Source organism: Halobacillus litoralis (assembly GCF_020524025.1).
GTDB classification, from domain to species: Bacteria; Bacillota; Bacilli; order Bacillales; family Halobacillaceae; genus Halobacillus; species Halobacillus litoralis_D.
The window spans coordinates 1-57,337 of sequence record NZ_JAIVKN010000005.1; the positions used below are offsets into that span (position 1 = coordinate 1).

The following is a 57,337-nucleotide window of genomic DNA, read 5'->3' on the forward strand; positions in this document are numbered from 1 at the left end:
TCAGAGACGATGAGGTTGATAGGTCTGAGGTGGAAGCGTGGTGACACGTGGAGCTGACAGATACTAATGGATCGATGACTTATCTATCTGATATATCATCAGTCGTGAAATGATTTTCTTTTTCTTATAAGATGTTTCCTTATCCAGTTTTGAGGGTTCACCTCAAACTTTATATTGATGTGGTGGTGAAGGCGAAGAGGTCACACCTGTTCCCATGCCGAACACAGCAGTTAAGCTCTTCAGCGCCGATGGTAGTCGGGTTTACCCCCGTGAGAGTAGGACGCCGCCACGTCAACAGCAGCCCCTTCAGGATTTTCATCCTGAAGGGGTTTTTGTTTATCTGTTTTTTTCTTTTTTTGAATTCCGAAATGATTGAAGATAGGTGAGCCTTTTGATAAGGTGAACAAGCGCTGTTTATTTATTCCAGTTTTTATTGAAGGGGTTAGAATAGATGAAGTTATATGGTGCTCTTATTACATTAAGTCTAATATGGGGACTGTCTTTTGTTTTTATTGAAACGTTGATTGGCCCTGCCGGTGTATGGGGAACCGTTTTTCTACGGTGTTCAGCTGGAGCTGCTATCCTCATTCCATTACTGATTTGGAAGTGGCAAAAAGGAAACAGGCCCGCAGTAATCCCTTGGAAATCCCTATTTATCGTTGGCTTGTTTAATGCTGGTCTTCCCTGGGGGCTGATCGCTTTAAGCCAAACGGTGTTAACGAGCAACACTACTGCTGTCCTAAATGCTTTAACTCCTATTATGACGGGACTGATCGGATCAATTGCTTTTTCTATTCTGCTAAATAAAAGGCAGTGGGGCGGGATCGTGCTTGGTTTTATCGGGATCATAGTCATCACAGGATTTAATATGCAGGAAATTTTATCAGAAAACTTTATAGGAATTGGTACGATGCTGCTTGCTACTTCCTGTTACGGTTTTGTTTCTCATTATACAAAGAAGCATCTGCAGGGGTTTAATGTTCTTTTATTAACGACAGCAGGTTTATTGGTGGGTGCTGCGGTGGGAGGCCTGGGAATGGTCGTTACAGATCCATTCGCTTTTGAAAGAATGATGGATGCTGACGATATACAGATGTTTCTTTCAGTTATTGGGTTAGGGTGTATAGGTTCTGGCATGGCTCACCTCCTCTATTATTATCTAATTGAAAATGGAGGGCCTGAATTTGCAAGTATGGTCACGTATCTGGTTCCCGTGACAGCGCTGTTCTGGGGGCATGTTCTTCTTGGTGAGCCAGTGACTACTAATTTGATATTTGGACTGATGGTCATATTTGCAGGAGTCTTTTTATCGACAAGGAGAAAGAAAACCAAGGTTAATCCAGTAGGAGAACAAGTCTATCGCGTTTAATTTCCTATGAGTGTGATAGAATATAGACTAATAATGTTGTGTTGAGGGGACATGCAAATGAACCGTTGGGATTCTACGCCGGTGATACGTTTCTTCGGAGGCAGGAAGCTGTTATACCTGTTAGGAATATTACTATTGATCGGTTTAAATTTCTTTGTCTTTACTAGTGTAGGGTTTATCTTCAATCCTTTTCTGATTATTATAGAAACAATCGCACTGCCTTTAATCTTATCTGTTGTCGTATATTATTTACTGAGGCCAGTCATTAACATGCTTGAATCGTGGAAGATTAAGAGAATTTGGGGAATACTGATTACCCTGCTGGCTCTTGTAGGAATTATCACACTGCTTGTTGTGCTTATTATTCCTTTCTTAGAAAAACAGCTCATCAGCTTATCGGAGGAACTCCCCCGCTATTTAGGGGATGTCATTCGATCTGCAGATGATTGGCTGAGAAATTCTATTTTCTCTGTTTATTACACAAATATGTTCCAGGATATTGACGGTATATTAGATCAAATCCCTGATTATATATCTTCCTATGCATCTCAGACTGTTGAGGGAATTACCAGTATTATATCGACGTTAACGAATGTCGTAGTGGCCCTGGTCACGCTTCCGTTCATTCTTTTCTATCTATTAAAGGACGGGCACCGGCTGCCAGCATCGATTATCCGGATCTTTCCTCCGAAAATCCGGCCGGAAGTAGCTAGTGTCTTTAAAGGGATTGACCATCAATTAAGCGCGTATATTCAAGGGCAGATTATCGTCAGCCTTTGTATTGGTGTGATGATGTATATTGGCTTTTTAATCATTGGGTTGGATTATGCCCTGCTTCTTGCTGCAATTGCAAGCGTAACGAGCGTTGTTCCTTACCTGGGACCCGTCATTGCTATCACACCAGCGTTAATTATCTCTATTGTTACATCTCCATTTATGGTGTTGAAACTTTTATTTGTATGGACGGTTGTTCAGCTGTTGGAAGGGAAATTTATCTCGCCTCAAATTATGGGGAAAAGCCTGCATATTCATCCTGTAACGATTATTTTCGTTTTATTAACTGCGGGACACTTGTTTGGCGTGGTAGGAATTATTTTAGGAATTCCAGGGTATGCGATTCTTAAAGTTATCGTTTCCCATATGTTTCGCTGGTTTCAGATTAGATATAATCGTTTTGTTGAAGAAGAAGACCAATATCGAATGAATGAAGAATAAAGAGGAAGCGTGCCTACGCTTCCTCTTTATTCATTTCCTTTTTTAATTTTATTTCCTGGACGAGCTGCCGTTGTTCTTCCGGCCACCATGCACCGCAGTCGCTGGAGACTACGCAGGCTGCACAGGTTTCAAGGTCATATACACGCATCCCGCGAATAGGTGGAGAATATAGGTGCAGAGTAACGAGATCATGTTCTCCCTTTCTCCCCATTTTATGAATGCCTCCTTCAGGTGCGAAGAAGAGACTCCCTTTTTCTTTGAATTCTGTGTAAAGGGGGAGAGGGAGTGTCTCTCCCTCTGCTTGATAAATTGTCTGTTTTGTCTCTCCGTTCATGACCTGAATCCATCCGGTCGAATGACCGTGATCGTGTGGAGCACAATCGATATCCGCCCAATTCATAACAATCATCTCAACCTCATCATCTTCATAGATCATCTGTCGATAGTAGGGTTTGTCGTCAGGATCTTTTAAGTAAGGCTGCAGTTCTTCTAAAGTGATATTCAATTTTATGAACGTATCTTTAAGTGATTGGGGTGTGTACGTATCCAGTGCTTGAAAAGCTTCTTTTACCCTGTTCTTCATAGACATGGGTAGACTCCTCTCTTATCTATGGGTTTTGTTTAACGATATTCTTTCCTGAACAAGCATGACACCAAGAATAATGAAAGAACCCCCAACAAGTGAAGTGGCAATAAATTTTTCGTGTAAAAGGATTATTGCGGCGATAAGAGTGGCTAGAGGCTCTAAATAAAGAAAGACAGACACTTGTGAGGCCTGCATAACTTCAAGGGCTTTAGCCCAGTACCAATAAGCTATCGCCGATACAAAGATACCTAGAAAAAGCAAATGGGCCCAATGGTTTGCTTCCAATGTGATGAGCTGGTCAAATCCACGATTTCTTATGAAAAAGGGAAAGGTAAGGGTTAACCCGGTGACGCTCATGTAAAAGGTGAGCACTACGGACGGTATAGGAATAGCGAGCTTCTTCAAAAGGACAGAATAGACCGCCCAGTTTAATGTACTTAAAATCATAAGGAAATATCCGATCCCCCATGTGAAATTAAGAGGCTGCCCGCTTCCGATGGTTGTGATAATAAATACACCTCCAACGGCAGCTGTCATCCCCATTCCTTTACTGAAACTCATTTTTTCCTGTAGGAAGAGAAGCGATAAAATCACTGTAAAGATTGGTGAAAAAGCAATAAGCCATCCAGCATCAGAAGCATAAATCGTAAGCAAAGCTGTTGCTTGAATAACCTGATGAATAAACACTCCCAATATGCCGAGAATTAATAAGTGCGGGAGATACTTTATATTTATTTTTAAAGGGTATTTAAATAGAAGGGCCAGGATTAATAAAAATAACGAACCAATTCCGAAACGTAGAACTAAAAGAGAGAAAGGGTCCATTTTTTCCAGGACGGCTTTCGTAGAAACAAAGGAAACACCCCAGAAAGTAATGGATGCAAGGGCATACAAGGAGGCGCGAAATCTTAGAGGAGAGTTCATTGATCAAGTCCTTCCCGGCATAAAGTCTTCTTAAAACTATATGCAGCAAAAGGACAAGCATATGTCAGTCTTACTATTATCTATGGTAACAAAAGGGAGGGATAAGGATTTGCCCTTCGACAGAAGTTCTTAATTCCAGACAAAAACTCCCCACAAGTGTGAGGAGTTAGACAATAACATATGTGAAAAAAGATAAGAGTACCGACGTCAAAATTAACAATATCATTGGTTTTAATGCACGTTGTTTTACATCTTTCAGGCTGACACTTAAACCAAGACCGACCATCGCCATGGTAAGAATGAATGATGTTAATAGTGATATCCTACTCATGATGATTTCAGGAATGGTAAATAAAGTTCCATCCACGTAGCTTCCAAACAGGCTCATCAATACAAACCCAACGAGGAACCATGGGAAGGTAATGGAGGAATGAGAATCCTGATTCTTCCTTTTCATAACCCATAAAAGCAGAAGGCTGACAGGAACGAGAAGAAAGACGCGGCCAAGTTTAGCGAGTATGGCCATAGCAAGGCCGTCGTCACCAGCGGGCTGTCCGGCGAGTGCTACATTAGCAACTTCGTGGAGGCTCAGTCCTGCCCATATGCCATAGGTTTCTGCATCGACAGGTAGAAATGGGCGGATAATGGTATAAGCAATAGCAAACAATGTACCCACAATAGAAATAACCCCGGCGCTGATCGCTGTGTCTTCTTCTTTGGCATTCAGAATCGGCGAGACAGCAGCAATGGCTGAAGCTCCACAAATCCCTGTTCCTATGCCAAGTAAGGTCATCATGGAAAGATCCGCTTTGAATACTTTTGCAAATAAGTACATAAGGCCGATGGAAAAAATGATAAGGAGAACACCTCGGAACAAAAGGGGGAGTCCTTCATTTAAAATGACATTAATATTTAACTTTAAACCGAACAGGATAATTGCAAGTCGTAATAATTTCTTTGCTGAAAATCGAATCCCTGCTTCAATGCCTTCAGGATAACCGAAAAAGTGACGGTACAATACAGCAAGTAGAATAGCCGCTGCAAGTGGTCCCACTTGATTAATGATGGGAAGCATAGCTAATAAAAAACCGATGGCTGCAAACAGGGCAGTGAACCCGATTCCGGCGAATAAAGCTCGTGAAGGTGTCTGGTTGAATATAAGCTTCATAGTTGTAACCTCCTTTAATCACCTTTTTAATCTTACTCTTCGACTATCCATTAGTAAAATGAAACATTATAATGATAAAAATAGGATTTTTAAATGATTGGATGGATCATATGGACTTAGAAGCTATGAAAACCTATATTACTGCTGTAGATGAGAAGAGTTTCACACGCGCCTCAGAAATCTTGAATCTTTCCCAGCCTACGGTCAGTGCCCATATCCGTAATTTAGAAAAAGTGTTTCAAACGACTTTAATTGACCGTTCCCCGAAACGTTTCATTTTGACGCAGACAGGAGAACTTGTCTATAAACGATCAAGACAGGTTCTTGGAGTTATAGAAAAAGCAAAAAATGAGGTACTTGAATATCATGGGAAGCTGCGAGGAAGTATTCATATTGGAGCCAGTTACACTGTTGGTGAATATATTCTTCCGTCCATACTGAAGTCTTTTGATGAAGAATACCCTAATATTGAGTTGAATGTTGAAATTGCAAACTCAGAAAAAATCAACAGAGAGGTACAGCTTCATCAATTGGATGTAGGTCTTGTCGAGGGAAGGGTGGCTGATCAAGGTTTATCCTCATTTCCATTTATGAAAGATGAAATGGTTGTGATTGTCCCTTCTGATCACGCATTGAGGAGATGTACAACCGTATCATTTGAAGATCTCCAGGATCACACATGGATTACAAGGGAAGACGGATCAGGTACCCGTGCAATGATGGACTCTATGTTGGAATCATTTAATATACGTCCAAAGAAGACGATTACCATTGGGAGCAATCATGGGGTGGTCCAGGGAGTGAAAGAAGGTCTCGGCCTTTCCTTCATCTCAAAAACGGTTGTGGAGCACACAGGGGCTGACGCGTTGATTATGGAACTCCCCTACATTCAGTCGGCAACCCGTTATTTCTCACTGGTCACTCCAATCAACGAAGAAGAAATTACGGAGCATGTTAATGTTTTTATTAAGCAGATGGACCGCCTTTTTAAATTGTCGAAAAATTTATAAGTGTATCCTCTCTAAACTTTGTTAAGATGGAAAGGAGAGATTTCAACTGGACATTTTACCATTACAAAAGGAAGAGATCAGTGACGCAGTCGGTATGTCCCTACAGACAATCAGGGCAGTTGAACCGGGTTTATACAACTCTGTTCAATTAAATGCCTGGTTTTCTTCATTAAAAGAAAACCCATCTGTATATCAACGTTTAAAGAATGCTTATTCTCTGGCAGCAAAAGAGGATGGTCATATCATAGGAATGGCAAGTCTGTTGGACGGAGACCTTATTGATTTTCTTTATATCCATAAAGACTACCAACGTCATGGGATTGCAACAGAGTTATTAAATCGTCTGGAAAAGAAGGCTTTGGAAAAAGGAAATATTGAGGTTTATACAGAAGCCAGTTTAATAGCAGTCCCCTTTTTTAAGAAGAGAGGATACCATGAAAAGCTTGTACAAACAAAGTACATCAAAGGAATATCCATAAAAAATGTCCAAATGTGTAGAAAAGTGAATAATTAGTCGTTGTAAGGGGTATGGTGCATTATAAGTCAAATGAAACGCTTTGAGGACTGAATCGTACGTATAGTAGGTGGAGTATGAAGTGCTGTTTCTATGCTAAATCTTATTTCAAATACTGAGGTGAAAACATGCAGAGACTAGACCAGATTGTCGACTATTTTAAGACGCTGGGAGTAGAGGTGGAAAAGGTGTATCGTACGCCTAAGGAAGAGACGAGATAAGCAGAGACGAAAACATACATGACACAAGGCAGACTTCATGAGGGAAGCCTGCCTTTTTCCTTGCAATCTTTTATGCGGTGCTGCGTTTTGTTATGGCAGCAAAAGACGGATTTTTCGACTGAAAGACGGCCCGGATAACCCCTATACATACCGGTACTGTTAATAATAGGAATACGTTGGCGGGCCCCCCGGAGGCAGCAATAAATCCGAAAAAGGGACCGGTGAGGACAATAGATGTTTGGTTGCACAGCATACGGAAACTCGACATCCTTCCGTGGAAATGAGGATCTGTCCCCATTTGTTGAATAGACTGTAATAAGGCACGCACAAATGATGTACCTATACCAATGAATAAAAAACCAAGGAGAGAACTCCATAAATTCTGTGACAACCCGACAGTAATCAACCCACCTCCAGTCAGTGAAAGTGACCAGACTGCCACATAATTTCTGCACTTTGCCCACCACCATGTGCCAAGTAAACCGGCAAGCACTCCGCCTATTGAAAATGTACTATCAAGTAAACCATACACTACCGAATTCTGTTGAAGGTGGGCACTTGTATAAACACTTAGAAAGCCCAGGGTAGTGTGGAAAGTCAGTTGTCCAAGCATTAACATTAGAAACAATCCATAAAGCATCTGATGATGATGAAGATATATAAATCCTTCTTTCATCTCTTTGAAAAAAGAGGTTGATGGTTGATGGGGGTGGTGAAGTATAGACTTGTATGACAGTGGCATAACCGTTAGTGAAGCTAGAGCATAGATAAGAATGACTATCCCGATGGACGCAGCTGCAGGAAGGAACCCCGCCAGTACACCTCCTGCAGCTGCCCCGCACAAACTTCCGGTAATGGTTGCGGAACCGGACCAGGAGAAAATGCGTGGGAGGTCTTCGCTTTCAAATACTTCTGCTACCAGCGCCTGCAGGGAAGGACGAAACAAAGAACCTGCCGTCTGCAGCAGCATATGGCTGCCAATTATAATCCACGCCTGTATCCAATCTCCAAGAAAAAAACAAAGCAGTAGGATGAGGGTAATCGTACTGGAAAAACCCGCGATAAGAGCAAGACGTTTGCGGTTTGTACGATCGACAAGCACACCAAATACAAGATTGGTAAAGAGACCGGGAAGAAATCCAAAACTAACTAAAAACCCGGTATAGATAGCGTCCTGTGTCCACTGATATAAGAACCACGAAATGAAAACAAAGTACATCGCACGTCCACATTCATAAAGAAAATAGCTGCTAAGAAACCAACGGATATTTGCACGTTTCATATGTCCTGATCTCCTTTCCTCTCTATAAATGCTATGCCATTTATAGAGATTTGTATAATATTGCATTATAATAAAAAGTGATAATAATTGGTTATAGGGGGTTGGAGGATGAGAATTGAAGACTATCAGCTGCTTCTTGATCTAAATGATTGCAAAACGATTCGGTCCACAGCCAAGAAGATTCTCATTTCGCAGCCTGCGTTAACCCAGCGTTTGAAATACATAGAAGATTATTTGGAAGGAATTATTTTTTTGCGGACTCCGAAGAAGTTGGTGCTGACGCCTTTTGGAGAACTTGTTGTAAGTCATGCCAAACAAGTCGTAGAAAAGGAGGCAGAGCTGCGCAACCGTCTGTCTACAGCTAAAGGAAAAGTAGCAGGGACGCTTTTCATTGGTGCTTCTTCTTTATACAGTCAACATTTTCTTCCACAAATCCTTCAATCATTTACAAAAAAGTATCCAGAAGTCACGATTGATCTTGTAACAGGTGTTAGTGAAGAGATACGTCAGTCAGCTTCTTCGTTTCATGTATGTATCGTAAGGGGAGATCCGCTGAAGGACTATTCATCGATTCATCTTCTGGATGATCCTCTTTATTTGTTTGATTACACTTCACTAACATTTCCGTCAGATCGCCCTTTTATAGAATTTAAGAGTGACCCGGATTTTCAAAGGTTGATAGAGTCATGGGTGAGCGTTCATAAGGCCATTCCTTTTAAACGTTCTATCAGGGTAGACCATTTTGAAACGGCTAAACAGATGATGAAACATGGGCTGGGGATGACCGTTCTGCCTGCGAGCATTAGTGAAGAAGAAAGGGATCTGTATCCAAATGTTCCTTTAACGTTACATGGGGAGCCTGTAGTTCGAGAGGCCTGGGCGTGTATGAAGAGGGAAGTTGCAGAACTTCCTCAAGTGGCAGCTTTTGTTTCACACCTGAAAGAGATCAAAGGGAAGTTATGAAGACAGGCTCATAGAATCCCTAAGGAAGAATTGCTGATCATTGAAACATGAAATTCTCAGAGATTATTACATAATCGGGAGTGATTCTATCAATGTTATGGAATCATTGTTATTAGAGATACCAAAAAAAATAAAAAACACAGAGCAAAACTCCATGTTCTTACATGAAATTCAGGTACGGGTATATAGGTGTTCACTTGCGCAATGAACGCTATTCATTTTATTATAAAAGTATTCATTCCAATTCAAAAGGGGATTGATAACCTTGAATGAACTGTCATTTGCGAGATTAGAAGAAATCCAGCAAAATGAATTTATTAAAGCGGCGATTGATCGAGTTGGTGCGGGGGTCGTCATAACAGATCCAGAACAAGAAGATAATCCTATGATATACTGCAATAAAGGTTTTCAGGATATGACCGGCTACTCCCCTGAAGAAATTCTCGGAAGGAACTGCCGTTTTTTACAAGGGGAAGATACAAGTCCTAAACAAGTAGAGCGGATCAGAAAGGGTCTGGAACAACAGGAGCCGACGCAGGTAGAAATTAAAAACTACCGTAAAGATGGTTCAATGTTCTGGAATGAACTGCAAATATTCCCTGTCTATATCTCCCACATGGACCAAACCTATTTTGTAGGGGTTCAAAAGGATGTCACTTATCGACGTGAACAGGAAGAGTTGATCGGTCATTATTTGTCAGAAGTGAAGCGTCTCTCTACACCAATTGTCCCGGTAGGAGATAACATTTCTGTCCTTCCTCTTGTAGGAACAATTGATGATGAACGCCTTCAGCAGATGCTTGAAGCGGTCAGCCATCATGTGAAAGAAACAAAAGAGGACTACCTGATTATGGATATGTCAGCTGTCCACTCTTATAATGAGGCCGTACATATGGGGATTTATCAAATGAATCAGCTGCTGAACCTGATGGGAACGACGCTCGTAATTACCGGAATCAAGCCGACGTTTGCTATTCAAAGTGCTCCCTATGCGGATTTTAGTGAACTTTCATTGCAAACCTACGCTTCTGTCAAACAAGCACTCCAAACGCTTCAAAGAAAATAAGTATCAATAAATCCGGCCTGGTAAAAAATTAGCTTTTGCTTTAAATCGTTCTACACCGTCTCTCTTTAATCAACACCTTATACGTCTGAGGACACATGGAAGGGAGTGAGGAGGCTCGACACATCGCTCGTGGAAAGCGGGTCTTTCCCGAGGCACTCCCTCATTTCAACAAACGTAACGTCCCATCCAAATGAATATGTCTCAGCTTCTAGTCTTCCATAAAAGGGGACTTATAACGGAACAATTAAAAAATCAACATCAGACTTTACCAGAGCCAAAATAATAGAAAGAACCCCTTATCATAAATAAGGGGTTCTTTCTATTTGAGAAATACTCTGATTACTTAAGAGTCACTGTTTCTGCTTCGATCTGCATAAGGGTAAATTGGCCTTCTAAGGTTAAATTCATAGGATTGACCGTCTACAATTCCGACGACTTGATCACTATCGTAAAGGTCCATCATAAAATCAGCCATTTCTTTAGCTGTATGATATTGCGGGACTGATTCATTATAACTAAAACTTTCTACATCCAATGATCGTTCCGCAAATTCTGTTTCTGTAGCGGCTGGTGCCAGGACTTTAGCTTTCAATTGAGCTCCTTTTGATTGAAGCTCCTGAGCGAGCCCCTCAGTAAAGGCACTGACGAAGAATTTTGTTGCACAATAAGTGACAGCATCTGCAACGACCGTGTAACCTCCTCCAGAGGAAACATTTATCAGTTGAGCTCCCTCGACATCCGAATAATCACGTACGTAAAGCGTAGAAAGAATAGTAAGCGCTTCGTTGTTTAAACGCAGCATGCTCTCAATTTTTTTCAGATTTTGATCTCCAACAGAGTCAAAGTTTCCGAAACCTGCGTTGTTAATCCATGTTTCAATAGAGTATTCCTTCAAACTTTCGTATAGATCGTAAACTTCATGGTTAATAGATAAGTCTGCCAGGTGAATCTCTACATTCACCTCGTCATTGATTTTGTGGATCTCTTCTTTCAGCTTCTTCAGTTTCTCTTCTCTTCGAGCGGTAAGAATTAAATTTTTCCCTTTCGATGCAAAAGCCAGTGCTGTTTCATAACCAATGCCTGAGCTTGCTCCTGTAATAACTGTATACTTCATGTTTCTCCTCCTTGAATAAAGATAGTTGTATCTTACCCTCTATAGGTTTCTTTCACGCAGATGGATTGGTGGTTGAGGAAATCATTCGTATAAATATAGTCCTGCAGCTGCCATATTAAGTAGTAGTGCTTGAAGGAGTAAGCGAAGATAGACCTTAAGCATAAACTGGTCATAAGAGAAAGGAAGCATACATAGGAGTTATGTTTAGCGTATTGAAAATGCAAGGCATTGGCTTCATCCCGACTAGTCAGGTATGATTTATATATAAATTGGAAGCAGGAGTGGTTCAGATGACAGGTATGATTGAAAACTGGATCAAAAATGATCGACAAAAAAAGATGTTTGACAAGGCAGAGAGAATTTCAAATGAAGCACGGAAGCATGTGCAAGAAACAGACCGTCAGGCCGCTTTCTCACATGAAACGTTGAAAGTCATCAAAGAGGAAGGGTACCCGTCTCTTGCTCTTCCTGTGGATGAAGGTGGAGCTGGTCTTTCTTTATATGAATTACTGCTTCTACAGGAGAAAGTTGCTGAAGGAGACGGTTCTACAGCTTTATCCATCGGCTGGCATATGGGGGTCATGATGGAGCTTTCTCAGGAACAGCTTTGGGAAGAGGCGGCATATAACAGGATTGTCAAAGAAGTGACCGGCCGACAAAAGGTGGTTAACCGGGCAGCTACAGAACCTGCGACAGGAAGTCCGACAAGAGGAGGCGTCCCGGAAACAACAGCAGTGAAACGTGAGAATCGCTATATTATCAATGGAAGAAAGTCATTCACTTCAATGGCAGAGCACCTGGATTATTACATCGTGTCTGCGTATATCGAGGATAAGGATACAGTCGGATGGTTCTTGATCGATCGTCATCATCCGGGTCTTTCTGTTGAAAAGACATGGGACACTCTTGGCATGCGGGGAACAGGTAGTGACGATCTTGTTATGAAAGATGTAGAGCTTAATGAAGAGGACTTAGTGGAGCTAAAGGGAGAAGGGAAATCCCCTGCGAAGGGGTGGCTTCTTCATATCCCTGCTTGTTACTTGGGGATTGCTGTTGCAGCACGTAATGATGCTATTGCCTTTGCGAAGGAATTTCAGCCTAACAGCCTTGATACACCCATTTCAGAAGTTCATCACATACAAGATAAGATTGGTGAGATGGAATGGAAGCTGATGCAGGCACATGAATTCCTTTACTCTGTTGCAAGAAGATGGGATGAGGAACCTGAAAATAGAGGGAAAATAGGGGCAGATCTTGGAGCTGTAAAGCTTGCTGTTACAAATACTGCCAACGAAGTGGTGGATCTTGCCATGCGCATTGCCGGAGGCCGCGGGTTATCTAAAAAATTTCCATTTGAAAAATATTACCGTGATGTACGTGCCGGTCTTCACAATCCACCAATGGATGATGCTGTAGTAAGCATGCTTGCGAAGAAAGCCTTGGAAGAGTAGAAATAGCAAAAGCGCTCAGGGGCGGGTCACTTAATGACCGCCCCTGAGCGCTTTTGGTTTACTGGTCTGCCAGTAAGTCTGTAAATGCTTTCGCATAAGGAGGAAGATCTGGTGGACGGCGGGCAGAAACAAGGTGTTCATCCTGAACAACTGCTTCGTCATACCATGTTGCACCTGCGTTGGTCATATCATCTTTAATACCTGGAGTACTTGTAACTTTTCTTCCTTTTAATATATCGGCGGAAATAAGTACCCAGCCTGCATGACAAATTTGTCCAATTGGCTTGCGATGTTCATCCATATGGCGAACCATATTCAAAACTTTATCGTAACGGCGGAGCTTGTCTGGAGACCAACCTCCCGGAACAAGAATTCCATCGTAATCAGCAGGGTCAATGTCTTCAAAGGCATAGTCGGACTTAGCTGGAACGCCATATTTGCCTGGATATTCAACACCTGCTTCTTCACCCACAAGGTGAACAGTGGCTCCTTCTTCCTGTAGTCGCAGGAGCGGGTACCATAATTCAAGATCTTCGAAATCTTTGCTTACAAGCGCAATAATTTTTTTCTCACTTAAACGCATAAACTACCTCCTTTTCCTTGTACTATGTTCATTCTATCAAACGATTATGTTGGTTTCGAATCTTTGGATACCACCAGTACCCACCAGATGAGCAAAGGCTGAAAAAGCGGGCGGATCCAAAGGGCTGTCTGGCTGGCTTCTTCACTCCAGGGAGCTGGGACCCCATTTATAGCTGCATAAATGTTCGCTGGCAGAACAATGACTAAAAAGGCAGCGGTCGCTATTCCAGCGGCTCTTCGTGTTTGAGGGAACAAAAGGAGTAAAGAAAGCAGCCATTCAGTAATCCCTGTGATATATACGATTTCCAACTTAAGCGGTACCCAGGCAGGAAGCATACGTGCGAACCCATGATCATACAGGAAATGAGTGATTCCTGCGTAGAAGAAAGCGGCGGCAAAAAGAAAAAGACCTATTTTTCTAAGTATCTTCAAAAGATCCCATCCCTTCAATATGTAATAAGGAAAATGAAACTTTTCCTTTAACTCGTACGTCTAATTAATCAACCCTGCCTATAGGAGATAATGGAGCAGGCAGGTATAATGAATGAGAGGTTCCGATCATCTGATGACCCAGGAACCAACCATGTTCATAAGGGGTGCGAGATTATGAAAAAACGTTTCGGTTTATGGCTGATGACTGCTGTCCTGATTATGGCGGCCTTCTTTCCGTCAAGCATTTTTGCTTCTACGGGTGATCAAGGCATTAATGAAAAACTAGGTGTTCCCATTGTTGTTTATGGAGCGGCTCTATCTGAATCTCAAAGGTCTAAGGTGACAGAGCTTCTAGAAGTTGATCAGCATGCTGAGGTAGATGAATTCTCCGTGAATGGTCAGGATCTTGCCAATTATATCGGGGGCAACCCGAATTCGAATATGTACTCATCTGTAAAAATTGTTCATAAGGACAATGGATCCGGGTTGAGTGTTGATATTGTAACACCAGATAACATAACACAGGTTACAAAAGAAATGTACACAAATGCCTTACTGACAGCAGGTGTTGAAAATGCAGAGGTACTTGTTGCTTCTTCTGTGAAGGTCAGTGGACATTCGGCACTTACAGGAATTTATAAAGCCTATGATGCCAAAGGTGTAAAATTGGATGAAGAACGAATGAAAGTAGCCAGTGATGAACTGGATATAGCTACAGATATTGCCGAAGAACAAGGCATCGACCGGGATAAAATCAGTGAGCTGTTAACTGAAATTAAAAAAGCCATTGCAGAACAGGACCCCGCCACTAAAGAAGAAGTGGAACAGATTGTCCAGGAGCAGCTGCAATCATTGAATATAGAATTAAGTGAAGAGGACCGCCAACGCTTGATTGACCTGTTTGAGCAGATGAGAAGCTTGAATATTAACTTCGATCAAGTACAAAACCAGTTAGAGGATCTAACTGGAAGTATACAGGACTTAATTAATGATGACGGATTTTGGAACAGTCTTCGTAATGCTGTGCAAAACTTCTTTAATTCACTTATTAATTTTATCAAATCCTTGTTTAATTAACACGGATGAACGTCCACAGGTGAAATATCATTCAGTGTCCGTCTCAACCGGATTTAAACTGAATTTAAAAGCAGATTATATAAAAAAAGACCCTCACTCCAAGGCGGAGCGGGGGTCTTTCTCAGTCAGCGGCCACTGTTTTGGCGTCTTCTACGATCTGTTCAACAGGCACATTTGTGTCTCCTTTATATTTCTTCAAGACGGTGCCGTCTTTTCCGACTAAGTAAAAAGCAGATCCGTGAACGACCTGGTCGTTCCCTTCTGTTTTCTGCGCAGCTGTTTTAAAACTTTCTTTCGCAAAGCTGGCAATCTCCTCCTGTGTGTATTCCGTTACAAAGGTCCAGTTGCTGTAATCAACACCATACTTATTGCCGAACTCTTTTAAAACATCTGGTTGATCCACAGTCGGGTCTACACTAAACGATACAATTTCAACGTTCACACCTTCTTTATTCAACTTTTCTTGAATATTAACCATGTTTCTCGTCATAGGAGGACAAACCGTTGTACAACTCGTGAAAATGAAGTCAGCGAGCCATACCTCCCCTTCCAGATCGTCGGTTGAGAAAGGTTCCCCATCCTGGGTTGTTGCTTCAAAAGATTGTACTTCCCATCCTAAAGTATTTTCAAGTTCGTTGGATCCACAGGCTCCTAAAAAGATGGCCGTAGCTATGAACCCAATAATGAGCATATATCGTTTCATAAGCTTCCCCTTCCGCACTTTATTCTATATGGACTAGTTTACTCGTCCTGAAAAGAAGGTGTCAATCTGTCCCGGGTTAATTCGGAATTTGGACATATTTAAAAAGAACGGGTACATAATTTAAATCAATGCAGGGGAGGATAAGGGTCCATGAATATCGAGTAGGGGATGACACGTCATGCCATTTTTCACAGAACAAAAAGCAGGTAAGCAATTGTTTTATGACGATCGCGGAAGTGGAGAGGCGATTCTTTTTATCCATCCTCCCGGCATGGGGAGGAAGGTATTTAAAATGCAGCACGATTTGGCAAGGAAATATCGTGTGATTTTTCCGGATTTGAGTGGAAACGGTGATTCAGATACGATTACTCAATCTCCGGATATCTCCTGGTATGCGCGTGAGGTTGTCCAACTGCTGGACCACCTCCGGTTAGATCGTGTCATTATTGTCGGTTATTCCTGCGGAGGGATGGTCGCTCAAGAGTTTGCTTTAAATTATCCAGAACGGACAAAAGCTGTAATTCTGGCAGGGGGATTTCCAAAAGTAGATACGGGAGGATTGAGATTTGAGTTTTTAGCAGGTATGTACTGGTTGGAAAAAAGCCCCGAAACACTCGCCAAACTACTCAGTCATTCTCATTTTAAAGACGCTGATATTAAGCGGGATTTAAATGAACATATGGCCAAATCAGATCCCCGTGTATGGTATTCTTTCTATAATCGAGCTCTTCATTATGACTGCAGCAGGCGGCTGGATCGCTTGAAAGCTCCGTTACTGCTTGTATACGGAAACAAAGAGTTTTGGATTAATGAACATGCCAAATTTTATCGTCGTCATACTGATGCCAAAATGGTAGTAATTGAACATGCCTACCATCAGACTCCTGCGACTCATTATGACCGCTTTAATGAAGCAGCCGATGAATTTATCCAGAGTTTATAAAAACAGCAGAAGCTCCTCGGCCTCTGCTGTTTTTATTGTTGAAATTTTGCTTTAGTTCAATTCGAATCGTTGGTTCAAATCGCGCGAAAAGACCATTTTATTAACGGTAACTTTAAGTGTTGACGAATTTTTAAATTTCTTTGCATGGAAGTTGATATCACTTCGGTTATCATGACCATACAATTCCCCTTTGGCGGTCAGACCGTCATTACTTTCTATACTTACACCTTTGATTTCGTGTTCCTGGGAATAGTTGTAGGCGTTGAATGGAGCTCCAATTAACTTTTCCTTTTGTTCATATTCATGTGGATTGTAGTTAAGCTGAAGACTCATATGCTCACTATTATGCAAGTCTATCCGGTTGAGCATAATGTCTGTTTCATGTGCTTCTCCAACTTTTTTATCCATGATGTCTGATGCATTTGTAAATGTTTCAAATTGCGTCAGGTCTACATTAAAGGAATAAGGGCGGTCCTCGCGAAGGTGAACAGAATCAATGACTAAAGAGATATCCTCTGGAACTTCTTTAACAGGCTGAAACCACCCTTCATAGACCTGATCTTCTTTTTCATTGTAGATGCGGGCAATAGGAATCTCTCTGCCGTCTTTGGTCTCCAGGTGTGCTTCTATGGTTTCATTGAACGTCACACCTTCTCCCTTGATTTTCATTTTTATCCTGCTGACATTCACTTTAAGCTCGACTTCCAAAGGCTCAATAACCAGCCCGTTATTGGAATAGACATCTTCAGAAGTGTACGTTTGAACGCTGTGTGCTTCTTTGTCATGGAAGTATCGAATAGGCATAGCTTCCGAACGGATGGTTGATCCATCTATACGCAGGTCCAGGGATGTTGGAATAGTCTGGTCATAGTCTTTATCCAGCATGGTCTGTTGGTAATCCCAATTTTCTGTAATTCCAGGTGTCTGAATAACACCATACAATCTGTTCTCAAACAGAATGATTTCTTTGGAATATATGTGATTGGAGTGGGTTTGAAAGGTCTCTTCTGTTGTATCTTCTGTTTTATCAATATGAACGGCCTCAAGGGTAGGGAGATTGTAAACAGGGCTGTTCTCCCCATCCATTAAAGCGGACAGGTCAAGGCTGTAAAAGAGGTGAATGGTTTGTCCACTGTGCCATACTTCGTTAATCTGCATTCGTCCATTTCGTTTTGGCAGGACAGCGGATTGTTGAGGAAGAGTAGTTAATCCCTCCTTGCGGGCAAGGGAAAGCCCTGGAATTTTGTCTTCGAAAAATTGGTTTACCTCTTCAAACGTCTCTGCTTTTTTCCATGTACCCGGTATATTTTCCATATCAACGGACTCAGCCTTCCTCATTGGCTGGGACGTTTCATTGTTGGTCAGCTTTCCTTTACTGTCACTAGTAAAGACGTAAATACCCGCAGCGAAAATAATCATCGATATGACAATAATCCACGATTTCTTTTTACTGGTGCTTTTTTTCATATGTAAATAAAATCCTTTCTATTCATTGAATACTTGTTTGGGAAAGATATCTCAATCCACCTTCTATAATAACAGAATATTCAGATGAATAAGAGGGCATAAAAATAACCTGCGCAGATAACGCAGGTTATTCCGGGTGGTCTGAGTAGTGGTGGTACATAGCATCACTTTCTGAATGGTCTTCACTATCTTCTCTCTGGTGTGAAAATGCCTGGTTGTACCGCATCGGTTTATTAAATATTTGAGCCATTTCATTGGTTTGTTCTACTGTTCCACGTCTTGTTTTCTTTTCTGTCATAAACGATTCCTCCTTTTAAGGTAGTCTTCCTTAATAGCAAAGAATTAAACTCTTTTATGATTCACCCAGAGTTGAAAAGGAGAAGGCAGTAAATGACATGGACTTCATTTAACAAAACGATATTGGAGAAGAACCATACACTGGTAAAGATCTGCAGTTCATTTGATACAATGCGTAATGAAGATATAGAGAAGGCTTTGGTAAGCGATGGCCTTCCTCCATTTAAGAAGTAGTCTTCCAGATAGGAGAGGGTGAAAAATTAGAGAGAAGTATCTGGGATCAGGTGATTGTTTAGAACAACGTTTCAAGAAAATGGAAGGGTGGGATGATTGATGGCAGAGATGTTAACGATTTTTGATGATGAAGGCACACCTAAAGGAACAAAAGAGCGGGAAAAGGTACATAAAGACGGTGACTGGCACGAAACGTTCCACTGTTGGTTTTTCAAAAAAGAAAACGAAAGGGTTCAACTTTTATTTCAGCAGCGGTCACAAGACAAAAAAGATTTCCCGGGGTTATTTGATATTACAGCGGCTGGACATATAGGGGCAGATGAAAATTTAGTTGATGCTGGGTTAAGGGAAATAGAGGAAGAATTGGGAGTTCAGACAAATATTGAGGACCTTATCTATACGGGCGTCTATAATGAAGAACTTACCGATAAAGCTATAGTGGACAGAGAAATCTGCCATGTGTATTTGTATCCGTGCCCTGACTCCCTTCTTTTTCAACTTGGAGATGAAGTGCAGGATGTTATACAGGTTCCGTTAGAAAAGGTGGAAACTCTAGTAGAGGGGACAAAGGAAACGGTCCATGGATACTCGCTCATTCACAAAAACAAACGTGAAATGAAGAGAGTAGATATGGTTCCCCATGAAATTGATTATGAACGATATATCATTTCCTCTGTCTCCCAATATGTCGAAAAACTTTGACAATATTCACTGAATGTCTATATAATTTTTGATTATATAGAGAGAAGGGAGCCGACTGATGAAGCAAACATCTTTTGAAACAAAGGTGGTCCATTATAAAACGGACCAAAACCAAGTAACGAACAGCAAAAGCACGCCTATATATCAAACTTCAGCCTTTACATTTAAGGATTTAGATCATTTGGAGAGTTACTATGAAGGGGACAGTCCATATTTGTACAGCCGTGAAAGAAATCCTAACACGGAGGAACTGGCAGGAACTGTAGCTCAACTGGAGGGGGCGCCTTCAGGTTTAGCTACATCTTCAGGAATGTCTGCCATTCTTGCAGGTATCCTTTCTGTGTGTAAACCTGGCGATCATTTAGTAGCAGCAGAAGATGTTTACGGTGGGTCTCACAAGCTGATTACAAAAGAATTGGAAACATTCGGAATAGATGTGACAATGGTTTCTTTTGCTCAATTAGAGTTTGTGGAGGACGCAGTGAATGAGCAGACGAAGCTATTGTATACAGAATCTATATCCAACCCATTTTTACGAGTTGAGAACTTAACTGGGTTGAATCAGCTCGCAAAGAAAAAGGGAATTAAGCTGATGGTCGATAATACATTTGCAACCCCGTATCTGCTTCAGCCTTATGCGCAGGGAATCGACCTTGTTGTCCATAGTGGCACAAAGTATATTGGCGGCCACAGTGACGTGACGTGCGGAGTGCTGGTAGGTGAAGAGACGCTGGTTGAGAAAGCAAGGCAGAAAATAGTGACCTTGGGAGCAAACCTTAGTCCGTTTGAGGCATGGTTGACCCAGAGGGGGGCCAAAACTCTGGGACTTCGCATGAAACAGCAGTCATTTAATGCCGGTAAAGTCGCGCTTGCTCTTAGAGAACACGGATCTGTTCGTAAGGTATATTACCCGGAAAATGTTTCTGAGCGAGGGAACGGAGCGATTGTGACGATAGAGCTGGATCGAACAGTGAACATTGAAACCTTCTTTAAATCACTTGGCTGGATTAAAATTGCGCCTACACTAGCAGGAGTGGAGACGACGTTATCCTACCCTGTACGTACATCCCACCGTGCTTTATCGGATGTTGAAAGGGAGAACATCGGGATTAATGATTATGTCATTCGAATATCAATTGGAATAGAAGACCACGAGGATATTATTGCTCAGCTTACCTCTACGATTGATCAATCACTAAATGTCTAGCTGCTTATCAATAATCCAAGGGGCAAGCCAAAGATGAAGACTTTATTCTCTAGAAAGAACGGCTGTCATTGTAACAGCCGTTTTTTTATGCATTAGATTAGAAGAATATTCAAGAAATGGACAAATTGATGAAATTTATCATATATTCTAAAAATTTTTATAAAGCTAAAAAAACCTCTGTGAAGGGGTTTTAAGAGTTTTATGAGAGGGAAAGAGTACGTTAGATAGTTGGTTGTAGAGACTTCTGCCATCAAATTCTATTCAAAATTAAGTCTACCTGTGCTATAATTTATAAAGCACGAATCGAACACACTATGGTTGCAACCAATAGACTGAGAGAATTTCATATGTAAACACGCAAAACCCGAGAGGTACAACGCTCCATTAGCGTACGTCTTTTTTTAATGCTTTTTTTCAATGAATTTTTCGAAAAAAATAACTAGAAAGCGTTTTCATTTTTGTTCGTAGGAGGTTACGTCATGAAATTAACAACCAAGATCTTTATAGGTTTAGCACTGGGTGCTCTGGTAGGCCTGGGTCTGCATCTTGCTGCACCTGATTTGTTCACTACTCTAGATGCTTATGTATTCAGTCCTTTAGGGACCGTATTCTTAAATCTAATTAAAATGCTTGTTGTTCCAATAGTGTTCTTTTCAATTACTCTTGGTACAGCTTCCCTGGGTGATCCAAAAAAATTAGGGAGAATCGGCGGAAAAACGATCGCTTTCTTTCTTGTGACGACAACGATTGCAATCTCAATCGCTATCAGTCTTGCTTATCTCTTCCAGCCCGGAAATATCGATATTGACACGGCGGGAGCAGAATATGAGTCAAAAGAAGCTCCTGGTGTTGTAGAAACCTTCACTAATATTATCCCTACCAATCCAATTCAATCGATGACGGATGGAAACATGCTTCAGATTATTGCCTTCGCTATCTTTATCGGGTTTGCTTTAGCAATGCTAGGGAAGAAAACAGAAGGCATTTACAAGCTCGTCGAACAAGGAAATGAAATTATGATGTTCCTTGTTAACTTGATTATGCGCTTTGCTCCTTATGGTGCTTTCGGTCTTCTAGCTTCAGCAATTGGCACGATGGGGATTGACGGAATGCAGGCAATGGGTATGTACATGTTTGTTGTCATCCTTGGATTATTTATTCATGCACTGGTCACCTATGGTTCTGCTGTTTCTTTCCTGGGTAAAATGAGTCCAGTGAAATTCTTCAAAGGCTTTTTCCCTGCGATGACAGTAGGTTTTAGTACATCCAGCAGTAGTTCAACTCTTCCTGTTTCTATGAAAACGGCTCAGGAAAACTTGAACGTACCTAAGCCAGTCAGCAGTTTTGTTCAACCTCTGGGTGCAACCATTAACATGGATGGCACGGCAATTATGCAGGGGGTAGCGACCATTTTTATTGCTCAAGTATATGGAACTGATTTATCTTTTGCTTCCCTGATCATGGTTGTACTGACAGCCGTTCTTGCTAGTATCGGTACTGCAGGTGTTCCTGGTGTCGGCTTAATCATGCTCGCGATGGTGCTGAATCAAGTTTCCCTTCCAGTTGAGGGAATTGCATTGATTATCGGTATTGACCGACTTCTTGATATGACCCGGACAGCTCTTAATATTACCGGTGATGCGGCATGTGCAGTTGTCGTTGCCGAATCTGAAAGAAAGCACGATGTTGATCAAGAAGCACAACGTATGCAAGCATAAACGGAATATAAGAAAAGCGCAACCCTATGGTTGCGCTTTTTTTAGTTTGTTTAAATTAAAAAAAGGTAAATCATTCACCTTGTATGGAGATGGAGATATAGGGGAGGTTTTGTCGAAGGGGAGGGTTCTTTATAGATGGAAGAGAATATTAAAATACCCTTATTCCACAGGCTGCAGGCGTCACGTGTAACCTCAGCTTATGATGGGTATAGTAGTAGATAGATAATTTGGAAGAGGTGATTGGATGTTTTATTCGGTGACGTTTCAAAAAATCATTTACTTAACAGGGATTGGAATTATTATTGGAGCGATCGTGGGCTTCTCGTCCGTTTTGGGATTTGATCTTGATGGATCAGTCTTTGTGCTTTCGATGTTTTTAAGCATTCTAAGTGTTTATGTTACAGCTATGTACGCAGAACTTTATCATATTCGAGAGGCCATTAACAAACAAAGGAAAGGGCTCTGATTAAGATCCGAATTCCAAAACGAAGCTGTATAGCAGCAAACCTATATAAAGAATAGCAATGACTGCAATGGTCCAGTAAGTGCCTCTGGTGACTTTTTTAAATATAACAAAAAAAGTTGCTGTGACAACAGATAGGATGAAATACCAGTAGAGCAGATCCATTTTGTTCCTCTCCTTTCTTTATTATCATAAGGACTTTTAGGTTACCAGGCAAGTTACTGTTTATCCTTGTAAGGCAATGGGAAAAAGAGAAGGGTAGCAGCTATGCGGGCGGAGGGAGGGTGTTTCGGTTGGTTATGAATTGGGACGGTGTTCCATGAACATATTTGAGCTTTTGTTTTTGGTTGTGACAGTGATCTGGCTTGCCGAGTTTTTGATTTTTCGGAATGACCGTTCTTCCCAAGAAGGGGGATCACATGAGCGCCGCTCCTTCCTGCTCATATTGACAGCTGTGATCCTGGCTCTTGGTGTGTCTCTATTTATGAGGGAGTGGGAATTTGGTATTGTCGCCGCCCGTTGGATCTGGTGGACAGGTTTACTCTTATATACTGCAGGTGTGGGTCTCAGGTACTGGGGGATTCTCCATTTAAAAGATCAATTCACAAGAAATGTTTCCGTTAATCAGGGAGACCGGCTTGTAAGTACGGGGCCATATAGATTACTGAGACACCCCTTATACACTGGATTGTTTTTTATAGTTATTGGTTTCTGTATAGGAATTGGAAACCTTTATACAGCATTCTTTTTTGGAATACTCGTCACGATCGCCTTACTACATAGAATTAGACTGGAAGAAGCGATGCTGGTGAGGGAGCATGGAGATAAATACAAGGAATGGTGCCGTAAAAGATACCGTCTTATACCTTTTGTCTATTAAATTTGGAGGTGGATGAGTTGAACAAGAAAAAAGCAATCATTGTTGGAGCAGGTTTAGGTGGTCTGTCAGCTGCAATTCGATTAACAGCGGATGGTTATGATGTAAAAGTGATAGAGAAAAACAGCAATATTGGCGGGAAACTGAACAGACGTGAAGGGAAAGGGTTTACGTTTGATACAGGACCGTCCATTTTGACGATGCCGTGGGTATTGGAACAATTGTTTGAAAGCGTACACCGCCGCCTCGAAGACTATATTACTGTTGAGCGTGTAGAGCCTCAATGGCGAACGTTCTTTGAGGATGGTACACAGCTCGACATTACAAGTGACCTGCCAAACATGCTAGAAGAAATGGCGAAAGTAACGAACAGGCCGAATCGAAAACTGACGGATTTCTTGTCCTACAGTCAGGATATGTATGAGCTTTGTATGAAGAGTTTCTATAAATACAGTATCCAGGACTTAAAAGATCTGAAAAAACATCATAAGTTGAGTGAATTGTTCCAAATGGATCCTATGAATACGGTGGCTAAATCCACCCATAAGCATTTTGATAACAAGTATCTTGAACAAATCTTTAATTATTTCATGATGTATGTGGGGTCTAATCCTTATGCCACACCGGCAATTTTAAATCAGCTTGTTTATGTGCAGCTGGGTCTTGGAATTCATTACGTTAAAGGCGGTATGTATAAAATCGCAGAAGCCATGGGGCGTTTGATGGAGGAGCTCCGGGTCGATGTTCAATTGAATACCCCTGTTCAACGTTTGGTTGTTGAGGGTGACCGTGTAACTGGTGTGGAGACGGAAGATGGAACAGTACATGAAGCAGATATTGTTGTATCCAATTTAGAAGTGATCCCTGCTTACCGTAAGCTTGCGCCACAGAGTTCAAAAGTGAAGAAAGAAACAAAATCACTTGAGAAGAAATTTGAACCGACTGTATCGGGGCTTGTTCTTCTATTAGGGACAGACCGCAAATTTGAGAACCTAAAGCATCATAACTTCCTTTTCTCTGAAGACCCTGAAAAAGAGTTTAAGCAAATTTTTGATGAAGGAAAGCCTGCGGATGATCCAACCATCTATATTGGCATATCAGCACGCTCCGATGATTCCCAGGCACCAGAAGGGAAAGACAACTTGTTTATATTGACACATGTTCCTCCGCTGGAAAACAAAAAACGCAAACCTATTGATTGGGACGCATACCGTGAGAAGGTTCTCGATAAGCTTGAACGAATGGGAATGGAAGGTCTGCGCGAATCCATAGAGTTTGAATACCGCTTTACCCCGGAAGATTTAGAGGCGTTGTATGGTCCAAATGGCGGATCGATCTATGGAATCGCTGCGGACCGCAAATCCAATGGTGGCTTTAAAATTCCTTCTAAAAGTCAAATTTACGATGGTCTGTATTTCGTCGGTGGTTCGACGCACCCGGGTGGCGGGGTTCCGATGGTGACGCTTTCCGGTCAATTGACAGCTGACTTAATTAAGGAACGTGAAAACGAACCGGTTCATCAATAATTTAATCAGGGAAGGTCAGCTTTTATTAGCTGGCCTTTTTTTACTGTTTATTCTTTTGGAGTGGGGGGAATGGTTGAGGAGATTAAGAAGGAGTTTGATTGAAGGAGTTTTTTGATGAGCGACTGGATGATTTTTGCTCTATTTATACTGTCAGGAATCAGTACATTCTTTGTAGCGTCCAGGCTGTCTGTGTTTGGAGATGCAGTAAAAGAAAAAACAAGGGCGTCTTCTGCGTTTATGGGGGCGGTCATTGGTGTGGCGATATCTCTTCCGGAATTGACTTCAAGTGTAACAGCTGTTGTTATTGACAGTCCTGATTTAGCCGTGGGGAATTTAATTGGTAGTAACTTGTTTAATATTATGGGGTTGGCCATTTTTGATATTATTTATCGCAGATACCAGATTCTTACACATGCTACTGCGGAAAGTAAGCTCTATGGATGGTTAGTTATTTTAATGACGTCAATTGTAATAGCAGGCTTAAGTCTGACTCTCCCTGCTCATGTATTTCATATCAGTTATACATCCATCATCGTTATTCTTTGTTATTTCATAGGGGCAAAGCTCATAAATGACCGGACGGAGTACCAGGGGAGGAAAGTGAAAAAGCAAAAAGACCGCTACGAGAAGTATACGTATAAGCAGGCGGTGGCCCGTTTCGTTCTATATGCTGTTTTGATTATGCTGATTGGCAGCGTTTTGACGGTGACAGCCGAACGAATTTCTGCCATTACAGGCATTGGCGCTTCATTTATCGGAGCATTCTTAGTGGCTATTAGTACTTCTCTACCGGATGCCGTGAGTGTTGGAACGGCATTAAAACTAAGAAATTTCAACCTTGGAATCAGTTCATTGCTGGGCAGCAATGCGTTTAACCTTATGATATTAGCTATTACCGATGCCATCTACTTTAAGGGGAATCTTTTAGAAGAATCCTCTCCGGCAAACATGATTACAGGCGTAACATCAATTCTATTTATTTTGTTAATTATTTTTAGTATTACAAGGAAAAAGACACGTTCATGGAATTACCTCCTTCCATCCCTGTTAATTATCGTCAGTTACTTCATCACAACTTATCTTGTTTTCCAAATAAAATAAAAATGTACAAATGATCCTCTATGAAAAGGTGAGAGGTTCATTTGTACGTGTCCTTCCAGTTGTTAGTTATAAAATAATTGATCCCTGTTGGATGCCAGCGGGGGTTCTTCCAACCATCCTTTATCAATGCTGAGTACAGCTCCATCTGAAGAAAACTTAGCTGTCTCAAGGATGAGACGGGCGAAGGTGAGGGATAAGTCTTTTCTTGCTATTTGGGAAAGTGCCGTTCCGTAATTGGACATTCCGCTCGCTGAGGCAAGACCGCTGTGATAATGCATAAGTTTATCTGAAAAGGGAGGGGTTTTTGATTCCGTTACTTCAGGGTCCCATAATTGTGGGGCGGGCAGATCTTCCTCCATTAATTGATTAATAAAAATATCGATATGTTTGTGGGCGATTTTTCGACCTCTAAGCATATACGTCTTTAAATCATCGGATTGAGCAGACTGGCTGAAAGCAATCATTAGAGACTTACCGAGCATGTTCGTATCCAGGTTAATGTAGAGTTCTTTAATTTCAGCGCCGGAAATGGCTCTCTGAGGTCCTTTAAGCTTACCGAGAAAAGATTTGTCTTCCACAAATTTAATATCTGTTGGAATGGGTATGTTGGGAGTCCTGATGACGATTCCTTTCTCGAGCAGGGCTTCCACAGCACCATTAAAGACATCTGCGTATTCGTTCATGTTTTGCAGGAGAAATAAGCGGATATCTCTGCGATGGGAAGCGAACATTGCGTTCATGTAATTGATGATAGAAGAGCGGCTCATCTCTTTTAAATAGAACATGTAGAACTTGTCTGAAAACATTCTAGGTGCATCTAGAAAGACATCCTGCTCTCCAAAACCCTGTGGTGTCTTCATCCCCTCCTGGTTAAAGATTTCTCTGTATTTCTTTATTCGTTCTTTAACGAGAGTAGAATTATGTTCGAGCAGCCTTTTTGCATCTCGATCTACTACGTTATGTAAAAAACTATCCATTACACAATTAATTAATGTTTCACCGATATATCCAGACCAGAGGCCGCTGACTTCCCCTGATGTCAAAGTAACTAAACGTCCGTCTTGACTCATTTCCAAGTCACCTCATACGCATGATTTTTTAATACGTGCTTCCTGCCTGTCCAAACAATTTGGTACCTTTCTCTATCCCTTAGCTATACATAAAAAAGTAATTAAAAGAAAGAGTTTCTTTTAGATGCAGAAAAATATTGGAACCAAAAGCGGAATTCATCAAATAATATAGAAGAGGAGAGCTCGAAGTTCTCAAAAAAATCTTCAAGTACATCTTCTTCAACTTCATCTAAAAGCCCGGTCACATAAAGAGGGGTCTTAAAGCGTTTATACAAATCACCGTGACCATATAAATGAAAGATATCTTCTGTTTGGCTTTCTACCATGTAACGTTCCCTCCTTTTCTATAGAGTCTCACTATTCTTTTAAAAGTATTCCAATTAAAAGAACCCTTGGGATGAAGTTACTGCCTTCATCCCAAGGGTTTTTCTGAGTTACTATACCGCTTCTGTTCTGCCTTGTTCTATGCATTCATAGTGTTTTTTTTCTTCTTCCTAAATGGCAGCCACCAGTTCCAGTCACCAAGCAGTTTCATAAGGCTCGGGACAAGTAAAAGGCGGATGATGGTCGCATCAATAAAGATCGCAATTGCAATCCCTATTCCGATCTGTTTCACGGGTACAACCCCGGTAAAAGCGAATGCACCCGTAATTACAATCATAATTAAGGCCGCAGAGGTAATAATTTTGCTGGTATTTGCAAGCCCTTCGACAGTTGATTTTGTATTATCTCCCGTCTCCAAATAGAATTCATGAATTCTTGATATGAGAAAAACTTCGTAATCCATACTTAAACCAAAAACTAAGCTGAATACTATCACAGGGAGGATTAATGCTATATCCGCTTCATTCAACCCAAAATGGCCCCCCTGGAATAACCAGACCAACACTCCGAACGTTGAGGTCAGACCTATAACATTCATCAGAATGGCTTTTAACGGGATGATAATTGATTTGAAAGCAATCATTAAAATAATGAAAGTAGAAATGATGATAATAGCTAAGGTGAGGCCTATTTTATCAGATATCTCTGTGTAGATTTCCTGATTAAATTTTGGCTGTCCTCCAAACATCATGGAAGCCTGCCAATTCTGTTCGCTCCATTTTGTCATGAGCTCCTGTGCTTCTGATGAATTGGCGGCTACATTTAAGTAGACAGGAATCATAAGGGCATCATCAGCGATGAATTGTTCAATAGCAGGCTCTAACTGTTCACGGAATTGCGGCTGGTCTAGAGACGCAGTTAAATTTTCAGGCGAGTCGATTTCGCTTGCTGTATAGAGTGTATCAATCGATTCAACAATTTCCGGTTTGGTTAAGTCCTCCTGCAAATCCTTCATCTGTTTTAAACCTTCTTCGCTCAGCCAGTCACCGTTTCTTTTTGCAATGACATAGGCGGTACTTTCCTGGTCAGAAAAGAAAGTAGTGTCAATCGTTTCATAGGATGACCGGGAGTCATAGCTTTCTGGTAAAGCGTTGATTGTCGGAATCGTCAAATTCATATTAGTTACGGGAAGAACGCCGATTACCAGAATCGCAAGGGCGGCAAGGGTAATAATGACGGGACGTTTCATAATCCCTTTTGCAAATTTCCGCCAGCGTGGTGTTGTGTCTTTTTCTGTAGGAATCAAACGCCACTTGTTTACTGTTGGTCCAAGGACATAAAGAAGAGACGGCAGGAGAGTTATAGATGCAAGGACCGCAACAATAATAACAACCGTTCCTCCAATAGCAATGTTTGTGAAAATGTCCACTTCAATGACGCTCATCGCTGCAAGCCCGATAAATACACAGACAGCTGAAAATAGAATGGAGCGGCCTGCTGTTTCAATCGTTGTCATTAAAGCTTCTGATTTGGACTGCTTCACCATCTCTTCGCGGTAGCGGTTTATAAAGAGGAGAGCGAAATCTATACTCAAAGCAAGTCCAATCATTGGTGCAATATTAAGGATAAATATTGAAAGTTGTGTGTTCTGACCAATGATAGACAAAATACCAAAGCCGATCCCTATGGTTACGCCGCCGATAATTAATGGAAGAAGAGAAGCGACAACCGTTCCAAAAGCAATCAGTAGAATCACCAGAGCAACTGGGAGACCGATAAGTTCAGCACGCTTTAAGTCGTCCTGGCTGGCTTTATTGATGTCTTCAGATATAACGGGTGCCCCTGTCAGTGTGGTCCCTTCTGCTTTGGACGTAACCTCTTTAACTTCTTTGATGACTTCATTCATATCCAGGGATTCATTATCAAAATGAATACTGGCATATGCAATGTTCTCTTTTTTCATGGATTCCTCCACTATTGGAGAATCAATGTGAGAGGCTAAATTGAGGTCTCTTATGTTTTCTAGTGTGTCGCTTATTTTTTGATTCGACTGGTTTTCGAATAATATAAGCAAAGTGGACTCGGGGAAGTCAAACGTTTCAGTGAGTTGATTCTCCACAGTTTCATATTCCCCATCTGTACGGAAACCGTCCCCTTCCAATAATGAAGGGAGCTGTATTGCGAAATACCCAAAGCCAATAGCGGCTATAATCCATAAAGCAAGCAGCCACTTATGGCTTTTTACAATGAAAGACGAGAGCTTCCTCATAATCTGTACTCCTTTTATCTTTGATTTAGGTGAATATATGCTATAACCATCTCTACAAATAATACTCCTTTTTACAAATCTTGAAAACTAAAAACGCAGAAGGTGTAGAAGTGGTTCTGGCAGGGGAAATAATAAGAAAAGTGAAAGGAGGCAGGGGGATGAATTGGCCGGAACAACTGATCAATGAGGCGAAAAGAAACATGGCTCCCTATGACGTGGAAGGATTTATCATTGGTGGAGGAAATGACAAATCTTCCCTTATGATGGTAGGAGAGGCCCCGGGAGAGAAAGAAGCTGTAGAGGGGGTGCCCTTCATAGGCAGGGCTGGAGATGAGCTGAATAAGCAATTGAAGTATGTGGGATTGTCGAGAGAAGAGATCTTTATTACAAGTGTCGTTAGGAGTCGTCCTTACAAATGGGTAAACACGAGTAAAAAAGGAAGTGGAGGCAGGAGAAAGGCTAATCGTAAACCGAATCAAAAAGAAATCTATGCTCATGCCCGGTTGTTAGACTACCAGATAGAAAAGGTTCATCCAAAAGTCATCATTACGCTTGGTGGAGTGGCTTATGAGCGGTTAACAGGCGATGATAGTAAAATCAGGGACGTAATAGGCTCACCTCACCAAACTAAGATTCTAAAGAGAGGAGGCGGAGAAGGTTATGAATGGACAGAAAAGGAGTACGTCATTTTTCCTCTCTATCATCCCGCAGCGGTTTTTTATAATCCAAAGATAAAGGAGGACATCTATCAATCACTGGATCGTTTGCGGGAGTATCTAAAAAAGAGAATAGAAAGAGTCGATAGAAAATAACTCTTTCTATTCTCTATTACCCTTCTGTTATTTGCGGGGCTTCACTCTTTTCAAAGACATAGTAGCCTTCAGTACTAATGGTTGCAGCACCAATTCCGGTGTTCCGCCAACTTCTGATAGCAATTTTATTTTGATTTTCAACTCCTTTTATTGTAAATATCTTCGTTTCAGTCTGAAATTCCCCTGCTTCTTTCAGTGATTCGTCCAGATGAGAAGGGGTGATGGTTCCGATCACTTCTCCTAGTTGATCAGGACTGACGGTTTTTCCGGTTTGGTAAAACTGCTCATCTTGGTGAATGACATATGTTTCCTGGACCATTTTTGAAGCGGGTTGATTCATGAACGCTGCTTCTTTTTTAGCTGATGCGACTTTAAAACCTGCAGCGCTTTCTTTTGGTGTCAGAAGTCCTGCTTCCTCCATCTCAGTCTTGGTTGATGCAAGCTGAACGGCTGTAAATAAAATCAGCAGTGTCATAACAGGGAGGAGCCAGCTTTTCATCTTAAATTCAGGATGCTTTTTAGGGCGGGATTTAAGAGACTGATGGACATTTCTTTTCATGTATCGTTGATCATAAGGAACTTGATCATATTTTATATCCTGATTTAATTTCTTTAACTTACGATCTATTAAATCACTCAATTGACGAACTCCCTTCTGCTGTCAAACGTTCTTGTAAAAGCTGTCTTGCACGTCGAAGTCTTGTTTTAACTGTGTTGGGACTAATGTTTAATACGTGGGACAAGTCTTTGATATCGAATTCTTCAAAGTAATACAAAATGATAATTTCTCTATAGATGTCCTCTAAATGTAAGACATGGGAAAGCAGAGCTTCATCTTCATCTTTCTGCATCACAAGTTCTTCAGGTGTTTCACGTGGAGAAGGAATGGACCTGAATAGATCAGCCCCTTTTTTTACGACTCTTCTCACGTAAGAACTTTTTAGATGGTCTTTGCATAAATTGATGGTGATTTTGTACAACCACGTTTTCAAAGACGATTCTTTTTTGAAAGTGTCGTATTTCTGGTAAGCTTTAATAAACGTCTCCTGAGTAATATCTTCAGCAAGCGCATAATCTTTTACATAGGAATACGCAAGCCACTTTAAGTCATGTCCATACTCGTCAATCCACTTTTCAATGCGTTGTGTCTCTTGTTCTCCGGGTTCATATATAGACTGTGAGCTCTGCTTGTGTATCAATTTATCCCACCTCATCTTTTTTAGACGACACTCCCCGAGAATAGGTTTTATGAAATCGTAAACTTTCTACTATATTCGCTAAAGTACCGTGTTTTTCCTTGTTCTTTATTACGTATATGGAGTGATAAACGATGTATATGCCTGGACGTTGGATTGCTGGTGCCGGTTTTTTCTTATGGTTGCTTTGGAAAATATACTTCCCTGTCGGCTGGGTGGAGTTTTCCCTTGGCTTTAGTTTGTTTGTTCTAATCCCCTTGTTGTTAGAGGAAGCGTTAAAGCGACCATTGAAGAATCAAGCAGAGGAATGGTTATGGCAGGTATTTATCTGCTCACTCCCTTTTTCTGTGGCTGGTGCTTTATCTTTATCCCAGCCCTTAGGGTGGCAGGCATCGATTTGGGGTTTTATATGGATGGTTTTTACTTTGTGTCTTGCTGTTGGGGGATTGTGGCGGGTTTATATTAGATCCGGACGTTATACTGAAGAGATATGTATTGATGCAGGATTTTTGTATCTCGGTATTGGTGGGGTTTGTTTCTTTTTCTCCCGATTATCAGGGTTGGGCATCGGCCCTTTTTCTCAAAGAGAGATGCTTGTTCTGGCTTTGTTCTTTCATGGAGCAGCTTTTCTGCTGTCTTTAATTACCGGTTTTTTTGGCCGCTATCTTTTAGATGTTAATCAAGAAGGCAGCCCGCGTCCCCTGAAAGGAATGTATACAGTCTTCGCACGCGTGGTGCTGGTGGGTCCGCTTATAGGCTTATTTAGTCTTTGGTACGGAGTCAATACGTTTATCATGACCTCTATTCTTTATGCCTTCCTCATTGCCTGGATGTGTTTATGGTGGTTCTGGATTTCTGTGGAATTCAAGCCTTGGGTTTGGGTATCCATTATTCTTACGGCTTTGTTTGGATTTACTATTATCGGCGGTGCTTTCTTTCAAGGGTGGATGGTAGAAAGTTTAAGCAGTGTAGGGTTGATGGCATCCATACCTACGTATGGTTTTCTCTGCGCCTTCTTCTTTTCCTGGATTGTTGTATTCGCATGGCGGGGACTTCATGCGAATGGACGATCATTTGAAGAGAAGGCCTTAAGGGGAGGGGGAGACCGAGAGCTGTAGAGGGGGTTGTTTCACGTGAAACCTGACGAATAAAGGAAGATTCCAGTTCAAAATAAGAAGAATGGCAGGTGGGGCGATATGCGTCCTTTTCCCCTTCAGTCCTTAAGAAATTGTGCTATAATAAAAAGGAATCGACGACAGCTGCAACTGTCGCCGTGATACCGTTCGACTTTACATGCACCTGACCTTCACTTTGAGTGGGGGTCTATTTTTTATTGGTCATTTTGATGATGAGCGCAAGGAGTGTGATGATGAACGTTCCAAACGCAAACATAATCATAAGAGATTCATACGTAGTCATCGATTGCCTCACACCCTTTCTATCGCAGTCTTATATATAATAGAAGAGAACGGTATCTATCTACTAGGATACCATATTTTGCGATAAATAAGAACGTATGTTCGTAAAATGGACAATAGGAACTAAATAAACACAGGCCCAATCACGCGGGACCTGTGTTTGCATATCTAACCTCGGTAAAGCAGGGGACCAAGGAGAGAACCTGAGAAACTATTGAGCAGCTTTTTCTTCTTTTTGATTTGGGTTCGAATCAGCATTTAATCCATCTAGACGATGGAGAAGACCGACACCGAAATCACCATCTGCGCTGGGATTGATATTTTCATTGAAAATTCCGCGGCTTGATTCATATGCTTGAGAACCGTGTTCGGAGAAGTCAAGTCCAGATATCTCTTCCTCTCTGGATACACGAATTCCGACCGTACTTTTAATAACGAAAACAACAGCTGCTGTTGTAAGCATCGTCCAGGCAATTACTGCAAGAACACCAACCGCCTGAATACCAAGCAGATTAATGCCACCCCCATAGAATAGTCCGCCTTCAACAGCGAATAGGCCGACAGCTAATGTACCCCAGACTCCACAGATTCCGTGCACAGCGATTGCTCCGACCGGGTCATCGATACGAACAACGCGGTCAAGAAACTGAACAGCTTCTACAAGAATGACCCCTGCAATTAAACCAATCACTAAAGCTCCGCCAAGGGATACGTTTGCGGTACCGGCTGTAATTCCAACAAGACCAGCAAGGGCTCCGTTTAAAGTCAAAGAAGCATCAATGCGTTTGAACTTAGCGTAGGAATAAAATCCAGAACCAAGAACTCCTGCTGCTGCAGAAAGTAGAGTTGTAGCAATGACAGAAGGGACCAGTGAAGGGTCGGCGGCCAGTGTACTTCCTCCGTTAAAACCAAACCAGCCAAACCATAGGATAAAGACGCCCAGTGCTCCTAAAGGGATATTGTGTCCTGGAATGACATTAACGGTTCTGCCATTGTACTTACCAAGACGCGGACCCAGGAACATGACGGCCACAACAGCGCCAAGGGCACCAGTCAGGTGAACAACGGTAGATCCGGCAAAATCGACAAAGCCAAGCTCAGCTAACCAGCCTCCACCCCATACCCAGTGTCCAACGACAGGATAAATGAAGCCAGTCATCACAATGGTTAGAAGGAGATAAGAGCCTAATTTAATACGTTCAGCAACAGCGCCTGAAATGATAGTGGCGCAGGTAGCTGCAAAAACAGCCTGGAAAACAAAGAAGCCAATTTGATCTTCCTGACCGCTTAGAAGGAAACCGTCCGTCCCGATAAACCCACCGCCTGATGTACCAAACATAACTCCGTAGCCAACCACGAAGTAAAGGACGGAGGCGATTGACATCGTCATAAAGTTCTTCATGAGGATATTGAGTGCATTTTTAGATCGTGTGAAACCTGATTCAACCATTGCAAAGCCTGCGTGCATAAAAAATACTAAAAATGCAGCAATCATCACCCAGGCCATATCAACAGATTGAAGAACAGATTCGGCTGTCACAGCTGTTTCAGCACTCGCGATCATTGGAAAACCGAAAAGAGCGAAAAAGAATAGAGGGATTACTTTTTTCATAAGAGTATACTTCCTTTCCAAATGGGATTAAATCAATGCCTGCTTTCCTGTCTCACCAGTGCGGATTCGGAATACCTCATCAATTGTCGAAACAAAAATCTTGCCGTCTCCCACTTCATTTGTAGCGCAGGCATCCATAATGACATCAACGATAGAACCAAGTTCGTGATTTTCCACTACCATTTCCACTTTTACCTTTGGATATAATTTGACTTCAAACCGACTGCCCCGGAAGATTCCTTCCTGTCCTTTCTGCTGACCACAGCCTGCTACTTCTGATACCGTAAGTCCTTTGACCCCCAGTTCATCCAAGTTTTGTCTTAAACCTTGAAATGCCTCCGGGCGTATGATTGCCTCTACTTTCTTCATGAATAGAGCCTCCTCCTTTTCTTGTGTCAGCTTTTATGACATCAAGAGTAAGTAATTAAATACAACTATAAAGTAAAGATTCTGAAAAATCAATACATTTTCTTTTTGCTGTGTAAGAAAAGTTAACATGGTTGTGATTCTATAAAAAAACGCCTTCTTAGGTCTGGATATCTAAGAAAGCGTTTTTTTACTATAGATCATTGAATCCATTTGTTTCGGACACTTTTGTATACTGACGGGACTTTTGCTCAAAGAAATCGGACTTTCCTTCCTCGACTTCCTGATAGGCGCGAATCCATTTAAGAGGGTTCTCTGTAACATAAGGATAGGACTTTGCGGCGCCAAACTGACGGCAGCGCTTATTGGCAATGTAACGGATGTAATTCTCTAGGTCCAAAATGGGGATACCTTGAAACTTATCCCCAATAAGATGGCGGGCCCATTTTATTTCCAGGTCTGCTGCTAGTGTAAATACTTCCGTTACAAATTCCCGATAAGTTTTTTTGTCTAGGTCAGTTTCTTCCTCTAATGTTTCTTTAAAAATACGGGTGAACAGGGTGACGTGGATTTGTTCATCACGATTAATGTAGTTAATCATTGTGCTTGTGGAAACCATTTTATGATTACGGGCCAAATTGTAAAAGAAGGCGAAGCCGGCATAGAAAAACAGCCCCTCAAGAACTACGTCGTAAACAATCGAGCGTAAAAAAGTATCGACAGAAGGGTTTTCAATAAAGGTTTGATATCCGTCTATAATAAATTGATTCCGTTCCCGAAGGACCTCGTCGTGCTTCCAATACTCAAATATATTCTCCTGTTCCTTTTGGTCTACAAGGGTTGAGAGGACGTAGGAATAGGATTGGTTATGGATAACTTCCTGAAAAGCGAGTACCTGCATTAAGGCTGACAAGCTGGAATCTGTAAGATAGTCTGCGATTTTTCCTGAATAGTCGGTCTGGATAGAATCCAGGAAAGCGAGAAGTCCAATAATTTTCTGGAAAGCTTCCTGCTCGTATTCTGACAGCATAGGCCATTGCTTTAAATCATTGCTCATGTTTATTTCACCTGGGATCCAGAAGTTTGAAAGCATCGTTTTGTACATTGGATATGTCCATGGATAGCGTGTGTCATCCCAATTTAAGATGTTTGAGCTTCTTCCATTAATGATTCCTGTGGAGGCATTGGGAGCATTATAATCAATTAACTTTCGTTTTTTTATTTTTCTCATAAACAATCCTCTCCTTTATGATGAACAGCTTTCACAGTCGTCGTATTCTCCTGTGCTTGAAGTGGAGCGTGTATAATACGTAGTTTTCAACCCTTTTTTCCATGCTTGTAAATGTAAGTCCAATAATTCTTTGGCTTGAATCGTATGCCGGACATAGAGATTAAACGATATGGACTGATCAATATATTTCTGACGGATACTGTTCTGACGAATGCTTGCATGCTGATCTACATCGTAGGCTGATGGGTAATAGCGGTAAGTTTCATGGGAAAGATCAGGAGCGGTAACCGGGATTTTGTAATTCTTTTTTTCTTCAGAATAAAATTTTCTAAATACAGGATCGATACTTGCTGTACTGCCGGCAATCAGAGATGTGCTTGAGTTAGGTGCCACAGCAAGCAGATAACCATTCCTCATGCCATTTTTCTGTACCTTGTTCTGCAGAGATTTCCAATTCCATGTGCCATCTTGGTCAAACGTTCGTTTAACAAAAAAATCTCCATTCTGCCAGTCTGAACCTTCGAAAAGTGGATAACTGCCTTTCTCAAAAGCAAGGTCACTGCTTGCTTCAATGGCGTGGTAGGCAATAGCTTCATAAATTTCACCTGTGTAGTGGAGCGCCTCTTCTGAATGCCAATTTAGTTTTTTCTTTGCAAGGAGATGGGCCCATCCAAAAGTCCCTAACCCAACTCCCCGATAGGCTTGATTTGTTAATTGAGCTTGAAGGACAGGGATTGTATTTTGTTCGATGACATTATCAAGCATACGCACTTGAATTGACACTAAACGTTTGAGAACGCCTGATGGTACAGCACGCCCCAGGTTGATGCTGGAAAGGTTGCAGACCACAAAATCACCAGCACTTTTAACAGTGATGATCTTTCCGTTTTCTACATATTGTTCATCCTGAAGGGTCGGCTTTTGATTCTGGGCGATTTCCGTACACAAATTGCTGCAGTAAATCATACCGGCATGGTTATTGGGATTCATACGGTTGACTTCATCCCGGTAAAACATATAAGGGGTGCCTGTTTCGAGCTGGCTGACCATGATGCGTTTCATAATTTCAATTGCCGGTATCTTTTCTTTTGAAAGATAGGGGTGTTTGATGCACTGCTGATATTTTTCGCGAAAGGACCCGGCTCCTCTTCTCTCATCAAATTGATCTTCTAAAGAGAACCCCATTACCGTCCGGACTTCATGTGGGTCGAATAAATACCAGTCCTCACGCTTTTCAACAACTTCCATAAATACGTCGGGAATAGATACTCCAGTAAACAAATCGTGGGTTCGCTGACGCTCGTCACCGTTGTTCAACCGGCTGTCGAGAAATGGCAGTATATCTTTATGCCAAACATCTAAATACACAGCAACCGCACCTTGACGCTGACCTAGCTGGTCAACGCTGACCGCTGTGTTATTTAATTGCTTCATCCATGGTAAGACACCAGAGGACACACCTTTAAACCCCTTAATATCACTCCCGCGACTACGAATCTTCCCGAGGTAGACCCCGATTCCACCGCCATGTTTACTTAGGTTTGCGATGTCAGTGTTGCTGTCATAAATGGATTGTAAGGAATCGTCAACAGTATCAATGAAGCAGGAGCTTAGTTGGCCATAGCATTTTCCAGCGTTCGCGAGCGTAGGAGTGGCTACAGTCATGTATAAATGACTTAATGCCCAATAAGCTTCTTTGACAAATCTGATGCGCTGCTTTCCATTTTCTTGTGCCATTAACACCATAGCAATAATCATGAAACGTTCCTGGGGTAATTCGAATATCTCTTTCTCTTTGTTTTTCGCGACATATCTGTCTGTGAGTGTCTTGAGACCAATATAATTAAAAAGATGATCACGTACTGGAACAATGGAAGCTCCCAATTCTTCAATTTCATGTCTGCTATAGTATGTAAGGAGCTTCTTGGAGTATATGCCTTCTGAAATAAGTATCTTAATCAATCCATAGAAATTTTCATAAGGGCTGGTGGTTTCTCGATTTTGGGTAGACTCACGATATATTTCTTTTAAAAGAAGCCGGCTTGCTGCAAAAGTCCAGTCCGGCTGGGTTTCATCCATTTTAGCCAGACATTCGAGAATAATTGAATCTGTGTTGTCCGCTGACTTCTTATTTGTCATTTCATTCATGAATCCTGCGATGTCTAAGTGGGGGAAGTCTAATTTTAATTGTTCTAATGTTTCCATGCTGTCCGGTTTCTGTGTAAGGCTTTTCATTCTTTCACTCCTTTTTATTCAATAAAAAAACCGCCCAACAGCTGTTGAGCGGATGAAACCATGAAACGAAAAAGAAGATGAACGCTGGCTTCTTTTCATTCCATCGCTTCATCTTCTCAATCCCCGAAGAAGTTGAACCTGCAACGAACAAAGACAGGTCTCCTGGCTGTCACTCGATCTTACTCCGGCCCTTCCCGTGCTTTACACAGTGGATGTCCGTTTCGCGAGTGATTACAGTTGCGGGGGCAGCTCCGGATTTGAACCGGATTCCCTATTAAGCCTTGTGGCATCTTCATTCATAGATACTATATATAGTGAATTTTTTTAAGTGAATTAGCTTATCTTGTGTTTTAATCATAAGTTAGTAAGGGAGCTTGTGCAACACTTTTCTGAAAAATGTTGTCTTCTTATTCTTTGAATTTTTATAGAATCTCTAAAAGCACGGCCCTTCTTATTTGATGCAGTTCATTGCCAGCAGACTATGCATAAAGATAGGAATCGAGGGTTTTAAGGAGGTTAAGAACAACAGATGGCGTATTTATTTGAATATAATATAAAAAGAGTCACAATAGAAATAGGATCTTTCAGTGTCTATCCGGATACAGGAAAAATAGCAGGATATCACCAATTAATTTTAGCTTTTAGCTTAAAGGAGAGGTTTGAATGAAACAACCATTTGATTGGCATAAGGAAGCAGAGAAACAGTGGAATGATAGAGCGGAAATGTGGAACTCCAAAAGCAGGGAGATGTGGGACAAGGGCAGCAGGTCTACGATTATTCCTTTTTTAAAAAAACACATCAACCAGGGCAGGATTGCCGACCTCGGCTGCGGGGATGGATATGGATCGTACCGTTTGTACCAGGAAGGGTTTGAGGTGAAGGGGGTGGACTTATCTTCAGATATGGTTGCCAGGGCAAACAAAAGGGTGAGCAACGAGAGAATTTCTTTTGTACAAGGAGACTTAACCAATCTCCCTTTTGAAAGGGAAACTTTTGATGCTGCCATCGCTATAAATTCTCTGGAATGGACAGAAGTCCCTTTGAAAGGTCTGGAAGAGATGAAGCGGGTGTTAAAGCCCGGGGGTAAATTATGCATTGGATTACTTGGTCCGACGGCCATGCCCAGGGTGAACAGTTACCGTAGACTTTACGGGGAGGAAGTCATTTGTAACACCATGATGCCATGGGAGCTTAGGAAAATGGCAGAGGAAACAGGGTGGTCCTGCATAGAAGGTCAAGGCGTTTATAAGCAAGGGGTGGAAGAAGACCTGTTACAATCACTGAATGAGGAATTGAAGCAGGCTCTTACATTTATGTGGGTCTTCATTTTTGAGAAAAACGCTGCTCCATCCTAAATGCCTGTTCGGGAAAGCGCCTGCCCTTTACTTGTTGGTGAAGGCGCAATTAGATAAAGTGTTTCATTACAAAAGCACCCTTGAAGGGTGCTTTTTATTTTTTTCAGTTATTCCTCCCAGAGAAATTCTCTAAGCAAAAAATCCACTTCTTTCAATTCATGAAGGCCGGAGTGGGTAGCGAGTCTGTTGTAGAGACGTTCCTCCCTGTATTGTCCGAAAGGTACGATTTCTTGAAGGCCCTGAACACTGGAGGCGTGCACGAGTCCATCCCAGTGGTCTTTTTCATCTGCATCTCCGTTGATAACCCCTGCGATTGCTAGAACCCGGATATCGTCAGGGAAAAATTCCTTGTTCTGAGCCATCTGTTGGAGAGCACTTGACTTGGGGCGCAGGTCTTTTGTTGCCTCTCCGTAATTGGAGGAGAAATATCCCTCTTTTTCAATTCCTTTAAATGGGCTGGCAATGACAGCGAGCTTTTCCACCCGGGGTACAGATCGGTCGTGTTCATTGATTAAGTAATGGACAGATGCCAGGCCGCCCATGGAATGACCGACGAGATTGACTTGTTGAATGTTGTAATCTGCCTGCAGTCTTTTCATAACTTTCTCAAGCCAATGCCCCTGATCCTGTATACTTGCGCGGTTATTTTCAAAAAGAACTTGTATAAAAGGATTAGAGGCGTTGGTGAAGTCTCCTTGGATGGATACAAGCCCTGTGGATGAAACATAAATAGTCACATGTTTCCTGCCCCACTGCAGGTTCTGCATACGATCAATCATTGTTTGGAAGCTTCTGGGACCGCCCTTGTAACCGTGAATGAAAAGTGTCGGCGTTATTTGATCGTGTTTAACAGGCTCAGAATTACTTGATTTAGCATTCCACATAAATAAGATGACCCCAATTATCAGGCATCCGATAAATATGGGTGACCACCTCTTTGAAAATTCTTGTTGGGTTAACATAGTTGTTCCTCCTGAAATTAAATCCGGGCATTTTGAGTCTAATTTTAGTACATCTCCAATGTATAGGGAATGAATAATGTTCGTTTGGAATAAAAAATCCCCTCTACCTATATGACATCTACTATACCCTGTTTTTCGAGCAGCCATGTTTTCGATATTATCACAGACATATCCATTGGTTTATCATGCTTTTTTCAGGGAAAACTGAAAATGTATAAAAAAGGATAATGGAAAGGAGAATTTCATTGAATCAAGAAGAGTTGAAGAAACAGATCTATAAAGTTATGGACCAGCACAAGGTGGGTACCCTTGCGACTGTGAAAGACAATAAGCCCCATACACGGTATATGACATTTAGTAATGACGAGGAATTTACTTTTTACACACCTACGAATAGAGAAACACACAAAGCGGAGGAAATTGAATCCAATCCTCATGTTCACGTTCTTCTCGGTTATGAAGGGGAAGGGTACGGAGATACGTACCTTGAAGTTCAGGGCCAGGCAAAAATCCGTGATGATCAGGAAATAAAAGACTGGTTATGGAATGACCATATGGATCGGTGGTTTAAAGGGAAAGACGACCCTGAATACATCGTACTTGAAATTATGCCGGAAAATATCCGTTTAATGAATGAAGGAGAAGAAACTCCTGAAACACTTGATTTATAGAAGAAAAAAAGCGGCCAGCGTAAAATCCGGCCGCTTTTTATTTTTTTAAAGCACAAGGGTCATCTTCATATTCCACTTCAATGGTTACATGCTCAAGTTGAATAGATTTAAGAATATCTGTCACTTGAGATTTGGCATCACAGACATCTTTTTTCGTTGCATTCTCTGCTACAACAATATGCGTTGAAAAGGCATGATTTTCGCCGTCTAATGACCATAGATGGGTATGGTGACTAGAGATAACTTGAGGTATAGCATTCATTTTGTTAATGATTTCTTCTAGATTAACTCCACCAGGCACACCTTCTAAAAATAAGCGCATCGTTTGAATTAAATTTTGAATCACGTTATACAGAATAAATAGTGTGATTCCGATGGATGCAATAGGGTCAAGGATAGGGACGTCAAAAAAGACCATAACGATACTGACGATGAGAACAGCTACCCAGCCGAGTACATCTTCAAGCAGATGCCAGGTCATGACCTTTTGATTCATGGAACTGCCCCCGCTTAATCGGAAGACTGCAGCCCCATTAACGAGAATACCCAGGATAGAGAGGGCGATCATGCCCTGGGCATTTGGCTGTTCAGGGTTCATCAGCCGGGGAACTGCCTCTGTGAGTATAAAAATAGAGCCTGCGATGAGTACGACGCTGTTAATGAGTGCAGCTAGCAGAGAAAAACGTCGGTAGCCAAATGAGAAGTGCTCTGAATGTTCTTTATTAGAAAATTTCTGCAGAAACCAGGCCAATCCGAGCGACAGAGAATCTCCAAGATCATGGAGAGCATCTGATAAAATGGCCATACTGTTTGTAAGAAGCCCTCCGATTAATTCAATTATGGTGAAGGCAAGGTTAAGGAAGAATGCCGTTTTAATCTTCCCGGTCGTTGAATGCCCATGATGATGGTGGTGGTGATGCCCCATATGGCTGCCTCCTTCTATATATGATTATATGTTCATATATTTAATTTAAGAAAAAGAAAGGAAAATGTCAATCCATCCCGCCCTTTTTATTCTTTACATCTTCAAAATTAAGATGCAGACCGCCGGGAAATGAGCAAAACCTTTGCCAAGGTTCCAAGATGGAGAAACACATTGAATGCTGATATAGGATAAGGAGTAAGGGATAAGGTTTGTTTTAGTTCCAAAAAGGGATTTCTCTATCAATCAACCGGGTAAAAGCGTCGGTGAATATGGTGATAGTCCAATTTATTGTCCGTAACTGCTGCCAGGCGTTCGATAGAGCTTAATAAAAACGACTTATCCAAATGGTAAATGACTTCCTCTTCAATATGGTCGATAGTATCACAAGCAAATTCCCAGAGCATCTGGTGCTTGGAACGGTCAATGGACCCGGCGATTAAGGCAAGCGCGCTGACGAGTTCAGTAATAATTAAATGGTTGTTACGTGCATAGTGGCGGATAAACCCAAAACCCCGATATATATAATATTCAAAGGACTCGGACTGCAATATAACCCTTACTTGTTCATCGTTATCCATAAGATAGGGGGTGAAGGTAATATAATCTTCTACAGTAAGCATGAGTTCAGCCATCTGATGAATCGTGTTCGTAGCCGTCTTGGGATCATTATTTCCAAGGGATTTGATGGCAATCTCAGCGAGTTTATGCATTCCCATTTGAAGGTCCTGCAGCTCGGTTTCCTTGTAATCAATTTGAATCATCGTACAGTATTTATCTTCCTCAATTTCATCTACTCCCGGCCCCCAGAAACTGATTAATTCATTCCCCTTTAGAATATAGTCTCCCACTTGGGCGTGGAATTGGATTATGATCTGATCTTTTCTTGCTTCTTCAATCATGCCTCTGTAGTCGACAAGTTGAATGTACCCTGACTTAACGGCTCCTACGGATACAGCTTTGTCCTTGTAGTCCTCCATAAGGTCATCCGGCTCTTCGCAGCGGTATTTCTCAAGATCTTTCGTTAACGTATGATAAATGATTTGTTTTGAAGACTGCTTCATAGAGTCGGTAATGTTGTGTACCTGCATCCAAGTTGTGGCGTGGTTAATAAAATAGATGAATGTAATGGCTGATGTAAACGCCAGTAAGATAGTAAGAATTGGAACAGCTACGAAGAATTCGTGTTGTGTGTTGCCGATAAACAGGAAAACCAACAGAACATATACAAAGTTTCCGTTGAAAATTCCAAGCGCATGCTGGGTTCGTTTATCTGAGACGAAATTTAACAGCATACGGGGCGAAAATTGACCGCTGAAAGTTGTCAGCACAACGAGTAAGGAGTTTAATGTAAAGGCGCTTAGTGTTAAAATTCCTCCAATTAAAGTACTGACAAGCATCCTCGTAATATCTGCATTAATTCTGAAAAAACTAAATGTATATTGTTCTATCTGCAGGATTATATCAAGGTACAAGGTTATGGCTACGAAGAAGATAGATAAGGTTATGTACACGATTGGCATATACCAGATGGTCATCTGCATTTCGTGTTTTCTCTGACGTTTTGGCATTTGCAAATATTTTCTAATGGATACCGGAAGCAGTTTCATAAGCATTGGAGAGTCCGTCCTTTCTGGTTTTCACACAAAGATGAATCGCGCTGCTACATGCAGATACGTAAAGTCGTACTCTTATTTTCCCAAACCATTTCCCTTTAAAACAGAAAAATGATAGGAGAATAAAAAGCAGACCATCCTTTGCCTTTGGCACGCGCTCAGGTATATTGGTAGAAAAGGAATGAAAGGAACCGTGATCGATATGAAGTGGGTTCAAAAGACTTTTAATCAACTATCTAAAGAGGAACTATATAAAATTTTAGAGGTGCGTGTCTCTGTTTTTGTCGTGGAACAATCGTGCCCTTATCCGGAAGTGGATGGAAGAGATAATGAATGCCTACATATATGGCTGGAGAATGATGGGGGGATGGCTGCTTATTGTCGAATCGTTCCTCCAGCAGAAGGGGAAAGTTACTACAGCATTGGACGGGTTCTGGTAATAGACGAACACAGAGGTACAGGGCTTGCCAAAGCATTAATGAACCGTGCGATTCATGTGTTAAAAGACGAGTGGAAAGTCAAGCATATCTGGCTTCATGGTCAAGAGCATTTACGTCACTTTTATGCATCATTCGGTTTTAAGGAAGTTTCCGAGGTTTATTTAGAAGATGGAATTCCACATGTAGATATGTTAATGAATGTTTAAGTTGTTTTGCGGAACATACTCTTGTTTTGAAATCTCCTGAAGGGGAAACATACCTTTGTGACAAATACTGTTTGTGGGAGGATTATCAACAATGAGTCCAAAGACGTTTACAAAACAATACATTAACGGTCAATGGAAGAATGGTTCAAGTGAAAAATTTGTAGAGAATGAGAATCCATATACACAGCAGACGATTTCATCGATTCCTTCTGCTAATGAGGATGACCTGAATGAAGCTTATGAGGCAGCAAGGCAGGCCCAGGAATCCTGGATGTCTACACTTCCTGGTCAAAAACAGCAGAAATTTGATCGTTTACTGCATGTTGTGCAGGAACGCAAAGATGAAATCATCGACTGGCTTGTGAAAGAGTCAGGCAGTACGCTTATAAAAGCGGAAGTGGAATTTCAGGCTGCGGTAGGCATCATCCGAGAGTCCGCAAGCTTTCCAACCAGAATGTCCGGCCAGATTTTTCCATCAAATACGCCTGGAAAAGAGAACCGCATTTATCGTTCACCTAAAGGAGTCATTGGTGTCATCGGCCCGTGGAATTTTCCGTTTCATTTAGCGATGCGTTCCATTGCCCCTGCTATTGCGACTGGCAATACAGTGGTTGTTAAGCCAGCTTCAGACGCACCGGTGACATCCGGATTATTAATTGCTGATTTATTTGAAGAGGCTGATTTTCCGAAAGGTGTCATAAATGTGGTTGTCGGTCGTGGATCCGAGATTGGGGATGCTTTTGTTACTCATCCTGTCTCAAAGCTTATTTCTTTTACTGGGTCGACAGAGGTCGGAAGCCACATAGGGGAACTTGCAGGAAAACATATTAAAGATACGGCTCTTGAGCTTGGCGGGAACAATGCGATGATTGTACTTGATGATGCGGATATTGAGAAAGCCGTAGAAGCTGCTGCATTCGGCAAATTCCTTCACCAGGGACAGATTTGTATGTCCCTAAACCGCATTATTGTTCATGAGAGTGTACATGATACTTTTGTTGAACAGTTTAAAACTAAAGTAGAAGGTCTAAAGGTTGGGGATCCATCGGAAAAAGATACGGCTGTTGGTCCTTTGATTAACCACGACGCCGTCGAGCGGATTCAACACGATCTGCAGGCCAGTCTCGATGAGGGAGCGACAGTACTTACAGGTGGAGAAGCTGATGGAAACGTTTTACAGCCCACTGTACTGACAGGGGTAACAAACGAGATGCCAATTGCTAAGAATGAAGTTTTCGGCCCTGTAGCTGCTATAATTAAAGTAACTTCAGAAGAAGAAGCGATTGAAGTAGCTAATGGTTCGCCGTATGGATTGAGTGGCTCTGTCTTCACCCGTGATGTACACCGGGGGGTTGAAGTTGCCAAGCGAGTAGAAACAGGGATGATTCATATTAATGATCAATCGGTGAATGATGAAGCTCATGTAGCTTTTGGAGGAGAAAAAGAGTCAGGCCTCGGCCGCTTTGGTGGTGAATGGGCGCTTGATAAATTTACAACAGTGAAATGGATCGGTGTCATGAATGGGTACCGGGAATATCCGTTTTAAAATCATTCTATATGAAAGAGGAAGCCAGGATGGCTTCCTCTTTCACTTTAATACTTTTCAATCTCCCATTTAGGACCATTATTTATATAGAGGTTCAGTTTATCAGCGTATTTTTCTGCCTCTTCGACCCGTATGAAAATCCTCTCTCTTCTGTCGATTGGATCTTTAAGGATTTCAACTACACGATTATCTTTCCTAACAAGCGCGTACATTAAAAACCCCTCCTGTATGATGTTTGTTTGGTATTTGTATAATATTATTTAAATCTATTTTGAATGGCAATTCAATAGTTTTTATTGGAAAAATTCTTATTCTATTTCCTGAAAATCGACAAAAAAACTCCCTCGGATAAGGGAGTCTTTCGAAATTTTCATTTTAATTTTCTTACAAATTCAAAAGTGTACGAAAGGTAGATCTCAGAGAAAAATCACCGTTTTTCTTTAAAATCTCTAAAACGGCTGACCGCATCCTTCAACGTTTCTTCTGAGTTGTTTAATCCGATTCTTACATACCCTTCTCCGCTGGCTCCAAAGCCTACGCCGGGAGCTACAAATAGACCGGTTTCCTCTAACAAATCATCCGCAAATGACTGAGAAGTATACCCTTCAGGTACTCGCAGCCACGCAAAGAATGAACCTTTGCATGGTTCCACGTGGTAACCAGCTTCTTCCAAGCCGCTGACAAGCAGATCTCTTCTTCTCTCATAAGTATCTGCTAACTCTGTTACACATTGCTGGGAACTCAGCAGGGCTGTCGCAGAGGCTTTTTGCAAACCTCCAAAAATACTGCAGAAGTAGTGGTCTTGTATTAATTCAAGTGCCTTGATCACACTGGGGTTTCCTACGGCAAAGGCTACACGCCATCCTGCCATATTGTAGGTTTTTGACATGGTATATACTTCAACCCCCACATCTTTAGCACCTTCCATCTGCATGAAACTGAGCGGCTTCTGCCCGTCAAATCCGATTGCTCCATAGGCGAAGTCATGAACAACACAAACCTCGTGCTTTTCTGCTTCCTGGATCGTTCTTTCAAAGAATTCAGCATCCGCTACTGCTCCTGTCGGGTTGTTTGGATAGTTCAAGAACATGAGCTTTGCTTTTTCCCAGCTTTCTTTATCGATCATGTCATAGTCGGGAAGGAATTCATTTTCGGATAGTAAAGGCATCGGCTTCATTTCGGCACCGACCATTTCAATGCCTGACCAGTAATCAGGATAACCGGGATCAGGAACGAGGGCGATATCACCGGGATCGAGAAAGCATTGGCTCAGTTCAACAAGGCCTGTTTTGCTTCCCGGCATAATGGCCACTTCTGTTTTAGGGTCAATCTCCACGTCATATTCCTTTTTGTAGAATTCGGAAATTGCTTCCTTGAAAAATTCAAAACCGTGAAAAGGGGGATACATATGATATTCCGGATTTTCAGCAGCGTCCTTTAACGATTCGACAATGTGGGAAGGAGTGGGTTGATCGGGATTTCCCTGACCGAGGTTTAATGTATCGTAGCCCCGCTCTTTATATACGTTTAGTTTATCGATAAGCGTAGCGAAGAATTGATCTGGCAGACGCTTTAGTGCTTGTGAAGTTTCAAAGTTTACCATCATCTCACCTCTGAATATTGTTTTAAGAATATTTTGAACGATTGTGCATTATCGATAGTGTAACATGACGGAAGTTTAAGAGGGAACAATAAAGGCAAAGAAGAAGGAAAGATTGTGTAACGTAAGAAGGAGTGATTGGATGAGGTTTATCATTATTGGAGGAGATGCAGCGGGGATGAGCGCGGCGATGCAGATCGTTCGTAACAGTGAAGGACATGAGATTACCGTTCTTGAAAAAGGTGAAATTACTTCTTACGGCCAGTGTGGTCTGCCCTATGTAATGAGCGGGGAAGTCGAATCAACTGATGATTTAATTGCACGTAAACCTGAAACGTTTCGAGAGAAGTATGGCATAGACGTAAGAACAAGCCATGAGGTTACACAGGTGGACTGTAATCAAAAGGTTGTGTATGCAGAGCGTCTGGATACAAATGAAGATATTGAACTAAAGTATGACCGTTTACTGATTGCATCTGGAGCCTCTCCTGTTATTCCGCCTTGGAAGGGGAGAGATCTTCGGGGCATCTATACTTTAAAAACAATTCCAGATATTCAAGAGATTATGGAAGCAGCAACAGAAGAAACAGGGAAGGTCACTATTATTGGCGGTGGATATATCGGACTTGAAATGGCAGAGAGTTTCGTCTCAATTGGAAAAAAGGTACGCCTTATTGACCGGGGATCACACCTTGCTAAAATATTCGATGAAGATATGAGTACCCACATTCATGAGGAAGCGGAGCAAAAGGGCGTAGAACTCCATTTAGGAGAGTCTGTCACAGGGTTTAATGGAGATGAAAAGGTCCAGACCGTAATTACTGATCACGGTGAATATGAAACGGATCTTGTCCTTGTTGCTGTTGGTGTTACTCCCAATACGTCATTTTTGGAGGATACAGGTATTTATAAAGGAATGAACGATGCCATTACTGTCAATGCTTTTATGGAGACAAGCATTCTTGATATTTTTGCAGCTGGTGACTGTGCCACGCAATACCATCGGATTAAGCAGAAAGATGACTACATCCCGCTTGGTACCCATGCCAATAAACAAGGCCAGATTGCGGGGCTTAATATGATTGATCGACGAAGATCTTTTAAGGGGATTGTAGGGACCTCCATTTTAAAATTCTTTGACTTGACCCTTGCCCGTACAGGTTTATCAGAACACGAAGCAAATCAGGAGAAGTTCCCTTATCAAACCATTACGATTGAGTCGACACATGCAGCTGGATACTACTCTAAAAATGATTCTATGACTTTAAAGATTGTTTATCACAAAGAAAGCCGCAAACTGCTGGGAGGCCAAATTATAGGTAAACGTGGGGCGGATAAACGCATTGATGTTTTATCTACAGCTTTATATCATCAAATGACGATTGATGAGCTGGAGGATCTGGATTTAGCCTATGCCCCGCCTTACAATGGTGTTTGGGATGCGGTTCAGCAGGCCGCACGAAAAGCAGATTGATTGATACGGGGATCGTTTGAAGTGTGATAGTATGGTAGGGAAGGAACGTACAGGAGGATTCATGCTGTGAGTACAGATCTATATATAAAGGCAGAAGCGTTCATCCGCCAATACTATGATGAAAAGCAACAGCCGGGATTAGAAGAAAGACTGAGATCCGTAAAGCTTGAAATACAGGAGACGGGAACTTACAACCATACATACGAAGAGCTTGTCTTCGGGGCTAAAGTCGCCTGGAGAAACAGCAATCGTTGTATCGGCCGGCTTTTCTGGGACAGTTTGAATGTCTTTGATGCCCGTCATATAAATACGGAAGAAGAAATAAATGATGCGCTCATTAACCACTTGGGTTATGCAACTAATGGAGGGCGTATACGTTCGACTATTACAATCTTTAAACCGAAGCAGGAAAACAATGCCATTCGAATATGGAATCACCAGCTTATCCGTTATGCAGGCTATGAAGAAGAGGGCACCATTACGGGTGATCCTGCATCTGTGGAGTTTACAAAGAGGTGCCAGGCTCTTGGGTGGCAGGGTGAGGGAGGTTCCTTCGATGTGCTTCCTCTTGTCATTCAAGTGAATGACAAGGCCCCTAAGTGGTTCAAGATTCCAAAAGAGAAGATTCTCGAAGTCTCTCTCCGACACCCGGACTATTCCTGGTTTAAAGACTTAGGTCTGAAGTGGTACGCTGTGCCAGTTATTTCAGACATGCGTTTAGAAATTGGAGGGCTTCATTATACGGCTGCTCCTTTTAATGGGTGGTATATGGCAACCGAAATCGGGGCAAGAAACCTTGCCGATGATTTCCGGTACGATCTGCTGCCTGTTGTCGCTGAGGCCATGGGGCTGGATACGAAACGTCACTCAACATTATGGAAAGATCGTGCGTTGATTGAACTGAACCAGGCTGTTCTTTATTCGTATCACGCGGACGGTGTAAATATCGTGGATCATCATACAGCAGCCCAGCAGTTTCAGCGGTTTGAGAAAAAAGAGCAGGCATGTGGGCGTGAAGCAACCGGAGATTGGACCTGGCTCATTCCGCCCGTGTCGCCTGCAGCCACTCATATCTTCCATTCATCTTATAAAGACCGGATGGATACGCCGAACTACTTTTATCAAACCCCCATCTATGAAGAAAAACCTTCCAGCTTATAGAGCTGGAAGGTTTTTTCGTGTTCTTACATAAAGCCTACTTGTATAAGTCCGGTCTGCGATCTTGAAAAATTGGAATTTGTTCACGAATGGCTTCTACCTCTTTAAAATCTATAGATGCATAAAGAATCTCCTCGTCCAATCCTGCTTCAGCTAATACCTCTCCCCATGGGTTAATGACCATGGAATGCCCGCCGAATGTATTATTGGCATCTGCACCGGCACGATTGCATGCAATAACGAAACATTGATTTTCAATAGCGCGGCTGATTAATAAACTTCTCCAATGATCGATACGTGGTTCCGGCCATTCAGCTACAACAAACAGTCCTCGTGCTCCATTCAGCATATGAGTACGCATCCACTCGGGAAAACGAATATCATAGCAGATGACGCCGGCAAGGGGTACATCCCCCACGGTGAAGTTCCCCTTTGCATCCCCGGACTCCAAATATTTCTCCTCGTCCATTAAGCGGAATAAGTGAGCTTTTCTGTAGTCCAGTACTCTTTCACCGCCCGCATCATAAGCCACCAGTGTATTATAGTAATTTCCGTCTTTCTTTTCAGCGAGGGACCCCGCTATCGTTACTCCGTACCTCACAGCCTTTTCTTTCATAAGCTGGTGGGAAGGGCCATCCAAGCCTTCGGCAATGTCCTCAAAGCGTGGGAGGTCATACCCTGTCGTCCATAGTTCAGGCAGGAGAATAAACTCACTCCCACTTTGTGCCGCTTCTTCAATTTTAGCAGCCGCCTGCTTCCGGTTTTCTTCTGGATTTCCAAAAGCAATATCCATTTGGATCATAGCTATTTTACTTGTCATCAACTCACCTCATTTCCCACAGTGTATCAAAAAATTCTGACGTTTTCCTGTTTTGTATGGAACAAATATAGGCATGCTACAATAAAGGAAAAGGTAGAGAGAGGAAAATCTGATGTTGGAATTGTTTTTACCGATGCTTGAGCGCCTGGGAATTATCGTCACAGTCGCTTTTATTTTTACCCGGTTTGGTTTCTTTCGGGAACTGATGGATCAAAAGAGACTGAATCTTAAGCAGCAGTATACAGCCATTGTATTCTTCGGCTTGTTTGGAATCATAGGCACGTATACAGGCATTACTTATGATGCAAGCTCCTTCGAATTTGGACGCTGGTCCTATCAACTAGTAGACACGGAGGCGCTTGCTAATTCCAGGGTCATAGGAATTGTTGCTGCAGGTCTTTTCGGAGGGTACAGAATTGGTGTCGGGGCAGGACTGGTTGCAGGTCTGCACCGATTTGCACTTGGCGGCTTTACAGGCTTTGCGTGTGGCGTTTCTGCCATCATTGCAGGAATGATTTCTGGGTACTTTCATAAAAAAGATGAACCTTTAAAGCTGAAAAAAGCCTTGCTCGTCGGAGCATTAGCGGAAACCGTACAGATGGCGCTGATTCTCTTATTGGCAAGTCCTTTCTCGCAAGCCTGGGCGCTTGTAAAAGAAATTGGCCTTCCTATGATAGTTGCGAATGGAGTGGGGTCTGCTCTCTTTCTACTGATCATCAGAAACGTGTTAAATGAAGAAGAAAAAGTAGGAGCACTGGAAGCACAGAAAGCTTTGAAATTAGCAGAATCTACTGTTGCTCATTTAAGAAAAGGATTAACAAGTCATTCAGCAAATAAAGCGTGCCGGATCATTTATGATGAAGTTCAAGTGAGTGCGATTTCTATGACCAATAAAGAAACGATCCTTGCTCACGTCGGACAGGCAGATGATCACCATCATTTTGGAGAATTGATTCAAACCGATGCCACGAGAGAGGTCATTCAGACGGGAAAAAGAGTCATTGCCAGCCATGAGGATATCCAATGTCAGCATAAAGATTGTCCTTTAGGCGCTGCTGTCATTGTTCCGTTGAAAAAGCGGGAAGAAGTGGTAGGGACTTTAAAATTTTACGTCGCTTCAGAAAAAGAAATATCAAACGTTCTATTGGAGTTGATTCAAGGGTTAAGTGCGCTTCTCAGCCAGCAGCTGGAGCTTGCTGATGCCGATCGTGCTAAGGAGCTGGCCCGTGAAGCGGAAGTGAAAGCTCTCCAAGCTCAAGTGAACCCGCACTTTTTGTTTAATTCCCTTAACGTCATTGTTTCCTTGACCAGGAGTGAGCCTGATAAAGCAAGATCCCTGCTTATTGCGCTTTCCAAATTCTTTAGACAGAACCTTGGTGCTACCACCAAAACATGGACGTCCCTCAAAGAAGAACTTAAGCATGTGCAAGCCTATTTGTTAATAGAAGAAACGCGGTTTGTCGATCGTCTCCATGTTCACTACGAGGTTGATGAATCCGTGTTGTCTGCTAAGATTGCCCCGTTAACCCTGCAGCCATTAGTTGAGAACAGTATTAAACACGGACTTAAGGATCAAGAAGGGGAAGCGAGTATTTGGATTAGAATAGAGGGAAATAAAACGCAAGTTCAGGTAACCGTAGAGGATAACGGGACAGGCATTGACGCGGATCGGCTTCTTACTTTAGGTGAACAATTTGTTTCATCTGACAAGGGAACGGGTTTTGGTCTTTATAATGTCAACAAACGTTTAGAACATATGCATGGGGAACATGCTGCATTGCAGATTAAGAGCGAGCCTGGTCAAGGGACACGCATTACTTTTTCCCTTCCGCTCCATGAAGAGGAGGAAACGGTATGAATAAACAGATATCGGTTCTTATTGTGGACGATGAACGTTTCAGTCGTGAAGAACTTCAGTATTTATTAAAAGCTTTTAACCATATGAATATTGTCGGAGAAGCAGGGTCTGGAGATGAGGCTGTCATGAAGACGATTCAATTACAGCCGGATGTTCTATTTTTAGATGTAGAAATGCCGAAGATGGACGGGTTGGCTGTAGCCAAAGCCGTCAAAGAGTTAAAAAAGGTGCCGGAAATTGTTTTTGCTACAGCATATCCGGATTTTGCAGTTGAAGCTTTTAGACATCAGGCGATCGATTATCTGTTAAAGCCATTTGATGAAGAACAGCTCGCTGAAACCGTTGAAAGAATAGAAGAAAAGTTTCACTTCAAAAAAGAACCCGTATCAAAAGGAATAACACCATCGAAATTAGCCGTCGAAGTGGAAGATACGATCGAATACTTAGAGCCCGGTGAAATCGTGTATGTGTACAGGGAAGGAAGAGTTACAAAAATTGTCGGGCGGAACAAAGTCTATATAACGAGGGACGCTTTAAAAGATGTGGAAAACCGTCTAAAAGGATTTTCTTTTTTTCGGATACATAAAAGTTATCTCGTCAACCTTGACTATATTTATAGACTGACTCCATGGTTCAACGGGGCTTACCAGCTCGAACTTCAGGGCATGGAAGAAAAACTCTCGGTCAGCCGTAATTATGTTAAAGATTTACGAAAAGAATTAGAATTGTAAAAAGCGGGCTGTTTTTCAGTCCGTTTTTTTTACATGTTGAACAAGCAATTTGACATGTCGAACACAAAACCTCCTTATGTAAGCGATGTCTTGGTACATTATATGTAAGCGATTACAGTATAAAAGAAGGAGGACATACCATGATTACGTTTTTAGTGAGTATTGCCCTTTTAATTGTTGGATACCTTACGTACGGAAAATATGTCGAACGACAATTTGGAGTTAATCCTAAACGTCAAACGCCTGCCTATTCTCACGGGGATGGTGTCGATTACCTTCCTATGGGAGAAAAGAGAAATTCATTGATTCAACTGCTTAACATTGCAGGAGTAGGCCCGATATTCGGTCCGATTTTAGGCGCACTTTATGGACCTGTTGCTTTTTTATGGATTGTTTTTGGAGCGATATTTGCAGGAGCGGTTCATGATTATTTAACAGGCATGATCTCAATCAGAAACCGCGGGGCTCACCTGCCTGAACTTGCTGGTAAGTTCCTTGGGAAAGTTATGAAGCACGTAGTTAACGTTTTTGCTATTTTACTTCTTGTACTTGTCGGTACCGTTTTCGTCACAGCGCCTGCCGATCTTTTACACAATATGACAAGCAGCTGGCTTGCTCTGCCGGTTATTCTTGCTGCTATCTTTGCTTATTATCTGCTTGCTACTATGCTTCCTATTGATAAAATCATCGGGCGGTTCTATCCGGTGTTTGGTGCCTTACTTTTAATTAGTGCGATTGGTGTAGGTGTATCTCTCGTTGTAACAGGAGCACCTATTCCTGAGTTGACACTTACGAACATGCACCCAGACAATGCACCAATCTTCCCGCTGTTATTTTTAACGATTTCTTGTGGGGCGCTTTCTGGTTTCCATGCTACCCAGACTCCAATTATCTCTAGAACAACGCAGCAAGAGAAACAAGGGCGCCGTATCTTTTATGGAATGATGATTGCTGAAGGGATTATAGCTATGATTTGGGCAGCTGCAGCCATGAGCTTGTTTAATGGTTCTGCAGGATTGAATGAAATTTTGGCCAATGGCGGCCCGGCTGCAGTAGTAAGTGAAGTATCTATTGCTATGCTTGGAGCGGTTGGCGGTACACTTGCCGTGTTAGGTGTTATCATTCTGCCAATTACCTCTGGGGATACAGCTTTCCGTAGTGCTCGTATGATCATTGCTGACTACTTGAAAATATCTCAGAAAAAAGTATCCAGCCGAATTTGGATTGCTGTTCCATTGTTTGTTATATCTTTTGTTTTAACAAAGATTGATTTCACATTGTTATGGAGATATTTCTCCTGGGCGAATCAGTCAACGGCTGTCATTGCCCTGTGGGTCGGTGCGATGTACCTTTTCTTATCCAGAAAGAATTATTTCATTGCCGCAGTACCTGCCACATTTATGACTATGGCTACATTCACCTATATCATTAATGCTCCGATTGGTTTTGGACTGCCGTTGAATGTATCCTATATCATCGCTGCTGTTCTGACTGTAGCCGTTGTGACTGCCTTTTTCATTGCTGCTAAGCGCAGCCTGAATCAGGATATTCCGCTTGAAGAAGATTTGAGACCAACAGCCTGATGGGGTGTTGTCATCCAGACAACAGCAGGCAGGCAGAAGAACTGGAACGGGCAGTCAATGAAAGAGGACGGGACGAAATCCTTCTAGTGGTGAAAATGACCATTCTGCTCATTACCATTATAATTTTGGTCCTTTTCCTATAAGCGCTGCTGAAAAACACCCATTGGTTTAACCAATGGGTGTTTTTATGTGTTTTTCTTCAGAAAGAGAGGGAATGCTCTTAGAGAAAGGAGAGGTGGAAATGGAACGAAATATTCATGAAGCGCAAAACAAATTATATATAGGAAATCAGCAGAACCCGGATGCACAGATGATCTTCGAAACGGACCGTGGTACGATGAAAATTTTAAGTACAGAAGTTGCTCCAAAATTAAGAGAGCAGGGAATAGGAAATGAACTAATCGATTATGCGGTTAATTATGCGAGAAAACATAAGTTAATGATTGATCCTGTTTGCTCCTTTGCTGGAAAAGTAATGGAAGAGACACCAGAATATCAGGTTGTCTTAGAGAAGTAGGGGAGGTGTTTGTGGTGGTTCAAATCAGGGAACCGGAAGAAAAAGATTTGATGCACTTTACCAGATATGCAATTGATTATATTCATGCGGTCAATGATGATACGAAAGAGAAGGTAACAAGTGAAGCCGTTAGAGACAGAAAGTATTGGGCTGCAGATCAGTTTTTAGCCGAAAATGGCAGGCAGAAGCTGCTCGTTGCAGATTTGAATGGTCGAGTCGTCGGCTATGTACTTGGCATCTTGGACCGACAAACAGATCAGGAAGTTTACGGGTACTTGAAAGAGGTGTTCGTGGATGAATTTTATCGACGGGAGGGCATCGGAACGAAGCTCTGTACGTCTTTATTGTCCTGGATGAAGGAAGAAAAGGCGGAAGTCTTTCAGGTCAGTCTTCCTTCTTCAAAACATGGGGAAAGTGAGTTTATAGGTGCAATTGGTTTTACCCCTGTAAGCACGCTCTATGAGTATAAAGGGAGTTCAATGCAAAACGATCTTTAATAAAGAAAGACCGCTATTGTTCAGGAGGAGGAATACCAAATGAAAAAGGCAATGCTTATCGTCAACCCTTCCTCTGGAAAAGAAGAGGCACTGGATCATGTGGATGATATCCAGAAGATCTTAGAGGATAAAGATTACCAAGTAGAAGTGGCGCAGACTGAAAAAGAACTGGATGCCACTAAATATTGTCAGGATGCCTGCAAAAATGAGATGGACCTTGTTGTATCAATGGGGGGAGATGGGACGTTACATGAGACCATTAATGGAATGGTCGATCAAGAGCACCGTCCTTTGTTAGGGATTGTTCCCTTAGGTACCGTTAACGACTTTGCAAGGGCTTTAGATATACCGCTGGATATTAAAAAAGCTATTGGTGTCCTTCGTTCCGACCGTTCTAAAAAAGTGGATATCGGCCGTTTCAATGATGATTATTTCGTTAACATTGTTGCAGCAGGTGCTCTGGCAGAAGCAACTTATGAAGTAAGTCCTGAACAGAAAACGAGATATGGACCATTGGCTTATATGATGGAGGGCGTCAAGACATTATCTTCAGAAAGCAGCTATCCGATGAAAATTGAATATGATGGAAAGCAGTGGGAAGGGGAGTCGTTTTTATTTCTAGCTGCTCTTACAAA

59 protein-coding genes, 2 rRNA genes and 1 riboswitch (1 of these 62 cut by a window edge) are annotated in these 57,337 nt (G+C 41.9%); of the genes, 34 read left to right on the plus strand and 27 right to left on the minus strand.

Going from position 1 to position 57,337, the window contains the following annotated elements; translation table 11 throughout:
• From LC036_RS16395 to LC036_RS16410, 4 genes are all read left to right on the plus strand, one after another.
• A 23S ribosomal RNA gene (locus LC036_RS16395) occupies positions 1-87 on the plus strand; the annotation flags it as partial.
• Between the two features lie 91 nt (positions 88-178).
• Positions 179-292 (plus strand): 5S ribosomal RNA (gene rrf, locus LC036_RS16400).
• Between the two features lie 159 nt (positions 293-451).
• The gene (locus LC036_RS16405) at positions 452-1,369 is read left to right on the plus strand and encodes a DMT family transporter (RefSeq protein ID WP_226585246.1); all 918 of its coding nucleotides are present in this window, start codon (positions 452-454) and stop codon (positions 1,367-1,369) included.
• Positions 1,370-1,426: 57 nt separating this feature from the next.
• Positions 1,427-2,584: an AI-2E family transporter gene (locus tag LC036_RS16410; protein ID WP_226585248.1), complete on the plus strand. Its 1,158-nt coding sequence runs from the start codon at positions 1,427-1,429 to the stop codon at positions 2,582-2,584.
• Between the two features lie 13 nt (positions 2,585-2,597).
• On the opposite strand, the gene LC036_RS16415 is transcribed toward LC036_RS16410, so the two are convergent.
• The 3 genes from LC036_RS16415 to LC036_RS16425 all read right to left on the minus strand — a co-directional run bounded on the left by LC036_RS16415 (position 2,598) and on the right by LC036_RS16425 (position 5,262).
• Positions 2,598-3,167: a cysteine dioxygenase gene (locus LC036_RS16415; RefSeq protein ID WP_226585250.1), complete on the minus strand. Its 570-nt coding sequence runs from the start codon at positions 3,165-3,167 to the stop codon at positions 2,598-2,600.
• A 21-nt stretch (positions 3,168-3,188) separates the two neighbouring features.
• Positions 3,189-4,094 carry a DMT family transporter gene (locus LC036_RS16420; RefSeq protein ID WP_226585252.1) on the minus strand — a complete coding sequence of 302 codons (906 nt, stop codon included), beginning with the start codon at positions 4,092-4,094 and terminating at the stop codon, positions 3,189-3,191.
• A gap of 166 nt (positions 4,095-4,260) precedes the next feature.
• Positions 4,261-5,262, minus strand: coding sequence for a YeiH family protein (locus LC036_RS16425; protein ID WP_226585254.1), 1,002 nt, complete (start codon positions 5,260-5,262; stop codon positions 4,261-4,263).
• A 110-nt stretch (positions 5,263-5,372) separates the two neighbouring features.
• On the opposite strand from LC036_RS16425, the gene LC036_RS16430 reads away from it, so the two are divergent.
• Entirely contained in the window at positions 5,373-6,272 is a 900-nt protein-coding gene (locus LC036_RS16430; RefSeq protein WP_226585256.1) for a LysR family transcriptional regulator, read from the plus strand.
• 94 nt (positions 6,273-6,366) lie between these two features.
• Complete coding sequence (locus LC036_RS16435) at positions 6,367-6,786, plus strand: GNAT family N-acetyltransferase (protein ID WP_226585258.1); 420 nt, start codon at positions 6,367-6,369, stop codon at positions 6,784-6,786.
• Between the two features lie 291 nt (positions 6,787-7,077).
• Here LC036_RS16435 and LC036_RS16440 read toward each other — a convergent pair whose 3' ends face one another.
• On the minus strand, positions 7,078-8,289 hold the full coding sequence (locus LC036_RS16440; RefSeq protein ID WP_226585260.1) for an MFS transporter: 1,212 nt from the start codon (positions 8,287-8,289) through the stop codon (positions 7,078-7,080).
• Positions 8,290-8,397: 108 nt separating this feature from the next.
• Here LC036_RS16440 and LC036_RS16445 point away from each other — a divergent pair, with 108 nt between their 5' ends.
• Both LC036_RS16445 and LC036_RS16450 read left to right on the plus strand, forming a co-directional pair.
• On the plus strand, positions 8,398-9,252 hold the full coding sequence (locus LC036_RS16445; protein WP_226585261.1) for a LysR family transcriptional regulator: 855 nt from the start codon (positions 8,398-8,400) through the stop codon (positions 9,250-9,252).
• Positions 9,253-9,517: 265 nt separating this feature from the next.
• Positions 9,518-10,318 (plus strand): PAS domain-containing protein, encoded by an 801-nt coding sequence (locus LC036_RS16450; RefSeq protein ID WP_226585263.1) that lies wholly within the window; start codon positions 9,518-9,520, stop codon positions 10,316-10,318.
• A 343-nt stretch (positions 10,319-10,661) separates the two neighbouring features.
• Here LC036_RS16450 and LC036_RS16455 read toward each other — a convergent pair whose 3' ends face one another.
• Entirely contained in the window at positions 10,662-11,432 is a 771-nt protein-coding gene (locus tag LC036_RS16455) for an SDR family NAD(P)-dependent oxidoreductase (RefSeq protein ID WP_226585265.1), read from the minus strand.
• A 290-nt stretch (positions 11,433-11,722) separates the two neighbouring features.
• Here LC036_RS16455 and LC036_RS16460 point away from each other — a divergent pair, with 290 nt between their 5' ends.
• Entirely contained in the window at positions 11,723-12,883 is a 1,161-nt protein-coding gene (locus tag LC036_RS16460; RefSeq protein WP_226585266.1) for an acyl-CoA dehydrogenase family protein, read from the plus strand.
• 58 nt (positions 12,884-12,941) lie between these two features.
• Here LC036_RS16460 and LC036_RS16465 read toward each other — a convergent pair whose 3' ends face one another.
• A complete protein-coding gene (locus tag LC036_RS16465; protein WP_226585268.1) occupies positions 12,942-13,466 on the minus strand; it encodes a type 1 glutamine amidotransferase domain-containing protein in 525 nt (174 codons plus the stop codon).
• Between the two features lie 44 nt (positions 13,467-13,510).
• Positions 13,511-13,897, minus strand: a complete 387-nt coding sequence (locus tag LC036_RS16470) for a hypothetical protein (protein WP_226585270.1) — start codon at positions 13,895-13,897, stop codon at positions 13,511-13,513.
• Between the two features lie 174 nt (positions 13,898-14,071).
• Here LC036_RS16470 and LC036_RS16475 point away from each other — a divergent pair, with 174 nt between their 5' ends.
• Positions 14,072-14,974, plus strand: coding sequence for a DUF1002 domain-containing protein (locus tag LC036_RS16475; RefSeq protein ID WP_226585272.1), 903 nt, complete (start codon positions 14,072-14,074; stop codon positions 14,972-14,974).
• 121 nt (positions 14,975-15,095) lie between these two features.
• On the opposite strand, the gene LC036_RS16480 is transcribed toward LC036_RS16475, so the two are convergent.
• On the minus strand, positions 15,096-15,677 hold the full coding sequence (locus LC036_RS16480; RefSeq protein WP_226585274.1) for an SCO family protein: 582 nt from the start codon (positions 15,675-15,677) through the stop codon (positions 15,096-15,098).
• Positions 15,678-15,855: 178 nt separating this feature from the next.
• On the opposite strand from LC036_RS16480, the gene LC036_RS16485 reads away from it, so the two are divergent.
• Positions 15,856-16,620 carry an alpha/beta fold hydrolase gene (locus tag LC036_RS16485; RefSeq protein ID WP_226585276.1) on the plus strand — a complete coding sequence of 255 codons (765 nt, stop codon included), beginning with the start codon at positions 15,856-15,858 and terminating at the stop codon, positions 16,618-16,620.
• A gap of 51 nt (positions 16,621-16,671) precedes the next feature.
• Here LC036_RS16485 and LC036_RS16490 read toward each other — a convergent pair whose 3' ends face one another.
• Entirely contained in the window at positions 16,672-18,039 is a 1,368-nt protein-coding gene (locus tag LC036_RS16490; protein ID WP_226585278.1) for a hypothetical protein, read from the minus strand.
• A gap of 175 nt (positions 18,040-18,214) precedes the next feature.
• A complete protein-coding gene (locus LC036_RS16495) occupies positions 18,215-18,385 on the minus strand; it encodes a hypothetical protein (protein ID WP_226585280.1) in 171 nt (56 codons plus the stop codon).
• A 92-nt stretch (positions 18,386-18,477) separates the two neighbouring features.
• On the opposite strand from LC036_RS16495, the gene LC036_RS16500 reads away from it, so the two are divergent.
• The 5 genes from LC036_RS16500 to LC036_RS16520 all read left to right on the plus strand — a co-directional run bounded on the left by LC036_RS16500 (position 18,478) and on the right by LC036_RS16520 (position 22,711).
• On the plus strand, positions 18,478-18,618 hold the full coding sequence (locus tag LC036_RS16500; protein WP_226585282.1) for a hypothetical protein: 141 nt from the start codon (positions 18,478-18,480) through the stop codon (positions 18,616-18,618).
• 99 nt (positions 18,619-18,717) lie between these two features.
• Entirely contained in the window at positions 18,718-19,320 is a 603-nt protein-coding gene (locus tag LC036_RS16505; protein WP_226585284.1) for an NUDIX hydrolase, read from the plus strand.
• Between the two features lie 58 nt (positions 19,321-19,378).
• Positions 19,379-20,527, plus strand: a complete 1,149-nt coding sequence (locus LC036_RS16510) for a trans-sulfuration enzyme family protein (protein WP_226585286.1) — start codon at positions 19,379-19,381, stop codon at positions 20,525-20,527.
• Positions 20,528-21,006: 479 nt separating this feature from the next.
• Positions 21,007-22,245 (plus strand): dicarboxylate/amino acid:cation symporter, encoded by a 1,239-nt coding sequence (locus LC036_RS16515; protein WP_226585288.1) that lies wholly within the window; start codon positions 21,007-21,009, stop codon positions 22,243-22,245.
• A gap of 244 nt (positions 22,246-22,489) precedes the next feature.
• Complete coding sequence (locus tag LC036_RS16520; RefSeq protein WP_226585290.1) at positions 22,490-22,711, plus strand: hypothetical protein; 222 nt, start codon at positions 22,490-22,492, stop codon at positions 22,709-22,711.
• On the opposite strand, the gene LC036_RS16525 is transcribed toward LC036_RS16520, so the two are convergent.
• Complete coding sequence (locus tag LC036_RS16525) at positions 22,712-22,873, minus strand: hypothetical protein (protein WP_226585291.1); 162 nt, start codon at positions 22,871-22,873, stop codon at positions 22,712-22,714.
• Positions 22,874-23,027: 154 nt separating this feature from the next.
• Between LC036_RS16525 and LC036_RS16530 the strand changes: the two genes are divergently transcribed.
• The 3 genes from LC036_RS16530 (at position 23,028) to LC036_RS16540 (ending at position 26,212) form a co-directional block, all read left to right on the plus strand.
• Positions 23,028-23,588, plus strand: coding sequence for a methyltransferase family protein (locus tag LC036_RS16530; protein WP_226585293.1), 561 nt, complete (start codon positions 23,028-23,030; stop codon positions 23,586-23,588).
• A gap of 17 nt (positions 23,589-23,605) precedes the next feature.
• Positions 23,606-25,111, plus strand: a complete 1,506-nt coding sequence (locus LC036_RS16535; RefSeq protein ID WP_226585295.1) for a phytoene desaturase family protein — start codon at positions 23,606-23,608, stop codon at positions 25,109-25,111.
• Positions 25,112-25,225: 114 nt separating this feature from the next.
• A complete protein-coding gene (locus tag LC036_RS16540; protein ID WP_226585297.1) occupies positions 25,226-26,212 on the plus strand; it encodes a sodium:calcium antiporter in 987 nt (328 codons plus the stop codon).
• Between the two features lie 62 nt (positions 26,213-26,274).
• On the opposite strand, the gene LC036_RS16545 is transcribed toward LC036_RS16540, so the two are convergent.
• The 3 genes from LC036_RS16545 to LC036_RS16555 form a co-directional block, all read right to left on the minus strand.
• Positions 26,275-27,282 carry a DUF3231 family protein gene (locus tag LC036_RS16545; protein WP_226585298.1) on the minus strand — a complete coding sequence of 336 codons (1,008 nt, stop codon included), beginning with the start codon at positions 27,280-27,282 and terminating at the stop codon, positions 26,275-26,277.
• Between the two features lie 101 nt (positions 27,283-27,383).
• Positions 27,384-27,608, minus strand: a complete 225-nt coding sequence (locus tag LC036_RS16550; RefSeq protein ID WP_226585300.1) for a hypothetical protein — start codon at positions 27,606-27,608, stop codon at positions 27,384-27,386.
• A gap of 137 nt (positions 27,609-27,745) precedes the next feature.
• Positions 27,746-29,875, minus strand: a complete 2,130-nt coding sequence (locus LC036_RS16555) for an MMPL family transporter (protein WP_226585302.1) — start codon at positions 29,873-29,875, stop codon at positions 27,746-27,748.
• Between the two features lie 158 nt (positions 29,876-30,033).
• Between LC036_RS16555 and LC036_RS16560 the strand changes: the two genes are divergently transcribed.
• Complete coding sequence (locus LC036_RS16560) at positions 30,034-30,687, plus strand: uracil-DNA glycosylase (protein ID WP_226585305.1); 654 nt, start codon at positions 30,034-30,036, stop codon at positions 30,685-30,687.
• 16 nt (positions 30,688-30,703) lie between these two features.
• On the opposite strand, the gene LC036_RS16565 is transcribed toward LC036_RS16560, so the two are convergent.
• Positions 30,704-31,327, minus strand: a complete 624-nt coding sequence (locus LC036_RS16565) for a hypothetical protein (protein WP_226585307.1) — start codon at positions 31,325-31,327, stop codon at positions 30,704-30,706.
• Entirely contained in the window at positions 31,320-31,886 is a 567-nt protein-coding gene (locus LC036_RS16570) for a sigma-70 family RNA polymerase sigma factor (protein WP_226585309.1), read from the minus strand. The genes LC036_RS16565 and LC036_RS16570 overlap by 8 nt, the downstream gene beginning before the upstream one ends.
• Before the next feature lie 137 nt (positions 31,887-32,023).
• Between LC036_RS16570 and LC036_RS16575 the strand changes: the two genes are divergently transcribed.
• Positions 32,024-33,001, plus strand: a complete 978-nt coding sequence (locus LC036_RS16575; RefSeq protein ID WP_226585311.1) for a YndJ family transporter — start codon at positions 32,024-32,026, stop codon at positions 32,999-33,001.
• Between the two features lie 205 nt (positions 33,002-33,206).
• On the opposite strand, the gene LC036_RS16580 is transcribed toward LC036_RS16575, so the two are convergent.
• From LC036_RS16580 to LC036_RS16600, 5 genes are all read right to left on the minus strand, one after another.
• Positions 33,207-33,302 (minus strand): putative holin-like toxin, encoded by a 96-nt coding sequence (locus LC036_RS16580; RefSeq protein ID WP_226585319.1) that lies wholly within the window; start codon positions 33,300-33,302, stop codon positions 33,207-33,209.
• 210 nt (positions 33,303-33,512) lie between these two features.
• On the minus strand, positions 33,513-34,913 hold the full coding sequence (locus LC036_RS16585; protein ID WP_226585321.1) for an ammonium transporter: 1,401 nt from the start codon (positions 34,911-34,913) through the stop codon (positions 33,513-33,515).
• A gap of 27 nt (positions 34,914-34,940) precedes the next feature.
• Positions 34,941-35,282 (minus strand): P-II family nitrogen regulator, encoded by a 342-nt coding sequence (locus tag LC036_RS16590; RefSeq protein ID WP_226585323.1) that lies wholly within the window; start codon positions 35,280-35,282, stop codon positions 34,941-34,943.
• Between the two features lie 190 nt (positions 35,283-35,472).
• Positions 35,473-36,510, minus strand: a complete 1,038-nt coding sequence (locus LC036_RS16595; RefSeq protein ID WP_226585325.1) for a ribonucleotide-diphosphate reductase subunit beta — start codon at positions 36,508-36,510, stop codon at positions 35,473-35,475.
• Between the two features lie 15 nt (positions 36,511-36,525).
• The gene (locus LC036_RS16600) at positions 36,526-38,745 is read right to left on the minus strand and encodes a ribonucleoside-diphosphate reductase subunit alpha (protein ID WP_226585327.1); all 2,220 of its coding nucleotides are present in this window, start codon (positions 38,743-38,745) and stop codon (positions 36,526-36,528) included.
• A gap of 134 nt (positions 38,746-38,879) precedes the next feature.
• Positions 38,880-39,054: riboswitch (cobalamin riboswitch) on the minus strand.
• A 354-nt stretch (positions 39,055-39,408) separates the two neighbouring features.
• On the opposite strand from LC036_RS16600, the gene LC036_RS16605 reads away from it, so the two are divergent.
• Entirely contained in the window at positions 39,409-40,101 is a 693-nt protein-coding gene (locus LC036_RS16605; protein ID WP_226585329.1) for a class I SAM-dependent methyltransferase, read from the plus strand.
• Between the two features lie 107 nt (positions 40,102-40,208).
• Here LC036_RS16605 and LC036_RS16610 read toward each other — a convergent pair whose 3' ends face one another.
• Complete coding sequence (locus LC036_RS16610; protein WP_226585331.1) at positions 40,209-41,063, minus strand: alpha/beta fold hydrolase; 855 nt, start codon at positions 41,061-41,063, stop codon at positions 40,209-40,211.
• A 245-nt stretch (positions 41,064-41,308) separates the two neighbouring features.
• On the opposite strand from LC036_RS16610, the gene LC036_RS16615 reads away from it, so the two are divergent.
• Positions 41,309-41,734 (plus strand): pyridoxamine 5'-phosphate oxidase family protein, encoded by a 426-nt coding sequence (locus tag LC036_RS16615; RefSeq protein ID WP_226585333.1) that lies wholly within the window; start codon positions 41,309-41,311, stop codon positions 41,732-41,734.
• Between the two features lie 37 nt (positions 41,735-41,771).
• On the opposite strand, the gene LC036_RS16620 is transcribed toward LC036_RS16615, so the two are convergent.
• Both LC036_RS16620 and LC036_RS16625 read right to left on the minus strand, forming a co-directional pair.
• Positions 41,772-42,659 (minus strand): cation diffusion facilitator family transporter, encoded by an 888-nt coding sequence (locus tag LC036_RS16620; protein WP_226585335.1) that lies wholly within the window; start codon positions 42,657-42,659, stop codon positions 41,772-41,774.
• 239 nt (positions 42,660-42,898) lie between these two features.
• On the minus strand, positions 42,899-44,272 hold the full coding sequence (locus tag LC036_RS16625; RefSeq protein WP_226585337.1) for a DUF2254 domain-containing protein: 1,374 nt from the start codon (positions 44,270-44,272) through the stop codon (positions 42,899-42,901).
• Positions 44,273-44,474: 202 nt separating this feature from the next.
• Between LC036_RS16625 and LC036_RS16630 the strand changes: the two genes are divergently transcribed.
• Both LC036_RS16630 and LC036_RS16635 read left to right on the plus strand, forming a co-directional pair.
• Positions 44,475-44,918 (plus strand): GNAT family N-acetyltransferase, encoded by a 444-nt coding sequence (locus LC036_RS16630; protein ID WP_226585340.1) that lies wholly within the window; start codon positions 44,475-44,477, stop codon positions 44,916-44,918.
• Positions 44,919-45,009: 91 nt separating this feature from the next.
• The gene (locus tag LC036_RS16635; RefSeq protein ID WP_226585342.1) at positions 45,010-46,464 is read left to right on the plus strand and encodes an aldehyde dehydrogenase family protein; all 1,455 of its coding nucleotides are present in this window, start codon (positions 45,010-45,012) and stop codon (positions 46,462-46,464) included.
• A gap of 47 nt (positions 46,465-46,511) precedes the next feature.
• Here LC036_RS16635 and LC036_RS16640 read toward each other — a convergent pair whose 3' ends face one another.
• Together LC036_RS16640 and LC036_RS16645 are read right to left on the minus strand one after the other, a co-directional pair.
• Complete coding sequence (locus LC036_RS16640; RefSeq protein ID WP_226585344.1) at positions 46,512-46,676, minus strand: hypothetical protein; 165 nt, start codon at positions 46,674-46,676, stop codon at positions 46,512-46,514.
• Positions 46,677-46,891: 215 nt separating this feature from the next.
• A complete protein-coding gene (locus tag LC036_RS16645) occupies positions 46,892-48,067 on the minus strand; it encodes a pyridoxal phosphate-dependent aminotransferase (RefSeq protein ID WP_226585346.1) in 1,176 nt (391 codons plus the stop codon).
• Positions 48,068-48,206: 139 nt separating this feature from the next.
• Here LC036_RS16645 and LC036_RS16650 point away from each other — a divergent pair, with 139 nt between their 5' ends.
• Complete coding sequence (locus tag LC036_RS16650) at positions 48,207-49,538, plus strand: CoA-disulfide reductase (protein ID WP_226585348.1); 1,332 nt, start codon at positions 48,207-48,209, stop codon at positions 49,536-49,538.
• Positions 49,539-49,604: 66 nt separating this feature from the next.
• On the plus strand, positions 49,605-50,699 hold the full coding sequence (locus LC036_RS16655) for a nitric oxide synthase oxygenase (protein WP_226585350.1): 1,095 nt from the start codon (positions 49,605-49,607) through the stop codon (positions 50,697-50,699).
• Between the two features lie 34 nt (positions 50,700-50,733).
• On the opposite strand, the gene LC036_RS16660 is transcribed toward LC036_RS16655, so the two are convergent.
• Positions 50,734-51,516, minus strand: a complete 783-nt coding sequence (locus tag LC036_RS16660) for a carbon-nitrogen family hydrolase (protein ID WP_226585352.1) — start codon at positions 51,514-51,516, stop codon at positions 50,734-50,736.
• 112 nt (positions 51,517-51,628) lie between these two features.
• On the opposite strand from LC036_RS16660, the gene LC036_RS16665 reads away from it, so the two are divergent.
• From LC036_RS16665 to LC036_RS16695, 7 genes are all read left to right on the plus strand, one after another.
• Complete coding sequence (locus LC036_RS16665; protein WP_226585354.1) at positions 51,629-53,374, plus strand: sensor histidine kinase; 1,746 nt, start codon at positions 51,629-51,631, stop codon at positions 53,372-53,374.
• Complete coding sequence (locus LC036_RS16670) at positions 53,371-54,105, plus strand: LytR/AlgR family response regulator transcription factor (protein WP_226585356.1); 735 nt, start codon at positions 53,371-53,373, stop codon at positions 54,103-54,105. Before LC036_RS16665 ends, LC036_RS16670 begins: the two co-directional genes overlap by 4 nt.
• Positions 54,106-54,245: 140 nt before the next feature.
• A complete protein-coding gene (locus tag LC036_RS16675) occupies positions 54,246-55,688 on the plus strand; it encodes a carbon starvation protein A (RefSeq protein WP_226585358.1) in 1,443 nt (480 codons plus the stop codon).
• Positions 55,688-55,831 carry a hypothetical protein gene (locus LC036_RS16680; protein WP_226585359.1) on the plus strand — a complete coding sequence of 48 codons (144 nt, stop codon included), beginning with the start codon at positions 55,688-55,690 and terminating at the stop codon, positions 55,829-55,831. The genes LC036_RS16675 and LC036_RS16680 overlap by 1 nt, the downstream gene beginning before the upstream one ends.
• Before the next feature lie 98 nt (positions 55,832-55,929).
• The gene (locus LC036_RS16685) at positions 55,930-56,205 is read left to right on the plus strand and encodes a GNAT family N-acetyltransferase (RefSeq protein WP_226585361.1); all 276 of its coding nucleotides are present in this window, start codon (positions 55,930-55,932) and stop codon (positions 56,203-56,205) included.
• Positions 56,206-56,219: 14 nt separating this feature from the next.
• Positions 56,220-56,702: a GNAT family N-acetyltransferase gene (locus tag LC036_RS16690; RefSeq protein ID WP_226585363.1), complete on the plus strand. Its 483-nt coding sequence runs from the start codon at positions 56,220-56,222 to the stop codon at positions 56,700-56,702.
• Between the two features lie 39 nt (positions 56,703-56,741).
• On the plus strand, positions 56,742-57,337 hold the 5' portion of the coding sequence (locus tag LC036_RS16695) for a diacylglycerol/lipid kinase family protein (RefSeq protein ID WP_226585365.1). It continues 286 nt past the right edge of the window; only the first 596 of its 882 coding nucleotides appear in the window; the start codon lies at positions 56,742-56,744; its stop codon lies beyond the right edge, outside the window.

Excerpts from the sequence above, each read along its gene's own strand:
- LC036_RS16640 (WP_226585344.1), bottom strand. The coding sequence starts at position 46,676 with ATGTACGCGCTTGTTAGGAAAGATAATCGTGTAGTTGAAATCCTTAAA.
- LC036_RS16475 (WP_226585272.1), top strand. The coding sequence starts at position 14,072 with ATGAAAAAACGTTTCGGTTTATGGCTGATGACTGCTGTCCTGATTATG.
- LC036_RS16530 (WP_226585293.1), top strand. The coding sequence starts at position 23,028 with ATGAACATATTTGAGCTTTTGTTTTTGGTTGTGACAGTGATCTGGCTT.
- LC036_RS16455 (WP_226585265.1), bottom strand. The coding sequence starts at position 11,432 with ATGAAGTATACAGTTATTACAGGAGCAAGCTCAGGCATTGGTTATGAA.
- LC036_RS16630 (WP_226585340.1), top strand. The coding sequence starts at position 44,475 with ATGAAGTGGGTTCAAAAGACTTTTAATCAACTATCTAAAGAGGAACTA.
- LC036_RS16645 (WP_226585346.1), bottom strand. The coding sequence starts at position 48,067 with ATGGTAAACTTTGAAACTTCACAAGCACTAAAGCGTCTGCCAGATCAA.
- LC036_RS16425 (WP_226585254.1), bottom strand. The coding sequence starts at position 5,262 with ATGAAGCTTATATTCAACCAGACACCTTCACGAGCTTTATTCGCCGGA.
- LC036_RS16520 (WP_226585290.1), top strand. The coding sequence starts at position 22,490 with ATGTTTTATTCGGTGACGTTTCAAAAAATCATTTACTTAACAGGGATT.
- LC036_RS16650 (WP_226585348.1), top strand. The coding sequence starts at position 48,207 with ATGAGGTTTATCATTATTGGAGGAGATGCAGCGGGGATGAGCGCGGCG.
- LC036_RS16590 (WP_226585323.1), bottom strand. The coding sequence starts at position 35,282 with ATGAAGAAAGTAGAGGCAATCATACGCCCGGAGGCATTTCAAGGTTTA.
- LC036_RS16610 (WP_226585331.1), bottom strand. The coding sequence starts at position 41,063 with ATGTTAACCCAACAAGAATTTTCAAAGAGGTGGTCACCCATATTTATC.
- LC036_RS16625 (WP_226585337.1), bottom strand. The coding sequence starts at position 44,272 with ATGCTTATGAAACTGCTTCCGGTATCCATTAGAAAATATTTGCAAATG.
- LC036_RS16660 (WP_226585352.1), bottom strand. The coding sequence starts at position 51,516 with ATGACAAGTAAAATAGCTATGATCCAAATGGATATTGCTTTTGGAAAT.
- LC036_RS16580 (WP_226585319.1), bottom strand. The coding sequence starts at position 33,302 with ATGACTACGTATGAATCTCTTATGATTATGTTTGCGTTTGGAACGTTC.
- LC036_RS16575 (WP_226585311.1), top strand. The coding sequence starts at position 32,024 with ATGCCTGGACGTTGGATTGCTGGTGCCGGTTTTTTCTTATGGTTGCTT.
- LC036_RS16605 (WP_226585329.1), top strand. The coding sequence starts at position 39,409 with ATGAAACAACCATTTGATTGGCATAAGGAAGCAGAGAAACAGTGGAAT.
- LC036_RS16405 (WP_226585246.1), top strand. The coding sequence starts at position 452 with ATGAAGTTATATGGTGCTCTTATTACATTAAGTCTAATATGGGGACTG.
- LC036_RS16415 (WP_226585250.1), bottom strand. The coding sequence starts at position 3,167 with ATGAAGAACAGGGTAAAAGAAGCTTTTCAAGCACTGGATACGTACACA.
- LC036_RS16550 (WP_226585300.1), bottom strand. The coding sequence starts at position 27,608 with ATGGTAGAAAGCCAAACAGAAGATATCTTTCATTTATATGGTCACGGT.
- LC036_RS16670 (WP_226585356.1), top strand. The coding sequence starts at position 53,371 with ATGAATAAACAGATATCGGTTCTTATTGTGGACGATGAACGTTTCAGT.
- LC036_RS16665 (WP_226585354.1), top strand. The coding sequence starts at position 51,629 with ATGTTGGAATTGTTTTTACCGATGCTTGAGCGCCTGGGAATTATCGTC.
- LC036_RS16545 (WP_226585298.1), bottom strand. The coding sequence starts at position 27,282 with ATGAGTCAAGACGGACGTTTAGTTACTTTGACATCAGGGGAAGTCAGC.
- LC036_RS16430 (WP_226585256.1), top strand. The coding sequence starts at position 5,373 with ATGGACTTAGAAGCTATGAAAACCTATATTACTGCTGTAGATGAGAAG.
- LC036_RS16410 (WP_226585248.1), top strand. The coding sequence starts at position 1,427 with ATGAACCGTTGGGATTCTACGCCGGTGATACGTTTCTTCGGAGGCAGG.
- LC036_RS16435 (WP_226585258.1), top strand. The coding sequence starts at position 6,367 with ATGTCCCTACAGACAATCAGGGCAGTTGAACCGGGTTTATACAACTCT.
- LC036_RS16685 (WP_226585361.1), top strand. The coding sequence starts at position 55,930 with ATGGAACGAAATATTCATGAAGCGCAAAACAAATTATATATAGGAAAT.
- LC036_RS16540 (WP_226585297.1), top strand. The coding sequence starts at position 25,226 with ATGAGCGACTGGATGATTTTTGCTCTATTTATACTGTCAGGAATCAGT.
- LC036_RS16560 (WP_226585305.1), top strand. The coding sequence starts at position 30,034 with ATGAATTGGCCGGAACAACTGATCAATGAGGCGAAAAGAAACATGGCT.
- LC036_RS16600 (WP_226585327.1), bottom strand. The coding sequence starts at position 38,745 with ATGAAAAGCCTTACACAGAAACCGGACAGCATGGAAACATTAGAACAA.
- LC036_RS16420 (WP_226585252.1), bottom strand. The coding sequence starts at position 4,094 with ATGAACTCTCCTCTAAGATTTCGCGCCTCCTTGTATGCCCTTGCATCC.
- LC036_RS16595 (WP_226585325.1), bottom strand. The coding sequence starts at position 36,510 with ATGAGAAAAATAAAAAAACGAAAGTTAATTGATTATAATGCTCCCAAT.
- LC036_RS16555 (WP_226585302.1), bottom strand. The coding sequence starts at position 29,875 with ATGAGGAAGCTCTCGTCTTTCATTGTAAAAAGCCATAAGTGGCTGCTT.
- LC036_RS16680 (WP_226585359.1), top strand. The coding sequence starts at position 55,688 with ATGGGGTGTTGTCATCCAGACAACAGCAGGCAGGCAGAAGAACTGGAA.
- LC036_RS16480 (WP_226585274.1), bottom strand. The coding sequence starts at position 15,677 with ATGAAACGATATATGCTCATTATTGGGTTCATAGCTACGGCCATCTTT.
- LC036_RS16495 (WP_226585280.1), bottom strand. The coding sequence starts at position 18,385 with ATGACAGAAAAGAAAACAAGACGTGGAACAGTAGAACAAACCAATGAA.
- LC036_RS16485 (WP_226585276.1), top strand. The coding sequence starts at position 15,856 with ATGCCATTTTTCACAGAACAAAAAGCAGGTAAGCAATTGTTTTATGAC.
- LC036_RS16585 (WP_226585321.1), bottom strand. The coding sequence starts at position 34,913 with ATGAAAAAAGTAATCCCTCTATTCTTTTTCGCTCTTTTCGGTTTTCCA.
- LC036_RS16620 (WP_226585335.1), bottom strand. The coding sequence starts at position 42,659 with ATGGGGCATCACCACCACCATCATCATGGGCATTCAACGACCGGGAAG.
- LC036_RS16515 (WP_226585288.1), top strand. The coding sequence starts at position 21,007 with ATGAAATTAACAACCAAGATCTTTATAGGTTTAGCACTGGGTGCTCTG.
- LC036_RS16500 (WP_226585282.1), top strand. The coding sequence starts at position 18,478 with ATGACATGGACTTCATTTAACAAAACGATATTGGAGAAGAACCATACA.
- LC036_RS16440 (WP_226585260.1), bottom strand. The coding sequence starts at position 8,289 with ATGAAACGTGCAAATATCCGTTGGTTTCTTAGCAGCTATTTTCTTTAT.
- LC036_RS16525 (WP_226585291.1), bottom strand. The coding sequence starts at position 22,873 with ATGGATCTGCTCTACTGGTATTTCATCCTATCTGTTGTCACAGCAACT.
- LC036_RS16490 (WP_226585278.1), bottom strand. The coding sequence starts at position 18,039 with ATGATTATTTTCGCTGCGGGTATTTACGTCTTTACTAGTGACAGTAAA.
- LC036_RS16635 (WP_226585342.1), top strand. The coding sequence starts at position 45,010 with ATGAGTCCAAAGACGTTTACAAAACAATACATTAACGGTCAATGGAAG.
- LC036_RS16510 (WP_226585286.1), top strand. The coding sequence starts at position 19,379 with ATGAAGCAAACATCTTTTGAAACAAAGGTGGTCCATTATAAAACGGAC.
- LC036_RS16505 (WP_226585284.1), top strand. The coding sequence starts at position 18,718 with ATGGCAGAGATGTTAACGATTTTTGATGATGAAGGCACACCTAAAGGA.
- LC036_RS16675 (WP_226585358.1), top strand. The coding sequence starts at position 54,246 with ATGATTACGTTTTTAGTGAGTATTGCCCTTTTAATTGTTGGATACCTT.
- LC036_RS16465 (WP_226585268.1), bottom strand. The coding sequence starts at position 13,466 with ATGCGTTTAAGTGAGAAAAAAATTATTGCGCTTGTAAGCAAAGATTTC.
- LC036_RS16460 (WP_226585266.1), top strand. The coding sequence starts at position 11,723 with ATGACAGGTATGATTGAAAACTGGATCAAAAATGATCGACAAAAAAAG.
- LC036_RS16445 (WP_226585261.1), top strand. The coding sequence starts at position 8,398 with ATGAGAATTGAAGACTATCAGCTGCTTCTTGATCTAAATGATTGCAAA.